The sequence below is a fragment of the Sorangium sp. So ce124 genome, assembly GCF_051525235.1.
Classification (GTDB): Bacteria; Myxococcota_A; Polyangia; order Polyangiales; family Polyangiaceae; genus Sorangium; species Sorangium atrum.
Genome location: NZ_CP150312.1, coordinates 692,057 through 749,727, shown reverse-complemented (window position 1 = coordinate 749,727; position 57,671 = coordinate 692,057). Strand labels below are relative to the sequence as shown.

Genomic DNA, 57,671 nt, shown 5'->3' with positions numbered 1-57,671 from the left:
CGCGAGCCCTCAGGCCACGAGCGCGCGCAGCAAGCGACGCGCCGAGGCCGGGTCGGGCAGCTGAAACGCCGCGGAGCTCTCCCCGCCGCCCACGTGGATCGTGAGGGCGGTCGGGGGGAGCGCCGCGAACAGATCCTCGTCAGTCCTGTCGTCGCCGAGCGCGATCACCACCGCGTCGGGCCCCATCATCGCGAGCACCCGCGGCACGATCACCCCCTTGTTGACCCCGCGGAGCCGCACCTCCAGCACCTTGCGGCCCGGGATGAGCTCGAGATCGTGCTCGCGCAGCGCCTCGCCGAGCTCCAGGGGCACCTCGCGGGCCGTCTGGCTGGCGAGCTCCGGGTCGGCGGCCCGGTAGTGCCACGCGATCGACACCATCTTCTCCTCGATGAAGCTGCCCGCCGTGCGGTCGACGAGGCCCTGGAGGACGTCGCGGACCCTCGGCTTCCAGTCGAGCGCGGCCTCGCGGAGCGCCACCCAGGGCTCGCCGGGCGCGGCGCGGGAGAAGAACCCGTGCTCCGCGTGGAGGCTGATGGGCAGCTCGCCCAGCCACCGCTCGAGGTCCTCGCGCGGCCGGCCGCTCACGACGTGCACCTGCGTCCGCGGGCGCGCCGCGAGCTCGCGCAGCTCGGTGACGAGCGCCTCGTCCGGCTGAGCGAGCTCGGGCATGGCCTCGAGCGGGACCAGCGTGCCGTCGTAGTCGAGCATCACGATCAGCGACGGCGCGCTGAGCGCGCTCGCGATCGTGCTCCCCTGGGGCGCGCCTTCAGGCCGCCGGACGGACCCCACCGCGGGCGCCGCGCCGCTCGCGCGCTCGAGATCGTTTAGGAAGCGGTGCGACCAGCGGTGCGCGTCGTGCGTCACGACGCGGCGGCGGAGCGCCTGCATCCGGACGCGCTGCTCGGACGGCGACATGACCAGCGCCCGCTGGATCGTCGACGCCACCGCGTCGATGTCGTGCGGGTTGACCTGGAGCGCCTCGATCAGCTCGGCGGCCGCGCCCGCGAACTCGCTCAGCACGAGGGCGCCGGTGTCGTCGATCCGCGAGGCCACGTACTCCTTGCAGACCAGGTTCATCCCGTCGCGCAGCGGCGTCACCATCATCACGTCGGCCGCGAGGTAGAGCGCGACGACCCCGGCCATGGGCATCGACCGGTGCAGGAAGTGGATCGGGACGTCGTCGAGCGTCCCGTAGCTGCCGTTGATGCGGCCGACGAGCTCGTTCACGACGCGCCGGAAGTCGGCGTAGGCGTCGACCTTCTCGCGCGTCGGCACCGCGAGCTGGATGAACCGGACCTTGCTCCGGAGCTCGGGCTCGCGCTCCAGGAAGCGCTCGATGGCGAGCATGCGCCGCGGGATGCCCTTCGTGTAGTCGAGCCGATCGACGCCGAGCACGATCTTCCGGCCCTTGGCGCTCTCGCGGATGCGCCGCGCCTCGGCGCGGACCTCCTCGTCCCGCGCGAGCCGCACGAACTCGTCGACGTCGATGCTGACCGGATACGCGCCGAGCCGCACCCGCCGCCCCTCGTAGGCGAGCGTCTCCAGATCGGGATCGAGCCCGAGCACGCGCGCGGCGGAGTAGACGAAGTGGTACCGATAGGCCGTCGTGTGAAACCCGACGACGTCGGCGCCGAGCATGCCGCGCAGCACCTGCTCCCTCCAGGGCAGGATCCGGAAGACCTCGGCCGCGGGGAACGGGATGTGCAGGAAGAAGCCGATCCGCGCGTCGGGGATGCGCCTCCGCAGCATCGCCGGCACGAGCGTGAGCTGGTAGTCGTGGATCCACACCCTGTCGCCCGGCCTGTACCGGGAGGCGATGGCGTCGGCGAAGCGCTCGTTCACCTCGCGGTAGCTCTCCCAGTCCTGCCGGGCGTCGAGGTGCAGCTTCTCGACGAGGTAGTGGAACAGCGGCCACAGGACGCTGTTCGAGAAGCCGTCGTAGTAACGGCTCACCTCGGCCGACGTGAGGTGCACCGGGACGGCGCCCAGCAGATCGAGCCGCTCCTCGACCTCTCGGCGCTGCTCTTCGGTGAGCTGCGCGAGGTCGCCCGGCCATCCGAGCCAGAGGCCGCCGTGCCGCTCGTGGGGGCCCCGGAGCGCGGTCACGAGGCCGCCCGCCGAGGGGACGACGGAGACGTCCCCCTGATCGGCGTGGACGGTCACCGGGAGGCGGTTCGAGACGATGAGCAGGCGGGACATGCGCGGCCAGGAAGCTAGCGCATGGCCCCTGCACCACGCCCTTGCGGCGCGGTGAAATCAGGGGCTAGCCGATGGTGCTCGTCGGGCGCGCCCTGATCGCTACCGGTCGATCCGGATCGACGGCGCCGTGTTCTCCGGAGGGTTGGGCTTCGACGTGGCCGTGGGCGCTGCGGGGCGAACGGGGCGGCCCCAGTTTCGCCTGCCGCCCGAGCTCGTGTTCGACGGCGCGTCCTCGGTCTTCGCGGGCGCGGCCACCTGCGCGAGCCGTGCGACCGTCTGCACGGACATCTCCGACGGCCCCTGCACGATGGAGTAGGGCTGGAAGCCTTCCTTCTGCAGGGTCAGCCGGCGAGGCGACGCGCGCACCTGGTCGTTCGCGATCGAGAGCTGGAGCGGCGTCTGCCCGAGCGATTTCCCGTCCTCCAGGACCTCGGCGCCCGCCGGGATCGACTCGATGATCAGCATGAACGAGGGCGCGCCCTTGTGTTCGCTGGGCGTGCCGGTCGCCGCGGGCGCGGTCGTCGGCGCGGTCACGACCTCGGGCGTGGCCTCGCTGTTCTGCGCGGGCTTGCGGGTCAGCGCGAACGCGCCCGCCGCCACGACGACCGCGCCGATGGCGGCGAAGATCACCGCCTTGCGCCCGCCGCCGGAGGGAGCTTCCTGCGCGCCGGTCGCGCCCTTGGACGCGCCCGCCGTGGTCGCGGCAGCGCCCGGGCCCGAGCCGACGCCGGAGGTGCGCCCGCTCGGATCGTCATCGGTCGACGGCGCGGGGAGCGTCACCGCGTCCTTGAGCGCTTGCACCGTGGACGAACGCGACGAGATCTGCACGCCGGGCAGCGACTCGAACGAGGTGATCTGCGTGCCGCCGAACGCGGTCGTCACGCCCATGCCGCGTGCGCACTCGCCGAGGCCCTGGATGAGGGCGTCCATCGTCGCGGGCCGGCCGTCCGGATCCTTCGCGAGACAGCGCATCACGAGCGCCTCGAGCGGCTCCGGGATGTCGACGTCCGGGTTCCGCTCCTTCATGCGCGGCACCGGCTGCTGGAGGTGCGCCATCAGGATCTGGATCGACTTCTCGGACTCGAACGGGACCTTCCCGCAGAGCATCTGGTAGAGGATGACGCCGAGCGAGTAGATGTCGGTCCTGAGATCGACCTTGCCGTGCGAGATCTGCTCCGGCGACATGAAGCGGGGCGAGCCCAGGAACGCGCCCTGCTGCGTGAGCTCCTCCGAGTCGTCGCCGAGCTGCTTCACGAGGCCGAAGTCGAGGATCTTGACCGCCTCCTCCGCGTCCTCGTTGGAGACGAGCATGACGTTCGACGGCTTGAGGTCGCGGTGGACGACGCCGTGCTTGTGCGCCTCGCGCAGCCCGCGCGCGATCTGCCGCGCGATGCGCATCGCCTCGGGCGGCGGCAGGCGCCCCTGCCGGCGCACGCGCCGGAAGAGCGTCTCGCCCTCGAGGAACTCCATCGCCATGAAGAACCGGTCCTGATCATCGGCCTCGATGCGGCCGTAGTCGAAGACGGTGACGATGTTCGGGTGCTGGAGGCGCGCGAGGATGCTCGCCTCGAGGAAGAAGCGCTTGTGGAAGTTCGGGTCGAGCTGCCGCGAGGCCTGGTTCGGGATCAAGACCTTGATCGCCACCGGGCGCCCGAGCGGGATCTGCTCGCCGCGATAGATCGTGCCCATGCCGCCGGTCGCGAGCTGGGAAAGGATCTTGAACTTTCCGTTGAGCACCTTTCCGAGCAACGGATCGATCGGCTCGCTGCGCGCTACTTCATCGACGACGTTTTCGTTGGCACCACTCATATGAACTCCGTCGCCTTCCCCGTGCGGGCGCGGGCGAGCCCTCCCCTCGGTGACGATGCCTCGCGATGCGTGAGCCTGGACCTCATGATCGTGGGGAGCGTCGGCGCGTGGGGCCGTCGGGGCAGTCTAAACGGAAGAAATGTCCTTGGCGACCTTTCCTCGATCGCCTCCACGATCGCCCCGTTCGTGAGGCCGGGACCCCGGCGCGAGAGGCCGGCCGTGAGGCGCTGCACCATGCGCCGTGCGCCATAGCCCCGATCGACGGGAACCGCCAGTTGCTGGCATCGAGCGTTTGCATCGCACCTTCGCGCCACGAGATCCTGCGAGCAGAGTACACTGCTCCGCGCCCGCGCGATGCTCTTCCGATCATCCTTGTCGGGTGCCGCCGCCGGACGCCGGCCGGTGCGCGCCGGACGTCCCTGCCGGCCTTCTCACCCTCCCGGGTGGGGACGAGGTAGTAGAGGAGGATGCGACCGGATCGCGCCGTGCTGCGCTGGTGGAGGGGGAGAGAGTACCGGCGCCTACTCGACGTGGCGGCGTCCGAGCTCGCCGGCTCGCGCCACGCCGACGCGGAGGCGACGTGCGCGCGGGCGCTCCGGATCGCCGAGGAGATCTACGGTGAGGGGGACGCCGAGCTGACGGCGCCGCTCTACGCGCTGAGCTCGGCCCGGCTCGCGCAGGGGCGGCTGGACGAGGCGCGCGCGAGCTCCGCGAGGGCGATCGCCATCGCCGAGGCTGCGGCGAGCACCGATCCCCCGCTGCCGAGGCTGCTCGAGCAGCTGGCCGCCATCCTCGAGCGGCAGGGCGAGCTCGAGGACGTCGAGGCGCTGTTCCGCCGGATGCTCGCGGGCTACGAGCGGATGCGCGACCCCGACCCCATCGAGCTGTCGGCGCTGCTGAACCGGCTCGGTCTGCTGCTCGGCAGGCGGGGGGCCCGCGCCGAGGCGGCGCCGCTCTTCCGGCGGGCGATCGCGCTGCGGGAGGGGGCGCTCGGCGCCCGTCACGCGCTCGTCGCAGAGGCGCTCTACAACGCCGCCACGTTCCTGGAGCTGGAAGAGGACCTCCCGACCGGCGAGCGGGAGGTGATGCTCCGGAGGGCGCTCGAGATCGCCGAGGCGGGGGCGGGCGTGGAGGGGGCGCTCCTCGCGTCGATCCTGCACAACCTGGCGGCCGCGCGGGAGGCGCTCGGGGACGCGGCCGAGGCGGCGGCGCTGTACGAGCGCGCGCTCGCCGCGCGGGAGGCGCTGGCCGGGGCCGCCCACCCGTCGCTCCGGCCCACGCTGGTCCGGCTCGCGCAGGTCCACCACGCCGCGGGGCGGCTGTCCACGGCGCTGCCGCTGTACGAGCGGGCGCTCGCGCTCGCCGAGGTGGAGCTCGGGGTGGATCACCCGGTGGCCACGGCGATCGAGGCCTGGATGGCAGAGGCGCGGAGCCGGAGCTGACCCCGCCGCCAGCGGGCGCGGCGGACGGCCAAGCGTGCAGGCGCGCCCATCGGCGGCCTGGCCGGACAGAGGCGCGCCGGGGTGGCCTGGCGGACAGGCGCGATCAGCGCCCGGACGACGGCGGATCGCCGCCTACGCGCCAGCGCTCGACGAGCTCCGGGAGGACGGTCGAGGCCATCTGGAGCAGGTGCGCCATGTGGTGTTCGGGCGTGTTGCCCCGGAACCCACGGACGTGGAGCTCGCCGACGCTCGCCTCGGTGGTCGGGATCATCTGCTTCTCGAGCTTCTTCGAGACGGCGCCCTCGGCCGCGCGCAGCCGCAGGTGCGGGGGTGCGTCCGACGCGGGCGACCGCTCGACGTGGTGCCCCGCCGCGGCGTCGAGCAGGTAGCTGGCCGTGGCGGTGGAGCTGGCGTACGCGATCGGGTCGATCTCCGAGTGCGTGATGGTGAACAGCAGCTTGTCCGAGGCGGCGAGCTGCGCGGCGCGCGCGAACGAGGCGAGCTGCAGCGGGTTGAGCCCGCTCGGCTGCTCCGGGACGAAGCCGCAGTGGATGCCGTCCGTGACGAGGATCGCGTCGAGGGCCTCGGCGCCGCGGCGGAGCTCCAGGATCTTGGCGATCGCGCCGTAGCCCGCGCTCCACGAGGAGAGGGCGACCCGGCGGAGCCGCGGGGTCGGCAGCCCGCGCTGCGCGAGCGCCCTGTCGATGTCCGCGAGCAGGCTCTCGTAGACGCCCGGCGTCGCGTAGAAGTCCTCGTACGCGCCCGAGCCGATGCCGAGGTTGATGACGGCGACCGCGGCGTTCAGCCCGGCGACCTCGGCGCTCTCGCGGACGAGCTGGGTGTTGCCGTGGAAGTGCAGCAGGAGATCGTAGCTCGACCCGGTGGGCCTGAACGTGTCGGGCGTGAAGAGCACGCCGCCGCGGATCGACGCGTAGCCCTCGTGCCGGATCGCGGGCGGCGGCGTCGCCGGCTCGGGCGGCGGCGCCGGCAGCTGCAAGCGCGCGAGCCCCTCCGGCGCGACGGCCGCGCTCGCTCCGGCGTCCTCGCGCGAGGAGCGCAGCGCGAGCAGCGACGCGCGGTTGACGGGGGTCATGGCGCGGAACGCCTCGGCGGAGGCGGCCGGCATGCGCGCGACGAGCCCGCGCGCGGTGACGGCGACGACGACGATCACGGTGGCCGCGGCCAGGACGAACGCCCCGATGGCGCGCCACACGCGCGCGCGGCGCTCGCCCGGCGAGGGCGCGATCCAGGAGCCGTACGGCCCGGCCCCGGGGAAGGGCGGCGTCCCTTGCAGCGTTGGAGCGGCGAAATCGGGGAGGAACGCCTGCTCCTGCGGCGCGGGGGCCATGCCGAGGGGCGGCAGGTCGAGGGGAAGACCGCGATCCGGGCAGCCCTGGACCACGGTGACGGGCGGCGGCGTGGGCGTCGGCGATAGGTCCGCAGGCGACCCGTCAGCGCGCACGTTTCCCTTCATTTCGATACCCCTCCCTTACAACGGGGATGTAGCGCCCAGCCCTGGTTCGCCAGGCGCTGCGTCTGTTCCGTGAGCGCGCCGCACGGCGGCAGCACGCTGCGTTTCTGCTCCTGCCGTGAACCCGGAAGGCGTCGCGGCAGGCGGAGCATCGACCAGTACGGTCTCGAGCTCAAGCGGCAACCGTTCCGTACGCGCATATTTAAGCGTGGCCGTAAGACCCTGACCCCTGCTGGAACACGCGCGGGTGAGCCTGTCGGACCGCAAAGCGAGGGAGCGGGTGGGGTGTACCCGGAGCCGCGCAGGTGCGCGCGAGCGGTGACGCGAGCACGCCGTGAGCACGCCGGCGACGAAACACGCACTTGCGCCCCTCTCCGGCACCCACCAAGGTGCTCGGCGCTTGCTCTCCCGAGAGGTCCGCTTCCTGCTCGCAGCGACGCTGCTCCATGCCGCCATCCCGTTGCTCGCGCGGATCGCGGGCTCCCCGGGGCCGGCGCTCGAGGCCCGCTCGAGCGGCGCGCGCCGCGAGGTGGAGATCGAGATAGAGCCCGTCCCGCCGCGCGAGCCGGAGCAGGACGAGGCGCGCGCGCCCCTGCCACGCGCGCCGGACGAGGCGCGGCCGCGCGAGGCGGAGCCGGTCCTCGGCCGGACGGCGCGGCGCGACCGGCGGCCGCTCGATCCGTCAGCGCCGCCGGAGGCGCCGGTCGAGCCGCGAGAGGGTCCCGTGACGCCTCCGGCCCCTGCGCCATCGAGCGAGTACGACGGGCCGCCGAGCGCGCCGACCCCACCGCGGGGGGTGGCCGGCCTCGGGGGGGCGCCGGTGTGGCAGCTGCCCGGCGTTCTGCCGGACCGCGCGCCGCCACCGCCGGCGCCGACCGCGCCGACCGCGCCGCGCGAGGTCTCGGTGGACAGGGCCGGCGAGGTGCTGCGCGAGGCGATGCGCGATCGGGACAAGACGCTGGGGCTGGATCTGCCCGCCGCCGGGACGGTCGCGTCCGTGGTGGCGGACGCGGTGCGCTCCTCCGAGACGCCCGCGACGGCGCGCGCGGTGTTCGAGGTGCAGCTGAGCGGCGCCGGCGCGGTGCTCGGCGTGCGCGCGCTGTCGTCGACGGCTGGAGCGGCGGCGCTCTGGGCGCTGGTGGCGCGCGAGGCGGCGGCGCAGCTCGCCGGGCGCGTGCTCGCGATGACCGCCGCGTTCGCCAAGGGGGCGAAGGTCTACGTCACGGTGAACTCGTCGGTGCAGATGCCGAGCGGCGCCACGTCGGGCGGGATCCACCAGCAGGGCGCGGGCTTCGGGTTCGACGTCGCCGACATCGGGGCCCGACCCCGCCGCCTCGTCCAGTCGAGCTTTCGCGTCGAGGCGATCGACTGAGGCGCTCGGGCCGACCGCGGCGCGCGACGCGCGCGCGCTCGGGCGATCAGCGGCTCCGGCGCGCCCTCCAGCGCCTGTAGCGCGCGGCGCTCGCGGCGAGGCCGATCCAGAGCAGCCCGAGCAGGCTCAGCGCCGCCGGGACGCCGGTGAGCCAGACGAGCGCCGGCATCGGCGGGCGCGTCGGACAGGGGCGGCGCGTGTCGAAGCGGCAGGCGTGATGCCGATCGAGCTCCTCCGCAGCGGCGCGGACCTCGGCCACGTCGTCCGGCAGGCCCCGCAGGGCCGCGGAGGCCATCATGTAAGCCGCAGAGGCGGCGCGATCGTACGCCGGGTCGGCCGGCACGCGGTCGCGCACGAGCTCGACCAACAGGGCGGCGCGCTGCGCCGGCGCCTGCTCGGCCAGCGCTCCGGCGAGGTCCCGCGCGAGCGCCTCGTCGAGCTGCAAGGCGCAGGCGACGGCGCGGTCTTCCCCGGGCGTGAGGTAGACCGTCTCGCCCGACGCCGTCTGGCGCGGCTCCGTGCCGGACACCGCGACCGGCTTGCGAAGCGCGACCCGCGCCCCGCGGACACAGCCCGGGACCCTCGGGAGGGCGCGCAGGTGCACCGCGGCGTAGCGCTGGTACGCGACGCCGGCGATCGCGCCGAGCGAGAGCGCCAGCGCGAGGAGCGCGGCGACCCGGCGCGCGCCGGCGCGCACTCCGGCGCCGGCGCGCGCTTTCGGCGCGGCGCGCTCTCCGGCGCTGGCGCTCTCGCTCGGCGCGGCGCGCACTCCGGCGCTGGCGCTCTCGCTCGGCGCGGCGCGCTCCTCGCCGGTCTCCGGCGCGGGAGCCGGCTCGCCGGAGGGCTCTCGGGACGACATGGCCGGCGGTATGGACAGCCGCGGCGACGCTGTCAATGCGCCGTCACGAGGGGGGCGCCGCGCCGGCGAGGCGCGCCACCTGCGCCCACGCGCGGGCCGCCTCCTCGCGCCCGGTCGCGGCCGCGAGCTGCGCCAGGAACTGCGCGCACGCCTGCTCGCCGTGGTGATCCTCGGCCTCGCGGGCGCGCGCGAGGGCGCTCAGCGCCTCGAGGAGCGCGCCCTCCGTGCGGCCCGCGGCGGCCAGCGCGACGCCGTACGCGAGCAGCGCCCGGGCCCGCTGCGAAGGCGACGCGTCGGCCTCCGCGGCGATCCTGAAGCGGCGGAGCGCCTCCTCCTTCGCGCCGCGCCCGAGCGAGATCAGGCCGGTCATGCGCTCCGCCAGATCGAGGTGCTCGCCGGTGCGGCGGAGCTCGCCCACGAGCCGCTCGAGCGTGCGTAGGTCGCCCTGGACGAGCGCCTGCTTGGCCAGCTCCGCGAGGCGGACCGCGATGTCGTTCATCGACAGGACCGGCGACTCCGTGGTCTTCGCGAGCGGATCCCCGGAGGCGTCGCAGCACGCCACGTCCGGGGAGGTCGCGTCGGGAAAGTCCTCGAGTGCGTCGTCCGGTTGCGCGGCGAGCGCGTGGGCGACGTCGCGCCCCGCGCTCCGTGGCGCGACGTCGCCCACGCGCTCGCGATGCTCGCCCTCCGCGGCGGGCGCGGAGGCCGCGCCGCGCTGGCGGGACGCAGCGCGCGCCTCGCTCGCCGAGCCGTCCGCCGCCCCGCCGAGCGCGTCGGGGCCGGAGCGCTCCCGGGCCGGCGCCGCGCGCTGCGGCTCCGGCGCGTCGCCGACCACCTCGATGGGCGTGCGGTAGGTGGGCGGCTGGCTCGACGAGCTGTCCGGCGCTCCGTCCCGGTGATCTCTCGCCGTCTCCTGCTCGTCGGCGAACGCGAGCAGCTCCGCGGCCGAGGACTCGAGCAGCGCGTCGCCGGCCGCGCGCCCGGCGCGCCCGGCGAGATCGGCCGCGGAGCGCCGGTCGCCCGCCTTCGCGGCGTGCCACGCGGCGTCGGCGAGGCCGAGCACGCCGGCGTGATCCTCGACGACCCGCGCCGCGGCCAGGTGCCACGCGGCGCGCTCGCCCGGCGGGACGGCCGCGATCAGGGCGTCGCGCAGCGTGCGCGAGGAGAGCCGCAGCCAGCCTGGCTCCGGCCGGAAGGCCCAGCCGGCGCCGAGCAGCGCCGCCTGGACCGCGGCGACCTTCGGGGCGCCGGTGCCGTCGCACAGCGCGTCGATCGCCGCGTCCGACGCGTCCCCGCCGAGCGTCGCGAGCGCTGTGAGCACCGTGCGGTGGCCGATCGCGAGCAGGCGCAGGCGGCCCTCGATCGGGCGGGACGCGGGGGGCGCGGCGAGCTCGGCGCCGGTCATGGTGCGCGCGGGCCTGCCCCGCCCGGCGCTGCGCCGGCGCGGCCCGACGCTCCTGCCGATCCAGCGCAGCGCGCCGCTCTCCAGGGCCTCGCAGAGGAGCTCGCGCACGGCCAGCGGGAAGGCGGGCGCGCGCGCGGCCCAGCGGCGCGCGCCCGCCTCGTCGATGCAGCCGTCGAACAGGCGGCGGACGAGATCCTGCGCGCCCGTCGCGGAGAGCGGCCCGAGCGTGACCGTCGCGGCGGGGGTGAGCGCGGTGAGCGGCGCGGGGAGCGGCTCCGAGCGCCCGAGCCGGGCGACGGCGCGCGGGCCGCCTCCCGGCGAGAGGGCGAGGGCGATCGCGTCGAGGCTCGCGGCGTCGACCTCGGAGGCGTCGTCGACGGCGAGCAGGCCGACGCGGACGTCGGACGGGGCGAGCCACACGGCGAGCAGCTCGGCGGCGATCCTCGGCTCGACGCCCTCGCCGGCGAGGAGCCGCGCGAGCGCGGGCTTCAGCCGATCCGGGAGCGCCGGCGCGCGGGCGCGGCTCTTCTCGGCGCGGAGCGCCGCGCGCGCGAGGGCGCGCCGGAGCGCGCCGAACGGCTCGCGCGAGGCCCCGATCGGCGCGACGAAGAGGCTCCGCGACGGCGCGAGCAGCCTCTCGAGCTCGTGGAGCAGCCGCGTGCCGCCGGCGCCGGGCTCGGCCCGGACGATCGCGAGGGAGCCGGGGGGCACGGCGAGCTCGGCGAGCTCGGCGTCGCGGCCGGTGAGCGGCGGCTTGCACAGGCGCGCCACGCTCTCGGCGACCTGCCTGCGCAGCGGCTGCTGCGCGTCGAGGCGGAGGCCGCGCACCCGGCGCGCGCCGTCGATGCCGCGGTGGGCGCCGAGGGTCATGAGCTCGCCCGAGATCACGGCGGGGAGCGCGGGATCGAGGAGCACGTCGCCGGGGGGCGCGACGCGGGCGAGCATGACGGCGACGAGCAGCGGCTGCCCCCAGGACAGCGCGGTGAAGCGCCCCGCCTCGCCGACGTAGGTCATCTCGCCCTGCGCGATGCCGACCGCGAAGCGCGCGTCGGGGTGCACCCCCGCGTCCTCCGCGGCGAGCGCGGCGAGCAGCACCGCCTCCTCGACGTCGTCGGCGGTGAACTCGAAGGAGAAGGTCTGCGCGCTCCAGGCGCACAGGGTGGCGCCGAGCGCCTCGGCGCGCTTCTTCAGCGCGAGCGCCCTCGCGAGGTAGCTCTCCTCGCCGCGCGCCGCGCCGCCGGCGCCGCGCGCCGCGCCCTTCTGGCGCGACGGCGGCGCGGGCGCCCGCGGCGCGCCGCGGCGGCCGGGCCACGGCGCGACCGCGTCCGTGCCGTCCGGCTGCGAGAGGGCCGCAGTACCTCGAAAGGACACGACGATGCGCTCCGGCATTGCGGCGAGTGTAGCGGGGCGCGGAGGCGGCGTGGGCGGTTCTCGGCGCGCGCGCCGCGGTACGATGGATCCCGTGATGCGCTCGTCTCCCCCGCGCGCCGTGAGGCCGGGATCTCGCCCGGCGCGCGCCGTCGCGCTCGCCGCCGCGGCGCGCGCCGTCGCGCTCGTCGCCATGGCGCTCCCCTCCCCTGCCGCTGCGAACGGCGTCTTTCCCTCGGCGGACCAGCTCGTGTTCGACCCGGCGGATCCAGCGCGCGCCGTCGCCCGGATGACGTACGGCCTGCTGACCACGCGGGACGGGGGCGCGAGCTGGCGCTGGATCTGCGAGGGCGCGGTCGGGTACGACGACGCGGGCGGCCAATCCCCGCCCATCGCCGCGGCGGCGAGCGGCCGAGTGCTCGCCGCGCTGACCGACGGGATCGCGGTCGGCACCGAGGGCGGCTGCGTTTGGGCGCGCGCGCGCGCCGCCGAGCTCGCGGGGCGGGAGGTGATCGATCTCTCGGTCCGGCGGGGCGATCCGTCGCACGTCGTCGCGGTGGCCGCCGGGACCAGGCACGGCCTCTGGGCGTCGCGCGACGGCGGCGCGACCTGGACCAGCGCGGGGACGCCGCTCCCGGAGGGCTTTCTGGCGCGGACGGTCGACATCGCGCCCTCGGATCCGCGGCGGGTCTACGTGAGCGGCCTCGCGAGCGAGGGCGGCTCGGTCAAGGGGGCGATCGCGCGCTCGGCCGACGGCGGGGAGACGTGGCAGACCGCGGCGGTGCCGGGGAGCACGACGTCGCGCGAGCCTTACATCGCCGGGGTCGATCCGCGCGACGCCGACGTGCTGTACGTGCGGATAGCGAGCGCGCCGGGGCGCCTGTTCGTCTCGACGGACGGCGGGGCAGCGTTCGCGCCGGTGTTCGCGACCCAGGGCTTCGTGCGCGCGTTCGCGATCTCGCCGGACGGCGCGACGGTGGCGGTGGGGAGCGACATCGACGGCGTCTTCCGCGCGCCCTCGTCGACGCTGGCGTTCGAGCGCGTCTCGAGCGTCGTGCCGCGCTGCTTCGCCTGGACGGATTCGGGCCTCTACACGTGCGCGAGCGAGTTCCTGGACGGCTTCACGATCGGCCGCTCGCTCGACGGCGGCGCGACGTTCGAGCCGCTGCTCCAGCAGGCATGCATCCGTGGTCCTCTGGATTGCGCGGCGAGCACAGCGGTCGGAGCGGTCTGCCCGACCGACTGGCCGAGGATCGCGCTGATGACGGGCCACCGGGACTGCACGTCGGACGCCGGTCCAGCCGCGGCCGGCAGCGGCACGAGCGCCGGCGCGACCGGCGCCGGCGGAGCGTCCAGCGTCGGCGGGGCAACGGCGGCGAGCGGCGGCGGAGATCGGGCGAGCGCCGCAGGCGCGGGTGGAGCGCCCGATGTACCAGACGGCGGGGCGCCGCCTTCGGGTGGGGCGCGACCGAGCGAAGAGGGCTGCGGCTGCCGCACCGGCGGCGCGGAGGACGGTCGGGCCGGCGCCCTTGCCGCCGCGTGCCTGGCGGCGGTCGCGGCGGCGCGGCGGAGATCTCGACGCGCTGGCGTCGCCGCGCGAGGGGCGCTCGGCTGAGCCAGGACCAAACGGACAGCCTCGAGGGTCGCTCCTCCGAGGTCGCGACGTGCCGGCGCCCCCTCGCGAGGGGGGAACGTCGATCCGGAACCGAAATCGACGGCCTCGAGGGCCGCCCCTGCGAGGTCGCGACGTGTCGGCGTCCCCTCGCGAGGGGGGGAACGTCGATCCGGAACCGAAATCGACGGCCTCGAGGGGCCGCCCCTGCGAGGTCGCGACGTGCCGGCGCCCCCTCGCGAGGGGGGCGCGTCGATCCGGCAACGCAGTCGACGGACTGGAGGAGCCGCTCCGACAGCGGATGGGTCAGGGAGAGATGACGACCCGCTGCGTGGCCGTCCCGACGTCGCCGTTCGGGTCCTCCAGGGAGATCTCGATGTCGAGCGCTTGCCCCCGGATGGTCTCGACCGGGAGCCCCCGGTCCACCTGGAAGCGCACGCCATCGATCTCGCAGCGGCCCTCTCCGACCTTGTGCATCGTGACCTGGGCGGTGAAGGGAAGGAGCTCGAACTCCAGCTCGGGGAAGTACCCCTCCACGGTCAGGCGCGAGCCCATCTGCCGGAGGCCGGTCACGCGCAGCGCGAGCCACACGTGATGGCCCCCTTGAGGGCCCGCCTCGATCGGCACCACCTCGCCATGCTCCAGCGAAGCGAACGCGCTTTCCCCCTGCCCGATCACGACCGCAGGGTCGCCAGAGCCCGGCGTCTTGCACGCATCGCTCGCCGACGCGATCCACAGCGGGTCGTAGTCGGTGAGGGCGGAGGGGGCGATGAAGGGCTCGACGCACGCCCCCGCCGCGCAGGTCGCGCTCGCCGCGCAGGGGGTCGCGCAGCACGCCTCGTCGAGCGAGACGGGCAGGAGCAGACTCCGCCCGCCAGCAGCGCGGGTCGCGCCCCTCCGCGTCACGATGGGAGAGGCCTCGCCGTCGCGGAACGCCGCTATGGACAGCTCGATCTCCGCGCCGTCGGGCGCTGGCCCGACCACGAGCTCGGCCGGGAGCGACAGCTCTCCCCCGCCATACGAGAGACGCTCGGTGCCCGTGACGACGCCATCCACCTTCGTGGTCGTCTCGATGTGATCGAACTGGAAGCCAACCGCCATATCCGTGGTGAGGCCGATCACCACGAGCGCGTCAGCCGCCTCGCCCGCACAGCCCGCGGAGCACAGGAGGAGCAGCGCGAGCAGCGTCTCGTGGGTCGGCCGCACGCTCACCTGGGGACGCTCAGCCCGACGTACGCGATGAGCGCTTGCGGCGCCGCGCAAGCCAGCCTGCCGCCGCGGCGAGCACGGCGAGCGGCGCGGTGAGAGAGGCCTTGCTCGCAGGCCTGGCGGCGCACATGCCGGCTGCGAGGTTCCCGTCGATGCCGTCTGGACCGATGGTGACCTCCGCCTCGGCCTTCACGCTGATGCCCTGTGCGAGCAGCGCGTTCACGCACGCAGGGATCTGCGATCCGGAGATGATGTACTTCCCATTGCAGAAGAGCGCGCCGTCGCCGCTGCAGGAAGCGTCGCAGTTCGCGCGGAACTCGTGCTCGCAGTCCTCGAATTCCTCGTTCTGACACGTGGTCTGGCAGTCCATGTTCGCGTCGGCCGTGCACGAGCCCCCGCAGCACTCGATGCAGTGCTGGTAGCAGCCGCCATCCACCGTCACGCACTTGGCGCCGCACTCGCTGTCGCAGTTCGCGTCCCACGTCGCGGCGCACTGGGCGGCGTCGACGGCGCCACGGCACTCGACGTCCCGCGTGGTGGTGCACTCGACGAAGCAGTTGTGGGAGCAGATGACATTGATACCCCTGTCGCAGTCCGCGCTGCACTGCTCGGTACAGCTGTCCGTGCAGCCCGCGTCCGCCGAGAGGGTACACTCTGTCTTGCAGACCGGCACGAGCTTCGTCGCGCACGCGGTCTTGTAGATCCCGAGCTCGCTGCAGCCCGCTGTGCACTCGCCCGTGACGCGCACTTCGCAGTTCGACAGGCCCTCGAAGCGAATGTTGCCGCACTCCGGGACACCCGCGCTCGCCGGGAGAGCGGCCGTGAGACCGACGGCGATGCTCGCCAACCCGAACAACATGGATCTTCGCATAGGCGCACTCTCCTCCTCGATCCTCGACGGCCGCGAAAATTCGATCCTACACAAGGCGATTGCCGTGAGGAAGCGACATCTCCGCGGCGCACGTTTGCGCCGCACGGGATGCGTTGTGGGGTACGCGGGCACCCGGCGCGCAGAGCGCGTGTGGAGACGCGGAGACGTCGAAACGCGTGTTGAGGGGGATCGACGTGAAGACGTGAAGGGGGCCACGGGCGCGGCGCCAGCGTCGTTTTCGTCCGCCGGCGCGACGGGCCGCTCGGGGCTCAGTCGGCGGGCCAGGGGTTCGGCGGATCCGCCGGCGTGTAGGGCTGCACGTTCGCCTCCGCCGTGATGAGGTTCTCGATGAACAGATCGACGTAGCGCAGGTCGTCCTCGACGTCGGGGTCCGGATGATCCGCGAGCCACGCCTCGACGTTCGGCCGCAGCGCCTCGAGCGTGCGCCGCGCGGTGCGGGGGTCGGCGTCCGCGGCGAGCTGGGCGGCGAGCTTGAACCCGGCGAAGAGGTTCAGCATCACGAAGCCCTTCTCGACGGTGTCGCCGGAGAAATAGCCGGCCTCCGGCGGCGCGTCGGGCGCGCTCGGCGCCTCGATGTCGACCTCCTGCGCGTGCGCCTCGCCCGTCAGCGGGTGCCGCCACGACAGCGCGAGGCTGCCCACGGCGCGCGGCTCCTCGACGCCTCGCTGGTCGGGCTTCGGCACGAGCTCGAGCAGGATGGCGCCTCCGCCGCCGCGCCGGCCGGAGCCGACGGGCTCCGCGGCGCTCGTCCGGCCGGCGAGGAAGAGGCTCGGGATGTGCACGGCGCCGCCGCTCTCGCCGCCCTGCCAGCCGTTCGTGCCGTACGCGCCGCGCACGACGTAGCCGTCGCCCACGGCGACGTCGAGCTCCACGTCGAGCGCCAGGGGCACGAGGAACGTCTTCACCTCCTCGGCGAAGACCTCCTCCACCGCCTTCGGGTCCTCGAGGAAGTAGAAGTTGCCCGCGCCGACCTCGCTGATCCCGCGCATCGCGTCGACGTCGAACTCGGCCCCGACGCCGACGGCCGTGAGGCCGATCCCCTTCTCCGCGTACCCGGCCGCGAGCGACACGAGCCGCTGAGGCGAGGTGAGCCCGGCCGTGGCCACACCGTCGGAAAGGAAGATCACGCGGTTCTGCCAGGCCGGATCGAGGTGCCGCTCGGCGAGCGCATACGCGGTGAAGAGCCCCTCGTACAGGTTGGTCGACCCCCGCGCGGTCAGGCCCTCGAACGCCTCTGTGAGCGCCTCCCTGTCCGAGCCCTCGGCCTGCTCGAGGACGACCTCGGCCGTATCCGAGTAGCGGACGAGCGAGATCCGGTCGGTCGGCTGGAGGGCGTCGATCATCTCGACGAGCCCCGCCCTGACGTAGGCGATCGGGTCGCCTTGCATCGAGCCGCTCGTGTCGACGGCGATGACGAGGTGCAGCGGCGGGCGCTCGAGCGCGCCGAGGTCGACGGGCGAGTTCATCCCGATCTGGATGAGCGTGCAGGGCGAGCCGCTGATCATGTTGCCCATGATCCCGAGCAGCCCGTGCATGCACACGTCCTCGCCGCAGGTCGCGGCCGGGTAATCGAGCTTGTGCTCGGCGAAGAAGCCGACATCGTCGAGCGTGTCCGGCCCGGGGATCTCGCCGTCCTCGAGGATCTGCCGGAACAGGCCGAAGTCCTGGGCGCCGCCCTGGGAGACGCCCACGCTGCCCGGGGGGTCCGTGGGTGCGGCGACGCTGCCCCGAGCGTCACCGGAATCGGCGCAGCCGGCCGCGCCGAGCACAGCGGCGGCGCCGAGCGCGAGGACATCATGGATGCGGAGCTTCATGGCGTGACCTCCTACGGCGCCGCGGTGGCGGCGACCAAGACCGACTCGAGCAGGCGGGGTTGATCGACGGAAACGGTGAAGCACTCCGCGTCACGCACGGGCATGTCGTCGGCGCGCACGAGGAAGAGCACGCCGGCGCCCTCGGCGAGCTCCGCGCTCTCGCCGGGCCGCAGCGAGGCGACCCCGGAGACGCCCTCGCCGAGGAGCGACGCCTCGAGCGGCTCGACGAGGCTTCCGCACGCGTCGTGGAACGCGTCGCAGCCCGCGAGCGGCGAGAGATCGGCCGAGAAATCGGCGGCCGGCTGCCGGCCCACCATCGACCAGCGGGCGAGCACGTTGCCTCGCAGCGCGAGCACGGCGTGCGTCGCGCTCTCGATGTGGATGCCGCGCGCGAAGGCGAGCTGGTCCCGCGGGAGCTCCGGGTAGCTGCCGCGGTCGATCGCGACGGAGCTCACGCGGAGGACGTCGCCTTCGCTGAACGGGATCGCCTCGGCAGGAGCGCAGAGGAAGAACGTCTCGCCGCGCTCGAGCGTGAGGGCATGACAGCCGTCCGGAGACGACGTCACGCCGGTGAGGACCCCCGCCCCGGGGACGGGCATGGTCCAGTCGAGCCCGCTCCCCGTGGCGTGGACGCCGCACGCGCTCGCGGGCGACGGCGTCTCGAGGGGAGGCGCCGGGAACACCGCCGGGTGCTCGGCGAGCGCGAGCCTGGCCCCGGCGCGCTGCAGGACGATCATCCGATCCGGCTGCGGGTTCTCCGTCGACGTGACGAGCAGCTGCTCCGGAAAGTCCGTCGCGGACCACGCGAGGAGCGTGAGCGGCAGCCCGTCGGCGTCGATGAGGTAGGCGTCACACCCCGCGTTGCCGAGCGGGAGCGCGCGGCCGGGCGCGATGAGCCAGGTCTCGGCGTTCGCGAACAGATCGCGCGAGAGGGCACCCGTCGGGTCGTCGAGCACGACGCCGCAGTCGACCCGCACCGACTCCCGGAGGCGCCGCACGCGGATGAGCTGCTCGGTCCCTGTCGTGTTGCCGATCACGAGCGACGCGAGCTCCTGCGGCTGCGGCGGCACGCACCCCTCGGCCTCGCCGCACGGAGGCGGATCGTAGCTCGTGGCCACGCAGGACAGGCCGCCGGCCATCAGCGCCAGGCGGTGGGCGACCGGGCGCGCTGGCTCCGGCCGCGCCATCGCCTCGCCGAGCACGCGGTACGAGGCGAGGAGGACCGGCAGCGCGATGAGGTCCGTCGGGTCGACGGTGATCCGCCATGGGAGCGGCGTGAGCGCCATGAGCCCCTCGACCGCGCGGGCGGCCTCCGGAGCGAGCTTGATGGCCGAGAAGACCACGCCAACGACGAGGTGCGCGCCGAGGAACCCGCGGCGCGAGGTCACGCGGAGCAGCGAGGCGAGGACCGCGGGCGCGACAAGGAGCCCAGCGAAGTCGCTGAGCTTCCCGGTCAACCACCCGGGGAGCAGGCCGGAGCCCTTGAGGGCGTGATCGTTGAGGACGAGGAGCGCCAGGGCTCCCAACCACAAGGGGTGAAGGAGCGTTCGAGTTGAGCGCAGATCTCGAGCCATCGGGAGCTCTCCCTCCGTGCGATCAGAGGCCATCGCGGGTGGCCAAGCAAGCGAGCGAGGCGCTCGCCGAGGTTCGGCGCCAAGCAAGCGCCATACCCTGAACAAACCAACATGAATTCAATAAATTACACAGCACCGCGGCCGGCCGCCCCTGACGCCGGTGTCAGGCGTCAGGGGCGCGCGGCGGGCCATGGTTCGCGCGTTCGCGCCGCCCGAGCGCGTGGGCCGCTCCCGAGCGCCGGATCGACCGGCGGCGCATCGGGCTCCGACGAGGGGGCGTGATGGCGGTGTTCGAAGGACAGAGGCCGTATGACGGCGCGCCGGACGAGCGCCGGAGGGGGCGATCTGCGCCCTCCGTCAGGGCTTGAGGACGACCTTGACGCAGTCGTCGAGCTTCTTGTTGAAGATCTCGTAGCCTTGCGGGGCGCGCGAGAGCGGCAGGCGGTGGGTGATGATGTCGTCCGCCCGGAGGTGACCGTCCTCGATGTGCTTGAGGATCCGGTCGATGTAGTTGTGCGCCGGCGCCTGGCCGGCTTGGAGCCTCAGGCCCTTGTCGAAGATCTGGCCCAGCGGGAAGTTGTCGTAGGGCACGCCGTAGACCCCCACGACCGGCACGACCCCGCCCCGGCGCACGGCGCTCAGGGCGAGCCGGAGAGCCGATATCGTCCCGACCTGGCCGTGAAGGGCGCTGGAGGCCTTCTCGAGGAGGCCGCGGTGGGCCTCCATCCCGACCGCGTCGACGCACACGTCCGCGCCTCGCCCGCCCGTCATCGCGCGGATCGCCTCGACGGCGTCGACCTTGTCGACGTTGACGGTCTCGGCCTTGGCGATCTCGCGGGCCTTCGTCAGGCGGTACTCTTCCCGATCGACGCCGATGACGCGCGCCGCGCCGCGGAGCCACGCGCATTTCATGGTCGCGAGGCCGACAGGCCCGCATCCGAACACGGCGACCGTCTCTCCACCCTTGAGCTCGGCCCACTCGATCGCCGTCCACCCGGTGGGGAGGATGTCGGTCGTGAACAGGACCTGCTCGTCGGTGAGGCGCTCAGGCACCTTCCGTGGTCCGACGTCGGCGTAGGGGACGCGCACGTACTCGGCCTGCCCCCCGTTGTAACCGCCGTAGAGGTCCGTGTACCCGAAGAGGGCGCCGCCCTTGCCCTCGAGCGTGCCGCCCTCGGGTCCGTAGTGCTTGGGATTGGAGCTCTCGCAATGGCCGGGCAGCTCCGCCTGACAGAAGAAGCAACGCCCGCACGCGATGGGGAACGGGACAACGACCCTGTCGCCCTTCCGCAGCTTCGTGACCTGCGGGCCGACCTCCTCGACGACGCCCATGAACTCATGGCCGAGCACCATGGGCTTCGCCTGGGGGAAGAAGCCGTTGTAGATGTGCAGATCCGAGCCGCAGATCGCTGTCGCGGTGACGCGCACGATGACGTCGGTGGGCTCCTCGATCCGGGGATCCGGGACGTCCTCGACGCGGACGTCCGAAGGTTTGTGGAAAACCAGGGCCTTCACGGTGCCTCCTTTCGGGTGACACATCGGTACGGGGCGCTCGGCGGCTCTGCCGGCCGGGCCGGCGCACAGACAGCTGAACCACCGCGCTGGCTCGCATAAAGCGAGCCACGGCGCAGCGGCGCGCCTGCGGACGGGGGTCCTGTCGGCCACGCCGAGCGCGAACGGGGTGCTCTGCCCCACCGTGGCGGTCTGTCTCGGCGCGCGGAGCGACCACGGCGACCGCGGGCCGGGCGCGGCCGGCGCCCACGGCGACCGCGGGCCGCGGCTCGTCCGCGACCCCGCTGGCACCGCCGCCCGCGCCGATGTCTACTCCTCTCGATGCTCCCCTCGTCCCCCGAGCCGCTCCTCGGCGCGAGCTTCGTCCGTGAGCTCGAGGTGCTCCAGCGGCGGCTCGAGATCCGCGCCCGCTCCGGCGGCGCCGGCGAGCACCTCGCGCGGCGCCGCGGCGGCTCGGCCGAGTTCAAGGAGCACCGGGCGTACGCGCCCGGCGACGACATGCGGCGGATCGACTGGGCCGCCTACGCCCGCACCGGGGAGCCGGTGCTCAAGCTGTTCCGCGCCGAGGAGGACGTCATCGCCCGCATCGTGTGCGACGCGTCGGCGTCCCTCGAGTTCGGCGAGCCGACGAAGCTCGACGCGGCCCGCCGGCTCGCGGCGGCGATCGGGTACATGTCGCTCGCGCGCTCCGAGCGCGCGCAGCTCTTCGTGGCGGGCGACGGCATCGCCCGCGAGCACGCGCCGGTGCGCGGGCGCGCGGGGCTCGCCGCGCTCCTCCGCGCCCTCGACGGCGTGAGGGCCTCCGGCGGGACGCACCTCGCGCGCGCCATCGACGCCGTCGTGCGGCAGAGCGCCCGGCCAGGCCTCCTCTGCGTCGTCTCCGACTTCTTCGACCCCGGCCCGGTCACCGCCGCGCTCGGGCGCGCGGCGCAGGCCGGCCACGACGTCGCGGCCCTCCAGGTCGTCGCCGCCGACGAGCTCGAGCCGAGCTTCGAGGGCGACCTGACGCTCGAGGACGCCGAGACCGGGGCGCTCGTCGACGTGACCCTGGACGCCGCGGCCCTCGCCGCCTACGCGGCCCGCTTCGCCGGCCTGTGCGAGGCGCTGCGCGCCTTCGCCCGCCGCCACGGCGCGACGTACGTGCGCGCGCGGAGCGACGAGCCGCTCGAGGGCGCCGTCCGCCGCTTCGTCGCGAGGGGCGTTGACTGACGTGGCCGCCGCCCCGCTCGCACAGGCCTCCGCGGGCGCTCCGCTCGCGCTGCTCTCGCCCGGCGGCCTGTGGCTGCTCGCGCTGCTGGGCCCGCTCGTCCTGCTTTACATCCTCAAGATCAAGCGGAACCGCCGGCGCGTCCCCTCGACGTGGCTCTGGGCCGCCGCGCAGCGCGACCTCATGGCGCGCGCGCCGTTCAGGAAGCTCATCGCCCAGCTGCCGCTCGTCCTGCAGGCGCTCGCGCTCGCGCTCCTCGCGCTCGCCCTCGCCCGCCCCGCCTCGCGCGGGCGCGAGCTCACCGGCGATCACGTGGCGATCGTCCTCGACACGAGCGCCTCGATGTCCGCGGCCGCTCGAGGGCCGGCCGGCGAGGCGACAACGCGCATCGAGCTCGCGAAGCAGCTCGCCAGGGACCTCCTCTCCGGCCTCGCCCCGGGCAGCGACGCGCTGATCGTCGAGGCGGGGCGCGACGCGCGCCTCGTCGCGGCGCTCGATCGCGATCTCGTCCGGCTCAAGGCGGCGATCGATCCCATCGCGGCGCGCGACGTCGAGGGCGATCTCGGGGCCGCGGTGGCGCTCGGGATCGACCGGCTCCGCCAGCTCGGCGGCGCCCGCCGGATCGTCGCGATCACCGACGGCAACCTCGCCCGCCCCGCCTCGCTGCGCGGCGCGTCGCTGCCGGTGGAGGTCATCACCGTGGGTGATCCGGTCGACAACGCGGCCATCGTCCGCGTCGACGTGCGCTCCGGGAGCGCAGCGGGTGACGCGAGCGGCGCGAGCGGCGCGGACGGCGAGCGATCGGAGCATCGCGAGGAGGTGCAGGCCTTCCTCGTGGTCGCGAACTTCGGGGCGCAGCCGCGCGACGTGTACGTGACGATGCGGCAGGACAACGCGTCGGACGTGCTCGGCTCGCGGCGGGTGCTGGTCAAGCCGGGCGAGCGCCTCCCGGTCGTCGTCACGTTCCGCCCGTCGCCCGGCGACTACCGCAAGGGGCTCGTCTTCGAGCTCTCGCCGCGCGACGCGATGCCGCTCGACGACGTCGCCTACGGGAGGGTGCCGGCCGGCGACAAGCTCCCGGTGTTCCTCGCGTCGGCCGGCAGGAGCCAGGGCGGCGAGCCCCCGGGCGCGCAGCCGGGAGCGCCCTCCGGCGGCTCCGTCTGGCTCGAGCGGGCGCTCGCGTCCGACCCGATGACCTCGGTGACCTCGGGCGCGCTCGGGGATCTGCTCGGGAAGCCCGGGCTCGATCCCGACACGTTCGTCGTGATCGACGGCGCCTGCCCGCCCGATCCTCCGGGGGGCGATCTGCTGATCGTGAACCCGCCGCCCGGGCGCTGCGCCGGCACGCTCGTCGGGCAGACGCTCGAGCGCCCCACGCTCACGTCGTGGGACACGGCGGATCCGCGGCTGCGCTTCCTGACGCTGGACGGCGTGAACCTCCGCGCGGCCTCGTCCCTCAAGCCGGAGGCGGCGACGCAGGAGCTGATCCGCGCCCAGGAGGGCACGATCGCGACCGACATCTCCACCGCCTCGCGGACAGGCACGCTGCTCGGCTTCGACGTCGGCGAGAGCGACTGGCCGCTCAAGGCGTCCTTCGTGCTCTTCGTGCGCAACCTGCTCGAGCAGGCGCGAGCCCACCGCGCCCACGGCATCACAGGCCCCGCGCGCACCGGCGAGCCGCTGCGCGTGAGCGTCCCCGCGACCGCGCGGGACCTCCAGGCCACCGGCCCTGCAGGCGAGCGGCTCGAGGTAGCGCAGCGCGCAGGCGTCGCGGTGATCGCGGAGACGCCCCGCGCCGGCTTCTACCGCCTCGCCTGGCAGGGACCGCAGGCCGGGGCCGTCGTCGTGCCGGCGAACCTCACGAGCGTCGCCGAGAGCGACCTCACGCCGAGGCCGCTCGTCGCGGAGGGAGGCGGCGAGGTCGCCGTCTCCAGCGCGGCGGGACAGCCGGACGCCCACGTCGAATGGACCTGGCTGCTGGCGCTGGCGGCGCTCGGCTTCGTGCTCTTCGACGTCTGGTATTTCACGCGCGTGCCGATACGGTCCTGAGCGCGTAGGTAAAAGAAGCCGGATCGCAGCGCGAAGAAGTGTAGCGCAGCAGACCGAAAGGGTGGGACCGCGAGCGTCGTGATGGCTCGGTCCTGGGTCGAAAGAGCGTGGTCCGGGCGGCGCCGAGCGCGCTACGGGGCGCATCGGCGTGCCGTGGGCCCACGTGTCCGTCCGGGCGTTGGTCTGGCCCGGGAGGCGCGTCGCGAGACGCTATGCGGCGTCACCGGGCGCCTTGCGGCGCAGAACGGTGCTCTTCCAGTACGGCGGCCGCCGCGTCGGCGCCGGGAGAACGTGCTGGAACATCGGTCGGCTCGCCGAGCGCGGAGAGAAAGCGGGCGATGTTCCTTGGCTCGGTCACCAGGGCGACGAGCTTCAGCCAAATGCGTCGCCAGGAGGCCCGGGCGATCAGGACGGCCGGGCGGCGGCCGATCGCGTGATCACCACCTTCCCCCGCGCGCGCAGGGTCTCCAGGTAGCGGACCGCATCCGGCACCCCGCTCAGGGGATAACGCCGATCGATCACCGGCCTGATCGTGCCCCCCTCGATCAGCGCCGTCAGGGCGACGAGATCCGCGGCATTCGGCCGCGCCGCGTGGACCTTCATCGCCCTCGACCCGGACCACGGCCCGAGGAGCGCGACCCGAAGAAAGGCCCCCAGGGTCCCTCCGATGAGCACGTACGTGCCGCCGTCACACAGCACGCGCCGGTAATCGGAGACGGGTCGGTACGCTGCCGTATCCAGGATCACGTCGTATTCGATTCCGCTCCGGGTGACGTCCGCGCGCGTGTAGTCGACGACGTGATCGGCGCCCAGCGACCGCACCAGATCGACGTTCCCCGTGCTGCACACCCCGGTCACCTCGGCGCCGAGCGCCTTCGCGATCTGCACGGCAAACGTCCCCACCCCGCCGGAGGCGCCGTTGACGAGCACCCGCTGCCCGGCCCGGACCGGCGCGCAGTCGCGGAGCGCCTGGAGCGCCGTCACCGCCGCCATGGGGACGGCCGCCGCCTCGTCGAAGCTCACGTTCGACGGCTTGGGCGCCAGCGCCGCCTCCGAGGTGCAGGCGTATTCCGCGAAGGCTCCCCACCCGTGAGAGGACAGGTCCCCGAACACCTCGTCCCCCGGCCGGAACCGGGTCACGTTCTTGCCCACCGCCTCGACCCGACCGGCCATGTCCGCGCCGGGCACCCGGTGCCTCGGCGCGAACAGCCCGAAGCCGGCGAACCGGAGGAAGAACGGGTCCGCCCGCATCATGTGCCAGTCGGCCGCGTTCACCGACGCCGCCTCGATCCGCACGAGCACGCCGTCGTCCCCGGGCGCCGGCGTGGGGATCGCCTCGAGGCACAGGTTGTCGGCCGAGCCGTATTCATACTGAACAATCGCCTTCATCGCACTCTCCCGGGGCGAGCCGCCTCGCCGCCCGATGCGATGGTGATCCCGGGCGCCGGGCGCCGCCGCTCCGCGCAGGAGCCTTTCCGCTCCGCGCGGGAAGACCGTGACCCGAGCCGGCTCCCGGCGGTGCCTCCCTTCGCCCCCGTCGCTCGGCACGGGCGCCGGGGCGGGCGCGCCTCGCCTGCCGGGCGCTCAGCCCACCGTCGATGGGCTCACGCCGAACCGCTTGCGGAACGCGGCCGCGAACTTGCTCGGGTTCTCGTACCCGACCCGCTGCGCCACCTCGGTCACGTTGCACGCCCGCTGGCGCAGCAGGCGATGGGCCTCGTCGAGCCGGTGGTTGCGGAGGTACCCGAAGACCGGCGCGCCGAAGAGCGCGCGGAAGCCCTCCTTGAGCTTCACCTCGTTCAGCCCCGCGTGCCGCGCGAGCTCCGGGAGCGTCGGCGGGTCGACCATGCGCGCCAGCAAGATGTGCCGCGCCCGCTCGAGGCGCGCGATGTCGTGCTGCGACAGGAGCGGCGACGCCGCGCGCTCGCTCTCCTCCAGCAGATCGACCATCGCCGCCATCAGCTCGAGCCCCTTGGCCTCGACGTGGAGCTGCCGGGAGACCCCCCTCGCGTCGCAGAGGAGGATCTCGTCGAGCAGCCGGTACAGGGGCGCCGACATGGCCTGCGCCGCGCGCGGGTAACCCCCGGGGTGAGCCACGATCCGCTCGAGGGCCGCGGGCAGGGCTTTCGCGCCGAGGAGCTCGCAGAGCCGCTGGCCGTCGATGGCCAGGCAAAGGTTGTCCTGATCCTGACCGAGGGCCGACTCGTCCCATGCGCACACGAGCCGGAGCGGCCTCTTCACCTGGCCTATCTGGAACGTCCCGCCCCCGAGGGAGTGGTCGTCTCCATCGCTGCTCCTCACCCGCAGGAGGGGGCCCCGCGCGAGGACGAACTCCAGCCGCATCGGCGCGTGGTCGATGACCATCCCCGACGGTTGCTCCCACCGGCACCTGGCGGCGCTGAGGGAGATGCCGGAGCGCAGGGTGAAGGCGCTGATGAAGCCCGTGTTCCCCCGCACGTCCCAGCGCACCCGGCGCTCGAACGGCGTGGGGGCCTCGATGGGCGCGGCGCTCCGGAGCACGCCGAGCGCGAAGGACTCGAGATCGCGCTCGCTCCCGTCGATCTGCATCGCCTGCATCGAGAGGACGTCAGGATAGCACGCACCGCCCCGGGCCGGGCGCGAGCGGAGGCGGGCTCCGCGCCAGCGGCGGCACGCCGGACACGCCGGCCCACCTCGCCTACGGCCGCGTGCCGGCCGGCGACAAGCTCCCGGTGTTCCTCGCGTCGGCCGGCAGGGGCCAGGGCGGCGACGCCCAGGGCGCTCAGCCGGGAGCGCCCTCCGGCGGCTCCGTGTGGATCGAGCGGGCGCTCGCGTCCGATCCGATGACCTCGGTGACCTCGGGCGCGCTCCCGGACCTGCTCGGGAAGCCCGGGCTCGACGAGCTCGCCGATGCACGCGAATCCCTGCTTGAGGGGCGGGACGCACCCCCGGACGACGGACCACACCCTGCTCTGGACAACCATCCTCACGCGACCCCGTGAGGCTCCCCTCGGGTGGACTCTCGTATCCCGGCTCTGAAGGTTCCTGGTAACCTCGATGCGCTTGGCTCCTGTCCTTTTCGACCGGCGGGCGTCGCCCGCGGGCGCATCCCCTGTAGGACCCATGATTACCCAGCACCACCCGTGCCGTTCCGGTCGCGGGTTCCCCACCGGACCACAGCCCCCGCACCCTTCGCCATGGGCCGCGCGCACGGGCCTGGGTGCGTGGCCTCTCGGCAGCGCGGCGTCGCTCCTCGCGATGCTCGCGGCGGCCTGCGCCGGGGGCGAGCTCGGAGGTGGCGCGAGCGGCGGGGCGGGAGGGAGCGGCACGAGCGGTGGCGGCAGCACGGGCGGCACGCGCAACCCGATCTGCGAGGTTGGCACGAGCGCCGGCGAGGTGCAGGCGCCCGAGCACCGGATGGTCCTGCCCGGGCAGACGAGCTGGTATGCGTCGCCGGTGGTGATGGACCTCGACGGCGACGGTCGGAACGAGCTCATTGCAGCTTACTATTCGCTCTTCGTCTTCGACTCGCACGGGAAGGAGATCGATCGCGCCGAGGTCGGGGAGGACCGGATCTATGCGCCGCACGTGGTCGCCGATCTCGAGGGCGACGGCGCGATCGACATCGTTTATGGCAACGGTCATCAGGTCTTCGCATTCGAATGGAAAGACGGGCTCGCGCCGAAAGCCGGGTGGCCGGCGGACACCACCACGGCCGGCAACGCCCCCGAGGTGCGCGGGCTAGCCGCGGCAGATCTCGACGGCGACGGCACCATCGAGGTGGTGGCGACGACGACCCAGACCGCGACAACCGAGGACGGCGGCGCGCAGATCTTCGTCTTCAGCGCGGATGGGGCGCTCTATGAGCCCGCGGACGCCGCCTTCGCGGCCTGGCCTCGGTACAACAACCAGAGCGGCCCGGGGAACGACGCCGATCGCAACGGTATGGGGCACTCGGGGTTCGGGTGTTATGGGCTCAACGTCGGCATCGGCGACATCGACGACGACCCGGAGCTCGAGATCCTGGCCACCTACGACAACCACCACATCCAGGCGTTCAACCACGACGGCGTGGCGATCGACGCCGCGCCGTATTTCAAGAATCGCGAGGAGGCGTTCGCCGACAAGCCGCTGACCTGGGGCCAGTTCATCCGCTGGGCGGATCCGAAGGTGGAGGGCGACCATTACCATCTGCATACCGGGACATGGCCGCACCCGAGCTCCGCCGAGTGGCTGCAGTGGACCGCATCGCCGCCAAACGTGGTCGATCTCGACGGGGACGGGCGGAACGAGGTCGTCGGCGTGCCGAATGTCGAGATGCACGAGCCTTACGAAACGCAGGCTTATGCGGTGATGGCGCTCGAGGGCGCGCACGGCGACGGCAGCCGATCGGCGATGCGCAAGCCCGGGTGGGAGACGCTCCCGCGCGGCGAGAGGCCGCTCGCGATCGACGGTTATTACCCGCCGAACGGCGTGCCCTCGCCGACGACGGTGAACATCCAGGGGGACGCGCGGCCCGAGATCATCGTCCCGATGAATGACGGCTACCTCTATGCGTTCGGCCCCGATGCGTCGCTCCTGTGGCGATACAACTACATGCACGGCAAATCGATCATGTTCGCGACCGAGGCCACCGTGGCCGACCTGAACCAGGACGGATCACCCGAGGTCTTGCTGGCGACCTACGGCGCTCCCGACGTGCTCGACTCGGGCAACCTCGTGATCCTCGGCGCGAACGGCGCGGTCCTGCACGACGTGCCCCTGCCGAACCCCGGCAGCAATGGGAACGGCAACGGCGCGCCCGCCGCGCCGGCGGTGGGTGATCTCGACGGAGATGGCCAGCTCGAGGTCTTCGTGCAGACCTTCGAGCACGGGATGGATGTCTTCACGATCCCGGGCTCGGCGGCCAATTGCATGCTGTGGCCCACCTCGCGAGGTGGCCCGCTGCGCACGGGTCAGCCCTCGCGATGACCCTCGCTCGCATCGCCGGCGGGAGGCCGTGAGAGGCGCGCTGGCTCGCGGCGGTCCGGGCGGAGCGAGCCAGGGCGGTCGCCGCGCCTCCTGACCTGCCGCAGGCGGGATCCATCGCCCGATCGGCTCGACCACGAGACGAGCGCAGTCCGCCTCGGTGAGCCGGCGCCTCAGGGCGCGTCGCCCTCGCCCTCGCCCTCGTCGAGCCCTTCCCACCATTCGGCCAGATCGATCTCGACGTCCTCGAACGGCGCCGCGCGCACCTTCTCGTCTCGTCCGTGCAGCCCCAGCTCGACCCACCGCCCGTTCTCGAGCTGGCTGACCAGCAACGTTCGCCGGACGGGATCGACGTACCAGAGGTGAGGCACGCCGATCTCGGCGTAGAAGCGGCGCTTCACGAGGTTGTCGTAGCCTGCCGTGCGCGGCGAGAGGATCTCGCAGCACCAGTCGGGAACGAGGGAGATGGGTTCCGCGGGCCGCGGCGGCGCGGGCATACGCGCGCGGCGCCAGCCCGCGACGTCGGGCGATATCTCCGGCGCGCGCTCGATCTGGATGCCCGGCTCGGAGAGGATCCACCACCCTCCCGGACCGCCCCTGCCCCGCTGGTAGGGGTTCTTGAGATCGGCCGTGATCAGGTCCTCGATGTTCGCGTGAACGAAGCGAGGACGCGGAAAGGCGTACAGCGTGCCGTCGATGATCTCGCCCCGCCAGCCGGGCGGCAGCTCGTCGAGATCGGCGAGCGTGGCGGACTGGACGAGCTTCTCGGCGAGGTTCATGCGCGACCTGCGCGAGCATACACCACCGCGCCCTCCGGGGCTGGGGCTCCCGAGCAGGTTCGGTGCCGCCGAGCGAACGCCGGCACACCTCCCACGGGTCGGTGCCGCAGCCCCGCGCGGCGCTCTATACGTCTCGACCGGGCGACGGATCGTCCGCGGGCAGGCTCTGAAGCCAGGCGACCGCCTCGTCCCAGCTCAGGGCGCGCCTCGGCTCGGACACGCGAAGCTGGTGCCATTCCTCGCCCTCGTCGTGGGTGATGATGCGCGATGCGGCGTCTTCCTCGACAGCGAGGGCGACGAGCCAGTCCGTGGTCATCGGCATCTTTCCAGGGATGCTCTTGAAATCGGCGATCAGTTGGCCGCCGAGAGTACTCTGCTTCGCTAGCTCCCAATCGCGGTCCGTCGGATACCGCTGGCTCAAGCCGTCGGCCCATCGAGCGGCGGTCGGCTGATCCACGTAGATGTCGACTACCCGAATCGGTAGCTGTTCAAGAAGATCGTCGAAGAGCGTCTCCTTGAACCCTTCGCCGTGGAGCACGCGTTTCTGGCGGCGCATTTCCAGGTAGACTTGTGCATGGACCACCACGTCGACCCCTCTGCTACGAGCCAGACGGCAGAGGCGCCGAAGGTTTTGCACGCTGCGTGCCGCGTTGGTGTCGAGCCAGAGGCGCACGTCAGGCGTCCTTGGGGGGTGTGTCACCGAGGCCGAGCAGATCGTCGAGCTCTGCCTCTGTCCACGCCTCCCAGCGGCCTTCCGGCCTGGAGCGCAAGAACCAGAGATAGCCGCCGCTCTGCAGGCCGAGCTTGTGTCGCATCTCGGAAGGAAGCCGGGTGTAGCCGTCCGGCGTGACCCACTGCTCCTCATCAGCACTGCTTTGTCGCGCGCGAGCCCGAACTTCGCGGTGCGAGCGCGAAGGCTGCCGCGTGACGAGCGTCTCCCCCTCGGGCGAACGACTGAACCGGAGCACCTCCGGGCCGTCGAAGACCTGGACGTGGCTCTCGAGGAAGATTTGGTCGACGACCCCGCGTTGCACCTGCTCTCGCAGCATGTCCCGAACGAGCTCCTGGTTATCGGGATGCAGGCTCAACTCGGGCTCTTCGATGGCGACAAGTCCGGCGCGGGACGTTAGCACGCCCGCGACGAGAGCGACCACCTGCTGCTCGCCCGAGCTGAGCTCGGAGAGCCGTAGGATCTGCTTGCCCCGGACCTCGAAGCGCAGATCGGGGACCTCCCCGCTAGCCACTGGGGCGCGGAGCACGGAGATCTCTCGATCCGAGAGCGTCTTGAACCGATGGATGACGTCCACGAAGGCGCGCCAGCGTTCCGTCTCCTCCGGCTCAAACGAGGTTGCCAGCGCCAAGAGGCGTTCAGCCGTGGTGGCCAACAGCGGCTCCCCCTCGCCGATGGCCCGGAAGTCTCGACGGCGGGCGTCTAGCAGGAAGAATGGTTTGCTCCCGGGACCGAGCGGCGCCTCGATGGCGTTCAGCAATGGGGAGACCTCGTCATCTTGCAGCCTGTTTCCCGTGCCATCCTTCAGCACGACACCGCCAGCGTTCTTCAGTGCCCGCGGCGCCTCCCAGCGGCTCGCCGGGGCGGCTGTCATCTTCTCCAGCCGAAGAAGGACGTCGTTGCCCGACGGGGTCAGCGTGACGCGGAGCGCGCCGAGCCGAGCGTCATCGAAGTGAACCTCCACCCGCTGCGGATCGCGAACACCGGGAGGCCAGCTCCGGTGGTTCATCCACAACCCGAAGTGTTCGTCACGAAATCCCCACGGCAGCTTGCACGCTGCGTCCGGGCTCATCCCGCCAGCGCCAGCGCTAGCGACCGCGCGCAAGCAGTACGAGGCAACCCGAAAGAACAGATCGATCGCCGCGAGCGCATTGGATTTGCCGGCCCCGTTGGCCCCGTGAAACACAGGCATCTCGTCCGCCACGCCGTCGGACGTGAAGACGATCTCCGTGGGCTCTCGAAACGTCCGAAAATTTTCGACCACGAGCCGCGCGATGCGCAGCGACGGTGTAGTGCGAGCGTTCACCCGCCAGAGCAGAGCAACACGCGGGCCGCGAGGTCAAGCCATGCGTCCTGCCGGACCCTGCTCCAGCCAGTCCGCCGCTCGCTCGCCCCACGCCTCGGCCCCGGACCGCTCAGCGGCTCGTGTCCGGCCTCAAGGACACGCCGTCTGCTCGCCCTGAGGCCGCCCCCGGTGCGCCCTCTGCACCCGGCGGCGCGACGACCACCGGCGGCTCGGCCGGCTCCGCTCCTCCACCCACCAGGATACGCGCGGCGTCGCGCCATTGCCCGCAGCTACACAGGGCTCCTCGCAAGGAAGCCACTCCCCCTCGAGCGACACGCCGCGCGCGTCCTCCCGGACGCCCCGCGCCCGGAGCCACGCCGCGAGCGCCTCGCCGAGCTCGCGCATGCTCGACCAGCGCAAGGACGGCTCCTTCCGCAGCCCGCGCTCCACGATCGCCCAGAGCTCCGCGTCGAGGCCGCACGTGTCGACGAGCGACGGCACCGCGTCCTGCAGCACCGCCCGCAGGCCGTCCAGCGCGTTCCTTGATGAGAACGGGGGCCGGCCCGACAGGAGCTCGTACAGCATCGCGCAGAGCGACCAGACATCGGCGCGGCGATCGATGTCAGGGACCGCGAGGACCTGCTCCGGCGGCATGTAGTCCGGGGTTCCGAAGACCTCGAACGCCGCCGATGCCTGGCTCGCGTCGCGCTCGGAGACGATCTTCGCGACGCCGAAATCGACGATCTTCGGCTGGAGCCGGCCGCCGCCGTGGCGCACCAGCATCACGTTGTCCGGCTTGAGGTCGCGGTGGACGACCCCCTTCTCGTGCACCGCGTGCATCGCGCCCGCGACCGGGAGCAGCAGCGCGATCGCCCGCTCCGGCGTCAGCGCCGCCTCGCGCGAGAGCGCGCTCCTCAGCGACTCGCCCTCGATGAGCTCCATCACCAGGTAGGGGTCCCCCGCCGCGGTCTCGCCGAGATCGAAGATCCGGACGACCTCCGCGTGGTTCAGCCGGCCCGCGGCGCGCGCCTCGCGGACGAAGTACTCCGCGAGCTCCGGCGACCGGAGCTCGGGCCGCATCAGCTTGATCGCGACCTCCGACCCGAGCGCCACGTGCGTCGCGACCCAGACCGTGCCCATCGCCCCCTCGCCGATCCTGCGGACCAGCTGGTACTTGCCCGCGACGAGATCCCCCTCCTGGTAGTGCGCGCTGCGCGCGGGCTCGCCGAACCCCTCATCGAGATCCCATGTGCCGCCGTCCGTGCCGCTCCAGGTGTCCGTGGTCTCGATGCGCGACATGATGTCTCCTGCCCCGGCTGCGCGGCCTCGCCGCGCCCATGCCCGCGCTCAAGCAGACAGCGTGCCATCCCTGACAAACATGGAAAGGTGCTCCGATGCGCCGGAGCGCCCCATGAAACCCGCACGACACCGACAGAGACGCCCCATGGCTTCGCCGATGGGGCACTCGGCCACACCCGCCGAAGCGGCGTCCCCGGGCCCCCGTAAAGATGATTTACTGCGGCTCCCCCGCATGCGGACCGAACGGAGGCGTCCCTGATCCCGGCGGCCGCGCTGCGCGCCCTCCCCTACGCCGCCACGCTCGCCGGCGCGCTCGTCTTCGCGGCGCTGCTGCGCCTCGCCCTCCGGCGCGGCGCGCTCCGCCGCCCGATCCTGCTCGGCTGGATGGTGGCTGGCGCCCTGCCGGCGCTCTACGTGGGCCTCGTCTGGTGCGGCCTGCTCCCGGACGCCTACCTCCGGCTCGCGCGGCCCTGGGGCGCGCTGCTCGCGCTGGGCGCCACGTCGTTCATCGCGCTCCGGTACCTCGCGCTCGCGCTCGCCTCGGCGCACGCCCGCCGGCAGGGGGCGTGGCGCTCGCGGCTCGGCGACCTCCTCGCCCCCTTCGCCGCGTTCGCCGCAGCCATGGCCGCGGCCGGGCCAGAGCTTGGCCGGCCACTCGACCGGCTCACCGTCCTGGTCGCAATCGATCGCAGCCGCTCGATCGACCTCGTACCGAGCGCCGACCGGCGCGTCGCGCAGGAGCTCTCCGTCGCCGAGCTCGGCATGCGCGAGGACGATCGGATCGCCACCATCGCGTTCGCCGCGGGCGCGGCGACCGAGGATCCGCCGCGCCCGCGCTCGCAGCTCGCGGCCCCGCAGCGGGTCGCGCTCGGCCGCGACGGGACGGACCTCGCCGCCGGCATCCGGCGCGCGCTCGCCGAGGTGCCGCCGGACTCCGCGGCGCGCGTCGTGCTGCTCAGCGACGGCGTCGCGACCCGCGGCGACACGATGGCCGCGGCCGCCGCCGCCGTCGCCGCCGGCCTCCCTGTCGACGTGATCCCGCTGGAGCAGCGGCTCGTCCCCGACGTCCGCGTGGTCGCCCTCCGCGCGCCCGCGCGGGCCGACGAGGGCGAGGCGCTCGATCTGCGGCTCGTCACCTCGTCGCCGTCCCCGGCCGAGGTCGAGATCCGCCTCCGCCGCGACGGCGAGCTCATCGCCCGCACCGAGGCCTCGATCGCCGCGGGAGAAGACGTGCTGCGCATCCGGGAGAAGGCGCCGGGGCCCGGGCTGCACCGCTACGACGTCGAGATCACCGCGAAGGATCCGAGGCTCGACGAGGCCGCCGAGGACAACGCGGCGAGCGCGTTCCTGCGCGTCCGCGGGGCCGCCTCGGCCCTCGTGCTGGAGGGCGACGCCGGGCAGGGCGCGTTCATCGCGCGGGCGCTCGCGGACGGCGCGTTCCGCGTGGACGAGGGCGGCCTGAGCCGCGTCCCCGCCGATCTCGGGGAGCTCGCCGGCTACGACGTCGTGGTGCTCAGCGACATCCGCGCGTCGGATCTCTCGCCGGGCCAGATCGACGCGCTCGCGAGCTACGTCCGCGATCTCGGCGGCGGGCTCATCCTGATGGGCGGCGATCGGAGCATGGGGCCGGGCGGCTATGCGCGGACGCCGCTCGAGGAGATCTCGCCCGTCGCGTTCGACCTGAAGCAGGAGCGGCGGCGGGCGAGCCTGGCCGAGGTGATCGGCATCGACATCTCCGGGTCGATGGCGGCGACCGCCGGCGCGCACACGAAGCTCGAGCTCGCCAACGAGGCCGCCGCCCGGTCGGCCTCGCTGCTCGGCGCCGGCGATCGGCTCGGCGTCGCGCACGTCGACACGGCGGTGCGGTGGAGCGTGCCGCTCGGGCCGGTCACGAACGGCGCCGCGATCGACAGGGCGATCCGCGCCGTGGGCCCGGGCGGCGGCGGCATCTACGTCGATATCACCCTCGAGGCGGCGTACCAGGCGCTCGACCGGGACACCTCGAGCCTGAAGCACGTGCTGCTCTTCGCCGACGGGTCGGACGCGGAGAACATGGGGCCGTGCCGCGCGATGGTGGAGGCGGCGATGCGCCGCGGCACGACGACGAGCGTCGTGGCGCTGGGCCAGGGCAACGACGTGCCGGAGCTCGAGGCGCTGTCGCGCATCGGCGGAGGGCGCTTCTACCTCGTCGAGGACGCCACGCGGCTGCCCGCGGTGTTCACGCAGGAGACCATCATGGCGGCGAAGAGCGCGATCGTGGAGGAGCCGTTCCACGTGGCGCTGGGCGCGCCGTCGTCGATCACCGCCGGCGTGCCGTTCGGCGAGGCGCCGGCGCTCGGGGGCTACGTGGTGACGGTCCCCAAGAGCCGATCGACGGTGCTGCTGTCCGGGCCGGAGGGCGATCCGGTGCTCGCCGTGTGGTCGGCGGGGCTCGGCCGGGCCGCCGCGTTCACGAGCGATCTCAAGGGCCGCTGGGGCGCCGCGTGGACGCGCTGGCCCGGCGCGGCGCGGATGATCGCGCAGGCCGCGCGCGACGTGACGCGCAAGGAGGAGGATCCGCGCGTGCGCCTGGAGGCGGACGCGTCGGGCGGCGAGCTGTCGGTGCGGGCGAGCGTGATCGGCGACGACGGCCGTGCGCAGTCGTTCCGCCGGCTCGTCGTGCACGTCGCGGGGCCCGACGGCTTCTCGCGAGAGCTCCCGCTCGAGGCGACGGGCGCGGGGGCGTACACGGCGAAGCTGCCGCTCTCGCGGCCGGGGACCTACGTGGCGGTTGCGCGGGACGAGCTCACGGGGGAGGCGGTCGGGACGACGGGGGCGGCGATGACCGCCGGCGAGGAGCTGCGCCCGACGGGCAGCGATCTGTCGCTGCTCGGGCGGATCGCGGAGTTCACCGGGGGCAAGCGGCGCGACACGCTCGCGGGCATCTTCGAGGATCGGGCCTCGAAGCGCTTCGCGTACCGGGACGCGACGCCGAGCCTGGTGTTCTTCGCCGCGCTCGCGCTGCTGCTCGCGGTGGCGGCGCGGCGGCTCGCGCTGCCGGAAGCGGCGGCGGCGTGGATCGCACGGGCGGGAGAGCGGCTCCGCACGGCGCGGTGGGGAGCCGCCGCGGAGCCGGCCGGAGCGGGTGCGACCGTGGGGGCGCTGCTGTCGGCTCGGGAGCGGGGGCGCGCGCTGCGCGAGGGCGCGGAGGCGGGAGCGGCGCTGCGCGATGACAGGCGCGGCGGGGGCGAGCCGGCGGGGACGATGGCAGGGAGGACAGCGCCGCTCGCAGGGACGATGCCAGGGAGGACAGCGCCGCCGGCGGGGGCGCCGGGACCTCAACCGGGGTCGGCGGCGTCGTGGCCTCAACCTGGTTCGTGGCCTCGACCTGGGCCGACGGTGGGGCCCCAACCTGGGTCGGCCGCGAGGCCTCAACCTGGGTCGGCGGCGGGGCCCCAACCTGCGTCCCCGGGGGGCGGACACGCAACGGGCGCGGGCGGCGCGGCGCCGGAGGGACGGCCGCTCACGGCGGCGGAGAAGATCTTGGCGCGACGTCGTGGGCGGAGGTGACGCGACTCATGACGGAGAGCGCCACGAAAACGGGGCACGCCGTTCGTGTTCTGGCAGCGACGGTCTTGCTCGTCCCTGCGTTCGGCTCCGGCGTGCTCGTCGGAAGATCGCTCCTGGACCGGAGGCCGCCGGCGAAGGAGAAGAGCGCGGAGCCGGCTTCGGATCCCTGGATTCGGATCGACCGGGGAGAGCTGGCTGCATGTCGAGAACAGCTGGCAGCTCGTCCGGAGCCGCGAGCGACGGTTTCGGCAGCCGAGGCGCCTCCGGGGGAAGGCCGACAAGACGCTCCCGAAAGAGCAGCCACCGTCGATGAGCTCGAGGTGGAGCTGAAGCGGTGCAGGAAGAGCGAAATCCTGGTCAACGCCGAGGTTTGCAGCGCCGCGGCTCGTCAGTTCAGCGCGCTGATGGCTTTGCCGAAGGATGGGTTGATGTGCGGGCCGAAGTCCAGGGCTGCCGATCTCATCGAGCAGAACTTCGAGAGCTGCGCGGCGCTCTCGGACATTCCCGCGGATTTTCGCTCGGGCGACCTCACGAAGGAAGAGTCGAGCCTCGTCGCGGAAGCGATCCGGGCTCGTGAGACGCTCACGGAAGGCGAGCTGCTCCGCAGCCTGAAAGAGTTCGTCTGGACCTGCACGGAGACGCCCCCGAAACTCCCACCGATGATGAAGCAGGCACCGAAGCCCTAGGAGGTTGACACATGAGCAAACGCCCCGAGCGCGCCGGCCTCATGGTTCATCTCCTCATCGCGGTGGCCGTGCTCGGCCTCGTCTTTGGTGGTGGCGTGCTGGTCGGCTGGGTGACGCGGGAGCGCAGACCTCCGGCCATGGAGAAGAGCGAGGCGTCCATCCCTGATGCGGAGGTGAAGCGGGAGCTCGCTGCGTGTCGACGAGAACTGAGAGCGCTCGCGAAACCTCGATCGACCCCGCCGGCCACGGCGACGTCTCCTCCGGGAGAAACGGACGACGCCGGGTTGGAGAAGACCGCCAAGGTCGAGGCACTGCAAAAAGAGGTAAAAGAATGCAGAGCACGAGAGACCTTGGCCAATGCCTACGTTTGCGGCGCGATCGGCGATCACCTAAACCTCCTGTTCGTCTTGACATACAGCGCGTCATGTGTAGACGAGGGAGGAGTTGGCGAGCTCATGGTGAGTAGCTTCGAAAAGTGCGCCGAATTCACAGATCTTCCAGCACATCTGAACGAAGACGATCTGACGCAAGAAGAGAAGACTAGAATTTACGAAGCAAAACTCAACCGCGCAGTCAGGACGAGGAACAGCTTGATCGGGGACGTGCAAGAGATGCACCGCAGGTGCCGCAAACGATTCGGGCTGCCCGACGAATGAACGGACTTGATCATAACGTCATCTCCCAGGCCGTCTGGGTGGGTGGGGCGGCTTCGAGGGGTGAACGGACCAGATCGAAGGAAGACCAGGGCATTTGTGTGTCGCGCGCGTGGTCGCTCCTCCCATCGTCCAGTTTGTCGAGCGCGAAGGTCAAGGCGCCCCAGAGCCGCCACCGAACGGGTATCGGGCCACCAGAGAACTCGATGGGTGAGCGGAGCTCCAATCCGATCGCGATTTTATGACCCCATATCTCCAGATCGCTGCCCCGGACCGCGAGCGAGGGAACGGCGTTGACGACAGCATTCTTGCCGCCGACCATGATCCCCAAGTTCGCTTGCGCGTGTTTGTCATGAAGAGCGTAGAACCGCACACCGCCGAGATACGCGATCGACAGGGGAACGTCCGAGGACTGCGGCATGATGGCCGCCGACACCGCCCCCGTGAGCTGGATCAACGGCAGCGAGGTCTCCCAGAGGTTGATGTGGCCCGCGGTGGCGGGTGCGCCGGTGACGACACCGCTCACGGGTTCGCTCGATCTCTGCGACCCCTGCCCCCGGGCGGACATTTGTAGAAGCCACCCGCCGCGCCGGTTGTCGAAGAGCGGTACCCCCACGCTCATGCTCGCTTCGCCGACCCCAGGGGGGAACACGGGCATCCCGCTGGCGCAGGGAGAGTATCGGATCTGCCTGTACGAAAAGCGTGTCGTGGCGAGGAGCGGAATTCCCGCCACGCGTTCTCTCACCTGGACCTGCCCACCGCCCCAGAACCCGTTGAAAGGCTCGGGGGCCGCGCAGCGGCCCTCGTGGGCGCAGACATTTGAGGGGCGGACGAAGGCAGAGGCGGCGATGATGGCGATCGCGAGGAGGCGTGCAGGCATGACCATCACGACCACCCTCACTCCTCGGAGATGAGCTCCACATCCTCCATGGGGTGCGCCGCTGGCTGTCCCCTCGGCGGGCAGACCAAGAAGCTCAACCCCGAATACACGGGCTGTCCATCGGGGCCGAACTCTTTGATGACGTCGGGGGGATCAACGATCGCGCAGTACCCCGATTCGAAGTAGGTAAAGTCCTCAGTGCACCAATTCTGGGCCTGCAACATCAGAACGACGTACTCCGAATAGGCAGCATTTTTTGTCCGAACTTCGTCGCATTGAGGGCCATACCAACCTCTTCCGTGGAGAATCGGTTTCGTAGTGTAATTCCACCCCTGGCAGCATTCGAACATGCACTCCACGGGGATGCAGTTCTGATTGAACCAGTTCCCGACGACGGGCTGAGCTCTCTGCGGGTCATCGCCGAACGTGCAGCCCGCAAGGACGAGCGCCGCGACAGCAGCGCCGATGACGATGGGTGCCGCTCGAACCGCCGTCCGGGTGATCCAGGCAGCCATCCAGTTCCCCAATTCCTGGCGCCTCATGAGAAAATCTCCTCGCGGGGGACGACACTCCGGACCTTGGCGCGCGTCGCGAAGGGCCTCTCAACGCGTCCGACAAGCGCCGGCCACCCGAGGAAGGCCCCTCCCAGACATAAACGACTGGCTCCGTCGCCGCAACGTCTGCGGCAGGTGTCGTCGAGCTCCTAACGACATCGCCGTCGCGGCCGAGGCACATTTCGGGACGAGCTCACCTAGTCGCGCGCCGCCGCGTCGGCCGCCACGCGCTCGGCAGCGGCGGCCTACGCCTCGCAGTCCGTGGAGCGCAGACGGAGGCCGGGCACCACAGCCGCTCGCCCCAAGGATTTCGTCCAGATAGAATCCTGCATTGCTCGCATTGCTGCACCCGAAGGGGACTCTTCGCCGCCCCGCCCGGATAACACGCTCTCCCCACCGAAGTTCTCGTCGCCGCCGTGGATCACGAGCCGTCCCGCGTCGTCCACCGCCATCCGACCGTCGCCGCGCCCGTTGTCCGGCAGTTCGGCGACCACCTCGCCGGTTGCGTCGTCAACCAGGACGCGCTCGGCCCTGTCGACCATCACGCTGGCCGTCGCGGCGACGTGGTTGAGGATAACGGGGGGGAGGCGGTCGGGGAGTGCGCGAAGCGCCGGGTCCTGGACGGCACGCGCGAGGGCGACGCGCTCGATCGGGAGCGCGGCGCGCTCGGGGAGCTCGGGCGCCGAGCGGAACGGAGGGCGCGGCGCGCTCGCGAGAAGGCTGCGGCGGTGCTGGTGCCACCGGCGCCGTGCCAGCACCTCCCGGCGCCGTGCCAGCACGTTCCGGCGGCTCGCCAGCAACCCCGGGACGCGTGCCAGCACCCGCTGGTACGGCTCCCCGGATCTGCTGGTACGCCTCCTCGGACGTGCTGGTACGGCTCCCCGGATCTGCTGGTACGCCTCCTCGGATCGGCTGGCACGCCTCCTCGGATCGGCTGGCACGCCTCCTCGGATCGGCTGATACGGCTCCCCGGATCTGCTGGCACGCCTCCTCGGATCGGCTGGTACGGCTCCCCGGATCTGCTGGCACGCCTCCTCGGATCGGCTGGCACGATTCCCGGCCCTCTCGGCGGCGCTGGCCGCGCTCCACGGCCTGCTGGGACGCGCCCCGGGCGCGTCGGCGCAGCCCCCGGCGTTGACAACGTGCTCTTCGGATAGCCGAGCCCGCCTGAGACGTTCCGAGATGCGGAGCGGCGTTACGCTCGCCCGCTCGCCACCCCACCTGGAGGTAGGTTCATGGGAATCGAATTGTCGCAAGAACAACACGCCGTCCTGAAGGAGACCCGTGCGGTCGGTACCCCCGCGGAATTCCAGGCCCTCCTCGACACCGCGCGCCCCGAGATGGACCGCATCGTCCGCGAGGTCATGGATCCGAGCCAACCCGTCTCGACCACCCTCACGGAGCTCCGGGACCTCTAACTGGCCGTCGTCCAGCACCAGGCGCAGCTCGCGAGCAAGGCCTATGGCCCCGAGCGTCGCGCTCTGCTCCGCGGCGCCATCCAGCTCCTCGACACGGCGAACCTCTGGTTCGGCGAGGGCAAGCGCACCGGCGCCTATCAAGTGCGGCCCATCGAGCAGGTGATCAAGGCGAGCCGGCCCTGGCGCGCGCGCCTCAAGGCGTTCGCCGACCAGGCGTTCGCGTTCGAGCCGGACGTCGCCGAGCAGTTCGCCGACGTGAACACGAGCGGCACGCTCACCGAAGAGACCAGCGATCTCGCCATGCTGCTCCGGCTCGCCCAGCAGCACCAGGCCCGTCTTTCGCTCGTCGGCCTCACCGAGGACTTCCTGCGCGAAGGCAGCGCGCTGCTCGACGAGGTGAGCGGGCGCGACCTGCTCGGAATCCTCGGGTTGCGACTCCGCGCGACGGCGGGCGGCCGGCGAGCCACGCGCGCCGCGCCGGCCTCCTTGTGCGGCCGCCGCGCTCGGATCACGAGGCGCGCAGTCGCCCGTGGCGGGCGCGGGCCGAACGCCTCGCCAATCTGCTGCGGGGCGGGCTGCCGCGCGAAGCGCGGTTGCCCGAACCGGCAGCCGCATTGGCTTGTTCGGCGTCCGGTCAGGAAGAACGAATCACGCGACCACCACCGCGGCTTGCGTTCTCCAAGCGTCATCTCGAAGGGCTGCGGGTCTTTCGTCGGCGCGCGGGCTGCCGCCCCGATGCCGCCCCGAGGCGCTTCTGAATCGCCGCTTGCGTTTGGCGGGGCAGCGTCGCGAGGTACTCCTCCGACAACGCACGAAGCATCGCGTCCGGCAACGCGAGCACCGCCTGCGCCTCGGTGAGCCCGGCGAGGCGCTGCTCGGGGGCGAGCCCCGCGAGGCGCTGCTCGGGCGCGTACGCCTGCAGCACCTGCTCCGGGGCGAGCCCCGCGAGGCGCTGCTCGGGCGCGTACGCCTGCAGCACCTGCTCCGGGGCGAGCCCCGCGAGGCGCTGCTCGGGCGGCAGCCGCGCAACGAGGCGTGCCAGCGCCTGCTCGAAGCTCTCGACGACCCGCTTTTCGTCCTTCATGTGCCGCTTCCTCTGCCCCGGGAGGGGGTGTCGAACTTGCTCGACATGCTCCAGGAGCGCCCAGAACACCGCGACCTCCGCCGGGGAGAGCGCCGGGATGCCGCCGGGGTCAGCGACCATCCCAGGGGTCACAGTGTACAGCAGATGCTCGCCCTCGCGAGCGTTGGCGGGCACCGTCTCCACCACCCGCAGCGGGAAGACACCGAGCCGCCCCTCGTGCGTGCCCGGCCCGGTCGGTGTGAGCGTGCAGCCGAGCGACATCAGCGCCTCGGTGAAGCGCGGGGTCAGGCGGGGCGCGAGCACGCGGAGGGCGACCGCGCCGGGAGCTTCGATCTCGGCGACCACGAGGTACTGGAGCGCGTACGCGAGGAGCATGCGCGCGTCGTCGCGCTCGAGCTCGTCGGTCGGCCCCTTGAAGTGCACGAGCGTGTGCTCGGCCAGCTCGCCCACCACGCTCGTGAGCAGGCGCGGCCTGGGTGGGGCTCCGCGACGGCTGCGACGGAGGATGACGATGTCGACGCGGAGCGGCTCGCGGGCGAGCTGGAACTCCGAGATGCACTGGTACCAGCCCTCGGGGAGCACGTGCTCCAGGAGCGCGACGAGCACCGGGTGCCAGGCGGTGTAGACGCGAACACGCCGCTGTCGCTGCGAGGATCGAACCTCGCGCGTCGTCGCCGTGCGGTTGCCCTTCGCCATCAGGAGCAGCGCTACCACGACCGTCGCCGGCCGGCGACTTCGTGGCGTGGCGCGGTGACATCGGCGACGACGCGCTTTGCCCCGCGGCGTTCCCGCCCCGCATCAGGTGTTGGGCGACAACAACCGTCGGCTACGCGCTCTGGCGCCGAACGTGGGCTTCAGCCGCGGGGGCGCGCGCGAAGCGCGCGGCACCGCCGGTCTGCAAGCCCTTGTTCGGCGGCCCTTGTCGAGCGCGGTGACCCACTTCCTGATAACTCCATTAAATGCCGCATCTAGGCTGAAGGATCCGACCGGTTCGCGGAGGGGCGGCTCAGCATTCTTGGAACGAGGGCCAGAGGCCTTCAAACAACTTCGAGCGGATACCGGTGCCCAGAGGTGGGATGGGAGCCGGCCCCGGACCTGGGCCCACGGCCCCGCTACTGGATGGCCCTGCCGATGGCCGAAAGCAGGCGGCCCACCGCATTCGCGGCGACCAGCGTGCACGGGACGCCGTCGATGCGAAGCTCAGTGGCCTTCGACTTCGACAGCGCGCCCACGCGGTGCGTGCGGCTGTCGGGATACTCGCGCTGAAAATCCTGGAGACGCCCATCGATGAGCTTCTTGGCCCTCGTGCGAAACTCCTCGTGATTCACGTTCTCGAAGCGAGGGTCGCCGAGGAGTTCCAGGGATGCCACGATATTGATTTGGGTCCTGTTCAGATTGATGGTAATGCGCCAGCGCAGGTTCCCCGACGGGCTCATGACCTCTCCGTTCGACGGAGCGAGGTCGCCATCGGTGAGCTTGTAGACGATCTGCTCGTAGAAAGCTTCGACGGAGATCACTTGCTCATCGGACATGGCCGCCGCGAGAATCCCGTTCATGACGCGCACGACGTGCTCCACTTCGCCGATCCGCTGCCGCGGATCGTACTGCGTCATTCTCTGGAGCAGATCCATAAGCTTCCGGACAGCGACCGCCGGGAGCTGATCAACGAGCCGTTGCTGAAAAACCTCCCAGTCCGAATCCTTCCAGCTTCCGTTGGGCGGCGGCGCCTGCCCGAGCATCAGGTAATACGTCAGGGCGCCGAGCGCGTAGACGTCGACGGTAGGAGCACGCCGATAGTGCGCCAGGCGCTCCGCGAACTGCTCCGGCGCACCATAGTGCATGTTCGCGAACGCCTGCACGGTATCCTGTGTCTGTCCTTCGATCCAGGCGAGATCGAAGTCGGTCAGAATGGGCACGAGCTTCGCACCTCGTTGCGTCAAGAGGACGTTCCCGGGTTTGATGTCCCGGTGGTGGATGTTCCGCTCGTGAGCGTCGGCGACCGCTTCCGCTATCTCGGTGGCGATCCGGAGCTGCTCGAAAACGCTGTGAAGCCTGCTCCGTCCTGCTTCGAGATCGGGGCCGTCGATGAACGCCATATAGAAGCCGAGAGGTACCTCGGAGTAGTCCACCACGTCAACCACGTTGGGGTGATCCTGGAGGGCCCTCATGGCCTGGTAACCGCGCCTGAAGAGTCGCCGCTTCTCGGCATTCGCGAGAGCGTCCTGATGATAGAGCTTGAAGGCGAGCGGCCGGTACCCTCTCTGCGAGCCGTCGTCCGAGACGACGTGGTACACGGCGCCGAAGCCGCCTCCGCCGATTCGGTAGTTGATCGTGCCGTGGGAGATCTCGCGCCCCTCTCGTACCATGGAGTGCGCGAGAACCTCGAGATCGGCGAGTCCGCTCCCGCTTAGGGCCTGTTCGACCGCGTCTTGATCGGTCCTAGTGAGCATCTTCTTCGCTTCATCCACCTGCCGGTGGATCGACGTGAACACGCGAGACGTCCTCGCGATCGCGTTCGGCGCCCCATCAATGAGCAGCCTCCTGCACTCGTTTGTTCGCGCCGCTATTAGCCCGACAAGACGCTCGCGCTCCTTGTGGGATGCCTCGGCGCTGTTGACGGTGACGTAGTCCGCGACCGCAACGCTCGCGGGGCGGGAGAACCCGGGCCCGCCCTCGAAGAGGGACGAGATGTCGCTCGCATTCAGCCAGTCCGTGAAGAGGTTCTTTACGCGCGTGACCGAATCGGGAAGGTTGCGGATGTCGACCCGCAGTTTGCCGCCGACCCCCTGGAGGAGCATGTTCTTCGAGGGGACGCTCGGTCGATACTTGGACGCCTGGCTGTGGGGGGCAAAGTGATGGCGATCCCAGTCTTGAAGCGTGTCGACGACGGCCATGAAGAAGAGGTGTGCCTCGCTGTCCAGCCTCACCGCGGGGAAAGGGCCCTCCTCGGGCCACATCGACTTGATTGCGCTCCGGTTGAACTCCCTCCAGTTGATGTTATGGAAAGCGATCGCCTCGATTGCTAGATCCACAAGCTTGCCATGGTCGACGAAGTCACCCCAGCCCGCCTCCGCGCGGAGCCAGACTCTCTCCGGGAGCACGTTACGCTCAGCCTTGGGGGTCTCGACGAGTTTAGTGAGGAACCTTTCGGCTTCGTCGTAAATGAAGCCGAGCACTAGGCCGCCCATCAGCCCGTGATCATGGTAGGGAGGCCGAGAGACAGATGACGTGGTGGTGGCGCGCTCGATCTCCTGCGCGATCGAGGCGATCTCGGGGTTGGCGCCAAGTCGGCGCCACAGATCGGTAATGAGGCGATCGCCTCGGTTGCCGAACAGATCGCCGGTCGATTCGAACTCGAAGGCGACGTGGCTGCCGAGTCGGTACGCATCGCGTCGCTGCTTGGCGGTGAACGAGTTGTCGGGACCAAGCGCATCGATGTAGGCGCGCTCGTTGAGGAGTCGGGCGAGGTTGCTCAGGATCTTCTGCTGCAGCCCGACGTCGGTGATGAAATGGGAGGCTTCGAAGGGATAGGCCATGTCGTGCCAGAGCGAGGTGATCGCCCACCACTCGACGAAGGTCTCCAACGTCTCCGCGGAAGTAGACGCGGCCGCGCCGAGCCTCGTCTCAAGGGCCTCTCGCAACGGGCCCACGGTCTCGAACAGGTAGAGTCCCAGCAAGAACGCTTGAAGGGAGTGGATGGTATGGTCGCGGTACGCATGGTGGAACTCGCCGGCGAACTCGTGCGTCGGCAAGTCGTGGTACCAGGGAATCCATCGCGCGAGCCTGCGCTGGAGCTTCAGCTGCTTAATTATGGCGACGCTCGGCTCGACGCGCTCCTCAGCCGGCGTGGTGGTGTCGAGCGCCGCGACGACCTTCTCCATGGCGATGACGTTGTTCGAGGCGGCGCGCCACGTGCTGGAGGTCTCAAGCACTGACAGGATCTCCGCCGTCGCTCCGTAGACAGTGGATGTGCCTCTCCTGAATGCGCCTTCCAGTTTCATGACACCGGATTCTGCCCCAAAGCGGTCAACTTTCCAAGCGCTATCGCCGGAGAAAAAAAGCCCAGATCGTTCGCGCATTGGCCCCGCCATTCGTCGGCCCGAGCAACGCCCAGGCGTCGCGACGGCAGCACGGCATCAGGATGGAATGCCGCCCCTGCGACCGCCTTGGTCCTGCTTGGTACCGCGTCCGCCCGCCGAACGTCGCAATCATCTGTGCCGCGCGACACATCTTCGCGTTTTTGCATGTAGGCTGCGAACCCTGGTGCCCGATCACCGTGTTCTCGCGGAGGAGTCGCGGCACCCCGCAGCATATCTAGATATTCCCGCGGATAGGTCGCGATCTTCCGCGGGCTATCTGCGCATTTCCGGAGATAGGCCGCCGCAGCACAACTACGTATCGCCGTTGAGGGGCTTCGGACGGCGACGGTGTGCCGCGAAGCAAGATGCGCGCCTGTGATTGATTGCCTCGGGCGACTGATGTGCATCCCCAATATCCGCTGGCCGCCACAACTCGCGCCCGCCCTGCGCCGATAAGGGTCAATGCGGGTCCGACGAACCGGCCCCGACCGCTCGGAACCATCCCCATGACCCTCATCGAAGCCGTACGCGCCACCATACGACGCCTGCATTACTCTCCGCGTACGAAGAGGCGTATGTCCACTGGATCCGGCAATTCATCCGCTTCCATCACGGCAAGCACCCACGGCAGATGGGCGCGGAAGAGGTCACGGCCTTCCTCAACGATCTTGCGGTCGCGCGCCGCACCGCGGCGCCCACGCAGAACCAAGCGCTGTGCGCGCTCCTCTTCCTTTACAGACGGGTCCTCGACCTGCAGATACCCCGGCTCGAAGCGCTCGAGCGTGCCCGCCGGCCGAAGCACCTCCCCACGGTCCTCTCGCGACAGGACGCGCTCACCTTGCTCGAGCACCTGATCCCACCTTTTCGACTCATCGGCGAGCTCCTCTACGGAAGCGGCCTCCGCCTCCTCGAAGCGCTTTCGATTCGCGTCAAAGACGTCGACCTCGATCGACGGCAAATCATGGTGCGCCGCGGGAAAGGACAGCACGACCGGCCGGCCTTGCTCCCCGCTCGGGCGCGCGACGAGCTGCAGGCCCAGCTCGACGCCGTGGCGCAACGGCACAAGAAGGAGCTCGCGGTTGGCCGCGGCGAGGTCGACCTGCCCCACGCGCTGCGAGCGAAGATGCCAGGAGCAGCCACGAGCCTCGCCTGGCAGTACCTCTTCCCCGCCTCTCGCCCTTGCACCGATCCTGCGACGGGTCGACAGGTCCTCTACCACCTGCACGAATCGGCGGTGCAAAGGGCCGTGCACGATGCCGGACGGGCGGCGGGGCTCACCAAGCGCGCGACATGCCACATCCTCCGCCACAGCTTCGCGACCCACCTGCTCGAGGCGGGCACCGACATCCGGACGATCCAAACATTGCTCGGCCACAAGGATGTACGGACCACGATGATCTACACCCACATCGTCGACCGCGGTCCTCTCGGCGTGATCAGTCCTTTCGACCGCTGACCGCCGCTTCCGCGTGGAGCGCCTTGAACTCCGATCCCACCCCCACGTGCCGTCCCCACGCATCGTGGAAAGGTAGCGTAGCCGACGGCTGCCCCATCTTGTCAAGGAGGCCAGCGCAGGACCGTGCGGTCTCTACACCGGACGAAGGCGCGAGCGGGTCCTTAATGCCCTACCCCTCCGAAGCGAAGGAGTGCCCCTGCAACCTCCCGGCCGGTCAGCGACGGGGCTGTTCAGGTTGCCGCAGTTCGCCGAGTTCTCCACCACGCGGGACGGCGTCCGAAGCCGCAACAACGCACGCGCCGGCGATGCGCCAGGTGGAGAAGGGCGCGGATGGCCGCGGGCTGTCGAGGTGCGGACACTGGAGATTGACTGTCAGGTGCCGGCGGGACGTTTGCGCGGCCGACCTCGCTTGATCTCGGGCATCGCGGCGCTGCGGAGAAGAACCCCAGGCGACACATCGAGCGCATTCGCGAGCCTGACGAGCGTGCCGAGGCTCATGCTCTGCCGCCCAACCTCGATCGCCTGCATCGTCCGCAGCTCGATCCCGGCCGCTTCCGCGAGCTGCTCCTGCGTGATGCCGCGCTGCTGGCGTAGCCGCCGCAGGTTCGCCGCGATGTAGAGCAGGAGGGTATCGAGCGTGAGCGTTCGCACGCCCTTCGCGTACTCCCGCGCCGGGTTCATAATAACGATCCAGCAGATCGGATTTCCTTGACCTGCCGGCTGTCAGTTCGTAACGTGGCGAGACCACAAAAGTGCCGCCCGCGGGTGCTGCTAACACCCCGGGCGGCGTGGCCGAACCCCGCTTCCACGAGGTCCGACATGGAAACCGTACGTCTACGCTCTGACCAGGGCCAAGAGATCGATCCGTCCTCCCGTCGCCGTCCCCGTCCCGCTGCTCTCAGCCGGCTCGCCCGCCCGACCAAACCCCTCCGTCACCAGCCCCCTCACCCCGCCGTCTACCTCGACCCCACCGCGCTCCTCGAACAGCGCCCGCTCATCCGCAGCGCGCTGCGCGCCCGCGGCGTCCGCGCCGCGGATCTCGACGACGTCACGCAGGAGACCGTGCTCGGCGCCTTTTGCAGCATGCGCGCCGGCCGCTTCCGGCCGTCCCCCGATCAGCCGCCGGCCGACGCGTTGCGCGCCTGGCTGGTCGCGGTCGCCCTGCGGCAGGCGTCGCACCACCGCGACAAGGCGTACCGCCGGCACGAGGTGCCCGCGGTCGATCCCGATCGGCTCGCTCCCCTCGCAGCTCCCTCGCCGGAGGAGCGCATCGTCGCGCGCGGGCTGCTCCGCGCCTTCCAGCGTCTCCGCGCGGAGCTCCGCGAGGTCCTGGCGCTCACCGCCGCCGGCCTGACGACGCGCGAGATCGCGGCGGCGCTCGCGATCCCGAGGCCGACGGTGGCCACGCGGCTCCGCCTCGCTCGCCGCCTCTTCGCCCGCTCGCTCACCCGCGCTCGGAGGCGGCCCCGATGAGCGGCGCACCCGTCGACGCCCCCGTCGAGACGGCGGCCGAGATCCCGACCGCGACCGAGGCCGGCCTGATCGAGATGGTGCTCGGCATCCCGGCCGTAGGGGCGCGCATCCTCGGCGCGGCCGCCCTCCCGTCCCTCGGTCGCCTCTCTCCGGCGGCCATCGCCGAGCGAACCCAGATCGCGCTGCTCGACGCGACGCGGCTCGCGGCGGCCTTCGAGCTCGGCCGCCGCGCCCACGCCGCGCGGGCTCGCCGAGGCGCGCGCCTCACCGACGCCGCGCGCGTGGCGCGGTACTTCGGGCCGAGGCTCGCGCACCTCGTCCACGAGGAGCTCTGGATCGCGGCGCTCGACAGCCACGGCCGCGTCCGCGAAGCGCGCATGCTCGCCCGCGGCGTCGACGACGCCCTCCACGCAGGCCGCTCGACCATCCTGCGCACGGCGCTGGACATGGCGGCCGTCGGCTTCGTCCTGGCCCACAACCACCCGAGCGGCGATCCGACGCCGACCGCGGAGGACCACGCGATAACCGAGGAGCTGCGCGATCTCTCCTACGCGCTGAACGTCCCGCTCCAGGCCCACGTCATCGTCACGCCGAGTGGGCGGTACCACGCCGTCCTGGAGTAGCCATCGCGGAGCCATCTCCGCGACCACGTCGAACCGTGGCGAGCCGTGCGTCTCGCCGATCTCCTCGAGCCACATCTCGGCCCCGCGGCTCCTCGCCTTCTGTCGCTCCAGCTCCTCGAGGCGGTCCCTTCGCCGCCAGGACCGGTGAGGCCGGCGTCGTGTCCGCGTCGTGCGGGCCCCGATTGCATTCCCGGCGGAGCGTGGGTGAACCTGCTGTCGCCATGAGCAAGGTCACTGCGCTGGGTCTGGATACCGTGCACGAGGGCTCCGGCCACCAGATGACCGGCATGGCGGTGAGCGTGTGCACCACGCCGGCCGCGCCGAGCCCTCTTCCGATCCCCTATCCGACGATGGGCACGGTGGCCGAAGGGATCATCGACGCGCCGATGCGGACGACGATCGAAGGAAAGAAGATCCTGACGGTCGGCGGGTGCATGAAGGCGTGTCACGGCAACGAGCCGGGCACCATGAGAGAGGTGCTGAGCCTCAACACGGGCGGCCCCTGCTTCCCGTGGCTCGGCGCGCCGAACGTGCTCATCGAGCTTGGAATGGCCGGGATCACCGGCAGCATGGGGCAGATGAACAAGTCGGTCACCGCTGGCGCCGGGACGGCGGCGAGCGGGGCGGGCGGCGCCGGGGGTGCGGGCGGTGGCGGAGTAGGAGGCGGCGCGGGGGCGCCGGGAGGCGGCGGGCCGAGCGCGCCGGGCGGAGGTGGCAGCGGCGGCGGCGGGCGCAGCCACAAGGGGGCGATGGCGGGCAAGTCGTCGTCGCCGCCGGTGGACCAGTGCACGACCGAGGGGCACCCGGTCGACGTCACGGACGGCGCGGTGGTCGACGCGGCGACGGACCTCTCGGTCCCGGGGATGATCCCGCTCGTGTGGGCACGGCATTATCGCTCGTCGCGTCACGGGGAGCGAGACGCGGCGCTGGGGCCTGGCTGGGCGTTCTCGTACGAGCAATGGATTGAGGAGGGCGAGCAGGTCCTCGCGCTGCGCGACGGCGAGGGACGGTGGATCTGGTTCGAGAAGGTGGAGCCCGGGGAGAGCGCGTTCCACCGGCGCGAGCGGCTGGAGCTGCATCGAGAGGGAGCGCGGGAGTACCGGGTGGTGGAGCTCGGGTCGCGGCAGGTGCGGGTGTTCGTGGCGGAGGGCGGGTCGGCGAGGGCGCTGCTGCGGGCGATCCGCGATGTGCACGGCAACGAGATCCGGCTGGAGTACGAGGGCGATCGGCTCGTCCGGATCGTCGACACGGCGGGGCGAGAGCTCAAGGTGCGGTGGAAGGACGGGCGGATCACGCGCCTGGAGCTGTGGGCGGAGCGGCGGCTCGGGCAGTGGGTGGATTACCGCTATGACCGCGCAGGGTGCCTGATCGCTGCGATCGACGCGGTGGGCGGCGTCGAGTTGTACGAGGTCGACGTCCGGCACCGGATGACCGCGACAACGCTGAAGAACGGCGAGCGGTTCTGGTACGCCTACGAGGACCACCACGGGCACCGGTGCAGGAAGACCGGCGGGCGGGACGGGTTGCACGAGGTGGAGCTCCGGCGCGACGCGCAGGGGCAGACGACCGAGGTCCGCGGCGTGGAGCCGCGGGTGTACACCTGGAACACCGACGGCCTTGTGACGCGCGCCGCGCTGCCCGACGGGACGGCGCTGTGGGAGCGGGCATACGACGAGGACGCGCTCCTCGTCGCGGAGACCAACGGCGCGGGCGAGGGGATGCAGCGCTGGTACGACGCGCGCGGGAACGCGATCCGCGAGGTGGACGCGCTCGGCAACGAGACGCGGTGGGAGCACGATGGCGATCTCGTGGTGCGCGAGATCAGCCCCGAGGGGCTCGTCACGCAGGTGGTACGCGACGCGCGCGGCGAGGTGAGCGCGGTGCTGCTGCCGACCGGCGAGGCGTACTCGTTCGCGCGCGACGAGCGCGGGCGGGTCACCGGCGTGTACGGGTACGGAGGCGGGCAGGAGGGCTTGCTGCTCGGCCATGAGCACGACGCGCAGCACAACGTGATCGCGGAGACGGACGCGCGGGGCGCGCGGACGGCGTACGCGTACGACGCGATGGGCCGGCCCGTGTCGCGGACCGACGCGCTGGGGCGGACGACGCGCGTGGCGTACGACCCGATGGGGCGGCCGATCCGTGTCGAGCGGCCCGACGGGACGAGGACCGTCGCGACGTACGACCGCATGGGCAACCCGGCGCGCCTGGTCGATGCGCTGGGGCAGACGACGCAGCTCGCGTACGAGGGCACGGGCGTGCTGGCCCAGATCGTCGAGCCGGGCGGGGGCGTGTGGAGGTTCGCATACACGCACAAGGAGCGGCTCCGCGCCATCACCAACCCGAAGGGCGAGAGGTACGTCTTTCACTACGACGCCGCGGGCCGGGTGGCGCAGGAGGACACGTTCGACGGGCGCACGCTGCGCTACGGCTACCGCAGCTCGGGGAGGCTCGGGCGCATCGAGCACGCGGCGGACGGGACGTGGCGCGACCTGTTCTACGATCGCGCGGGGAACCTCACGGCCGACGAGACGCCCGATGGGGCGATCGGCTACGCGCGCGACCGGATGGGGCGGCTGCTCGGGGCCGTGCTCGAAGAGTCGAGCGGGCAGCGCATCGAGACGTGGTTCGAGCGCGACAGGTTCGGGCGCGTGGTGTGCGAGCGGCAGGGCGACAAGGCGGTGCGTTTCGGGTACGACGCGCGCGGGCGGCGCATCGAGCGGGTGATGCCGGACGGGGCGAGGACGCGGTACGCGTACGACGCGCTCGATGCGCTGAGCGCGGTCGAGCACGACGGGCACCGCTTGCGGATCGAGCGCGACGCGCTCGGGCGGGAGGTGCAGAGGACGAGCCGAACGCTGCGCGAGGGCGACGCGGACGGAGAGGCGGCGGCGATCGCGGTGCGGAGCAGCTACGACGCGATGGACCGGCTGATCGAGCAGCGCGCGACCGCGCCGGCGCCGGGGGGGCCCAAGGTGCTCGTCGCACGGCAGTGGCTCTACGACGCGCGCGGGCGCGTCGAGCGCATCGACGACGCGCGCTGGGGGACGACGGCGTACCGCTACGACCGCGTCGACCGGTTGCTGTCGGCCCAGCGGGGGAACGTGCGGGAGGTGTTCACGTACGACCCGGCCGGCTCGATCACGGGCATGCTCGAGGAGCTCGCCGAGCGCAGCAGCGTCGGGCTGCTGGCGGAGGCATCGCGCTCATCGCAGGACTGGACGCAGCCGTCGTGGCAGATCGAGCGCGGCGGCGTGCTGCGCAGGACCGAGACGGTGGCGTACGAGGTCGACGCGCACGGGCGGCGCACCGCCAAGGTGGAGCTGGCGCGCAACCGAGAGAGCCACCCCAAGGGAGGGGCGCCGACGGAACAGGACATGACCCGCTACGTCTGGGACCGCCGCGACCGGCTGCGAGAGGTGGGCCTGCCCGATGGCACCCGGGTCGTCATGACCTATGACGCTTTCGGGAGGCGGGTGCGCAAGGAGGTGATCGGCGCTGCCGCGATCAGCCTGCCGCGCGTGGTGGAGTTCGTGTGGGATGGGGATGTGCTGGCGGCGGACGTGGTCAGCGAGCGAGGCGCGCGGATCTTCGTGCATGCGCCGGGGACGTTCGTGCCGCTGCTCCAGCAGCAGGACGGGCGCGTGCTCACGTACGTCAACGACCACCTCGGCACGCCCAAGGAGCTGCTCGATCCGCGTGGGGTCGTGGCGTGGGCAGCGGCGCACTCGGCCTGGGGGAAGGTCGTCGAGGAGCAGCGCGATCCGATCAGCGTCCTCAACCACAGGACCACGGTGGAGTCGCCGTTCCGGCTGCTCGGGCAGTACGCCGATGCCGAGACGGGGCTCTGCTACACGCGGTTCAGGTACTTCGATCCGGAAACGGGAGGCTGGTGCAGTCCCGACCCGCTGGGGATTCATGGTGGAAGGAATCTATTTGGTTTCGATGGCGGACCGACCCAGCACACCGACCCGCTGGGACTCGCTAGAGGACCGATCAGTTTGATTTTGTGGTAATCCCGAGCGCTTCGATGGAAGGCTCGACGGTTTCGGCGGGCCATGATCTCGTCCGCGCCTGGAGGTGCACGGATGGAACGATGGTTGCCGCCGGTGGAGCTGTCGCGGCAGGAACAGGCGCTCATGAAACGGTTGACCCGGGTGCGAGCCCTGTTCGGCTTTCTCAGGCTGCACCGGCACGAGCTATTCGACGAGACGTTCCAGGAGCAGTTGGAGAGCATGTACCGGACCACGGGAGCAGGTGAGCCGCCGCATCCGCCGGCGCTGATGTGCATGGTCACGCTGCTCCAAGGCTACGTCGGCGCATCGGATGCCGAGGCGGTGGAGCTGTCGATCGTCGACCTTCGCTGGCAGATGGTGCTCGGCTGCCTGGGGGCGGCCACGCCCGCGTTCGCGCAGGGCGCGCTGCAGGCGTTCCGAGAGCGGATGGTCGAGCATGAGATGGACCGGGTGCTGCTGGAGCGGACCGTGGCGCTCGTTCGGTCGGGCGCGATGACGGCGAGCGAGAAGCGGGCGGTGTCCAAAGCGCTGCGCGTGGCCATCGATAGCCGCCCTTTAGCGGGAGCCGGGCGGGTTGAGGACACGATCAACCTGCTCGGCCATGCAGCACGCAGCATCGTCCGCGTCGTGTCGAAGATCACGGAGCGCCCGCCCGAGGAGATCTGTCGCAAGGCGGGCATCCCGCTGCTTCTGGCTCCCAGCATCAAGGCCGGGCTCGATCTCGATTGGAGCGACCCGAGACAGAAGGCGGCGGCGATTCAGATCCTGGAGCGGCAGGTCTCGTCCCTGCAGCAGTGGGTGGACCGCCATCTGGACGACGTTGTCGAGCAGCCGCTCCGCTTCTATCTGGATGCGGTCACACAGGTTCGGGACCAAGACCTGGAAACGGCTGAGGATGGGACCGTTCGCATCCGTCAAGGTGTTGCAGCTGACCGCCGTGTCTCCATTGAGGACGCCGAGATGCGCCACGGAAGAAAGAGCCGCTCGAAGAGGTTCGATGGCTACAAGGAACATATCGCACGCGACCTGGACCTTCCCGTCATCGTCGCCTGTGCGGTCACGCCAGCGAATCGCCCCGAAGAAGAGGGGGCCGCACCGATCGCCAAGGACATCCAACGTCAGCGGCTGCGCCTCGGCGAGCTCCATATCGATCGCGCCTATGTGAACAGTCCCGTCGTTGACGACGTGATCCGCGACGGTGGCCAGGTGTTCTCGAAGCCTTGGGGACAGCGTGCTCGCAGACCCAACCTGTTCAGCAAGCGCGACTTCAAGATCGACCTGCGCACCAAGACGATCACCTGTCCGGCGGGACAGGTCGAGGTATTCGAGCCGGGCGACACGGTCGAGTTTGATCCTGAGGAGTGCGGCGCGTGCCCCCTCCGAGCTAGGTGCACCCAAGCCGCCTCGGGACGGGGGCGGACCGTGTCCATCGCGGAGGACGAGGCTCTGCAGCGCAAATTCCGGAAGCTGCAGCAGACGGGGGCAGGTCGCGCCGTGCTCCGCCAGCGGGTGGCTGTGGAGCATGCGCTCGCCCACATCGCGGCACGGAAGGGCCACACTGCACGCTACATCGGCGCCAGGAGAAATCTGTTCGACCTCCGGCGCGCAGCAGCGATCCAGAATCTCGAGGCGGCCCAACGCCTGATGCAGCAGGCAGCGTAACCTGCCGTAATTTAATCGTTTTCAATGTGTTCGCCGCTCTAGCGGAAAGGAGCTGGCCGCTGGCGGTGAACCGTGGGAGGAGCAAGTGCGCAAGATGAGCGGGGGGCAATCGCAAGAGATTGACCATCCGGTGTGGAGACAACGGCAATACGACTCTGTCACGGCCACCGAGATAATCCAGGCCAAGAATTCCGCATCTGCAACGAACAAACCACGCAACTTTCTCGACCAGAGGACGAGAGACCAAATCAAGGCTACCGTCGCAGTCGCCGAGCAGGAGAAGAAGCGTCCGGTGTTCTGGTTCAAGGACGAACCCCATCAAAGCGTGAGGGAGTACATAGAGAAGAAAGGCGCCGAGGTGCGGGTGGGGTGCCGCGAGTAGGCATCGAAAGGAGCTGGCATGTCCTATTACTACGGTCTTCGTGGATGGATAGAATGTTCACCAGAACATTTTTCAGTCATCACGCGCGCCCTTCAGGAAGCACAGCGCGAGGCCAACGAGAGCTGCGAAGCCAGCATCTGGCAGAAGTCCTACATGCGAGGGTGGTGCTGGAACAGTGAGCAGCCTGGCTATGCGTTCTACGGCGCGGACACCACGATGGAAGGATTGGCTCTGCATGAGCAGACGCTCGTGCGCATGACCAAGCTCAAACTAGGGCTTCGTGGCTTCTTTCACGCACAAGGAGAGGACACCGAGGAGAACTACACGTTCACAATTTCCAAGGACGCGCTAACAAAGAACGCGTCTCCTCCCATGTTCGAGTCTGATTACGACGATGCAGATGCGGCTAACGGGCGGCCACCGAATCGTAGTAGGTGATGCGCGACGCGCGCGGCGAGGTGAGCGCGGTGCTGCAGCCGACCGGCGAGGCGTACTCGTTCGCGCGCGACGAGCGCGGGCGGGTCACCGGCGTGTACGGGTACGGAGGCGGGCAGGAGGGCTTGCTGCTCGGCCATGAGCACGACGCGCAGCACAACGTGATCGCGGAGACGGACGCGCGGGGCGCGCGGACGGCGTACGCGTACGACGCGATGGGCCGGCCCGTGTCGCGGACCGACGCGCTGGGGCGGACGACGCGCGTGGCGTACGACCCGATGGGGCGGCCGATCCGTGTCGAGCGGCCCGACGGGACGAGGACCGTCGCGACGTACGACCGCATGGGCAACCCGGCGCGCCTGGTCGATGCGCTGGGGCAGACGACGCAGCTCGCGTACGAGGGCACGGGCGTGCTGGCCCAGATCGTCGAGCCGGGCGGGGGCGTGTGGAGGTTCGCATACACGCACAAGGAGCGGCTCCGCGCCATCACCAACCCGAAGGGCGAGAGGTACGTCTTTCACTACGACGCCGCGGGCCGGGTGGCGCAGGAGGACACGTTCGACGGGCGCACGCTGCGCTACGGCTACCGCAGCTCGGGGAGGCTCGGGCGCATCGAGCACGCGGCGGACGGGACGTGGCGCGACCTGTTCTACGATCGCGCGGGGAACCTCACGGCCGACGAGACGCCCGATGGGGCGATCGGCTACGCGCGCGACCGGATGGGGCGGCTGCTCGGGGCCGTGCTCGAAGAGTCGAGCGGGCAGCGCATCGAGACGTGGTTCGAGCGCGACAGGTTCGGGCGCGTGGTGTGCGAGCGGCAGGGCGACAAGGCGGTGCGTTTCGGGTACGACGCGCGCGGGCGGCGCATCGAGCGGGTGATGCCGGACGGGGCGAGGACGCGGTACGCGTACGACGCGCTCGATGCGCTGAGCGCGGTCGAGCACGACGGGCACCGCTTGCGGATCGAGCGCGACGCGCTCGGGCGGGAGGTGCAGAGGACGAGCGGCATGGTGGGCGAAGAGGACGCGGCGACCGAGGCGGCGATCGCGGTGCGGAGCGCCTATGACGCGATGGATCGGCTCATCGAGCAGCGCGCGACCGCGCCGGCGCCAGGCGTGCCCAAGGTGCTCGTTAGACGGCAGTGGCGCTACGACGCCGGCGGGCGCGTCGAGCGCATCGACGACGCGCGCTGGGGGGCGACGGCGTACCGCTACGACCGCGTTGATAGGCTGCTGTCGGCGCAGCGAGGGACGGTGCGTGAGGTGTTCTCCTACGACCCGGCCGGGTCGATCACGCGCATGCTCCAGGAACTCGCCGGCAAGGATGATCTGGGGTTGCTCGCGCCGGCGCAGCAGGCGCAGGACTGGATGCAGCCGTCGTGGCAGATCGACCCGGGCGGCGTGCTGCGCAGGACCGAGACGGCGGCGTACGAAGTCGACGCGCGCGGGCGGCGCACCGCCAAGGTGGAGCTCGCGCAGTACCGCGCGAACCACCCGAACGGCGGGTCCGTGAACGAGCAGGACATGACCCGCTACACCTGGGACTGCCGCGACCGACTGAGGGAGGTGCGGCGGTCGGATGGCACCCGGGTCGTCATGGCCTATGACGCCTTTGGGCGGCGGATATGCAAGGAGGTGAGCAGTCAGGCCGCGACGAACCGGCCGCGCAGGGTGGACTTCGTGTGGGATGGGGACGTGCTCGCGGCCGACGTCGACAGCGAGCGGGGGGCGAGGACGTTCGTGCACGCGCCGGGGACGTTCGTGCCGCTCCTGCAGCAGCAGGACGGGCGCGTGCTGACGTACGTCAACGACCACCTCGGCACGCCCAAGGAGTTGCTCGATCCGCGCGGGCTCGTCGCCTGGGCCGCCGCGCACTCCGCCTGGGGCA

At 71.5% G+C, this 57,671-nt stretch carries 39 protein-coding genes and 1 pseudogene (1 of these 40 cut by a window edge); 18 read left to right on the top strand and 22 right to left on the bottom strand.

The genetic code is table 11. The annotated features are described in order from the left end of the window. Positions 1–9: 9 nt before the first annotated feature. Both WMF19_RS02760 and WMF19_RS02755 read right to left on the bottom strand, forming a co-directional pair. The gene (locus tag WMF19_RS02760; protein ID WP_437897670.1) at positions 10–2,199 is read right to left on the bottom strand and encodes a bifunctional alpha,alpha-trehalose-phosphate synthase (UDP-forming)/trehalose-phosphatase; all 2,190 of its coding nucleotides are present in this window, start codon (positions 2,197–2,199) and stop codon (positions 10–12) included. Positions 2,200–2,298: 99 nt separating this feature from the next. After that, entirely contained in the window at positions 2,299–4,008 is a 1,710-nt protein-coding gene (locus WMF19_RS02755; RefSeq protein WP_437897669.1) for a serine/threonine protein kinase, read from the bottom strand. 467 nt (positions 4,009–4,475) lie between these two features. On the opposite strand from WMF19_RS02755, the gene WMF19_RS02750 reads away from it, so the two are divergent. Further along, entirely contained in the window at positions 4,476–5,450 is a 975-nt protein-coding gene (locus WMF19_RS02750) for a tetratricopeptide repeat protein (RefSeq protein WP_437897668.1), read from the top strand. A 103-nt stretch (positions 5,451–5,553) separates the two neighbouring features. On the opposite strand, the gene WMF19_RS02745 is transcribed toward WMF19_RS02750, so the two are convergent. Beyond that, positions 5,554–6,912 carry a hypothetical protein gene (locus WMF19_RS02745; protein WP_437897667.1) on the bottom strand — a complete coding sequence of 453 codons (1,359 nt, stop codon included), beginning with the start codon at positions 6,910–6,912 and terminating at the stop codon, positions 5,554–5,556. A 409-nt stretch (positions 6,913–7,321) separates the two neighbouring features. Here WMF19_RS02745 and WMF19_RS02740 point away from each other — a divergent pair, with 409 nt between their 5' ends. Continuing rightward, on the top strand, positions 7,322–8,293 hold the full coding sequence (locus tag WMF19_RS02740; protein WP_437897666.1) for a hypothetical protein: 972 nt from the start codon (positions 7,322–7,324) through the stop codon (positions 8,291–8,293). 46 nt (positions 8,294–8,339) lie between these two features. Here WMF19_RS02740 and WMF19_RS02735 read toward each other — a convergent pair whose 3' ends face one another. Together WMF19_RS02735 and WMF19_RS02730 are read right to left on the bottom strand one after the other, a co-directional pair. Continuing rightward, the gene (locus tag WMF19_RS02735; RefSeq protein ID WP_437897665.1) at positions 8,340–9,152 is read right to left on the bottom strand and encodes a hypothetical protein; all 813 of its coding nucleotides are present in this window, start codon (positions 9,150–9,152) and stop codon (positions 8,340–8,342) included. Between the two features lie 43 nt (positions 9,153–9,195). Beyond that, positions 9,196–11,946, bottom strand: coding sequence for a hypothetical protein (locus WMF19_RS02730; RefSeq protein WP_437897664.1), 2,751 nt, complete (start codon positions 11,944–11,946; stop codon positions 9,196–9,198). A gap of 76 nt (positions 11,947–12,022) precedes the next feature. Between WMF19_RS02730 and WMF19_RS02725 the strand changes: the two genes are divergently transcribed. After that, positions 12,023–13,540, top strand: coding sequence for a WD40/YVTN/BNR-like repeat-containing protein (locus tag WMF19_RS02725; protein WP_437897663.1), 1,518 nt, complete (start codon positions 12,023–12,025; stop codon positions 13,538–13,540). A gap of 303 nt (positions 13,541–13,843) precedes the next feature. On the opposite strand, the gene WMF19_RS02720 is transcribed toward WMF19_RS02725, so the two are convergent. The 5 genes from WMF19_RS02720 to WMF19_RS02700 form a co-directional block, all read right to left on the bottom strand. Next, on the bottom strand, positions 13,844–14,749 hold the full coding sequence (locus WMF19_RS02720; protein ID WP_437897662.1) for a hypothetical protein: 906 nt from the start codon (positions 14,747–14,749) through the stop codon (positions 13,844–13,846). A gap of 10 nt (positions 14,750–14,759) precedes the next feature. Then, positions 14,760–15,605, bottom strand: a complete 846-nt coding sequence (locus tag WMF19_RS02715; RefSeq protein ID WP_437897661.1) for a hypothetical protein — start codon at positions 15,603–15,605, stop codon at positions 14,760–14,762. A 281-nt stretch (positions 15,606–15,886) separates the two neighbouring features. Next, complete coding sequence (locus WMF19_RS02710; RefSeq protein WP_437897660.1) at positions 15,887–17,452, bottom strand: vWA domain-containing protein; 1,566 nt, start codon at positions 17,450–17,452, stop codon at positions 15,887–15,889. An 11-nt stretch (positions 17,453–17,463) separates the two neighbouring features. After that, positions 17,464–18,984 carry a hypothetical protein gene (locus WMF19_RS02705; protein ID WP_437897659.1) on the bottom strand — a complete coding sequence of 507 codons (1,521 nt, stop codon included), beginning with the start codon at positions 18,982–18,984 and terminating at the stop codon, positions 17,464–17,466. 399 nt (positions 18,985–19,383) lie between these two features. After that, complete coding sequence (locus WMF19_RS02700) at positions 19,384–20,541, bottom strand: zinc-dependent alcohol dehydrogenase (RefSeq protein WP_437798606.1); 1,158 nt, start codon at positions 20,539–20,541, stop codon at positions 19,384–19,386. A gap of 318 nt (positions 20,542–20,859) precedes the next feature. Between WMF19_RS02700 and WMF19_RS02695 the strand changes: the two genes are divergently transcribed. Together WMF19_RS02695 and WMF19_RS02690 are read left to right on the top strand one after the other, a co-directional pair. Further along, positions 20,860–21,747: a DUF58 domain-containing protein gene (locus WMF19_RS02695; RefSeq protein ID WP_437897658.1), complete on the top strand. Its 888-nt coding sequence runs from the start codon at positions 20,860–20,862 to the stop codon at positions 21,745–21,747. Between the two features lies 1 nt (position 21,748). Continuing rightward, the gene (locus WMF19_RS02690) at positions 21,749–23,794 is read left to right on the top strand and encodes a vWA domain-containing protein (protein ID WP_437901591.1); all 2,046 of its coding nucleotides are present in this window, start codon (positions 21,749–21,751) and stop codon (positions 23,792–23,794) included. A 405-nt stretch (positions 23,795–24,199) separates the two neighbouring features. On the opposite strand, the gene WMF19_RS02685 is transcribed toward WMF19_RS02690, so the two are convergent. Both WMF19_RS02685 and WMF19_RS02680 read right to left on the bottom strand, forming a co-directional pair. Further along, positions 24,200–25,183 carry an NAD(P)-dependent alcohol dehydrogenase gene (locus tag WMF19_RS02685; protein ID WP_437897657.1) on the bottom strand — a complete coding sequence of 328 codons (984 nt, stop codon included), beginning with the start codon at positions 25,181–25,183 and terminating at the stop codon, positions 24,200–24,202. A gap of 195 nt (positions 25,184–25,378) precedes the next feature. Then, positions 25,379–26,371, bottom strand: a complete 993-nt coding sequence (locus WMF19_RS02680) for a helix-turn-helix transcriptional regulator (RefSeq protein ID WP_437897656.1) — start codon at positions 26,369–26,371, stop codon at positions 25,379–25,381. A 134-nt stretch (positions 26,372–26,505) separates the two neighbouring features. Here WMF19_RS02680 and WMF19_RS02675 point away from each other — a divergent pair, with 134 nt between their 5' ends. Together WMF19_RS02675 and WMF19_RS02670 are read left to right on the top strand one after the other, a co-directional pair. After that, positions 26,506–26,775, top strand: coding sequence for a hypothetical protein (locus WMF19_RS02675; RefSeq protein ID WP_437897655.1), 270 nt, complete (start codon positions 26,506–26,508; stop codon positions 26,773–26,775). Positions 26,776–27,031: 256 nt separating this feature from the next. Beyond that, positions 27,032–28,744: an FG-GAP repeat domain-containing protein gene (locus WMF19_RS02670; protein WP_437897654.1), complete on the top strand. Its 1,713-nt coding sequence runs from the start codon at positions 27,032–27,034 to the stop codon at positions 28,742–28,744. A 170-nt stretch (positions 28,745–28,914) separates the two neighbouring features. Here WMF19_RS02670 and WMF19_RS02665 read toward each other — a convergent pair whose 3' ends face one another. The 4 genes from WMF19_RS02665 to WMF19_RS02650 all read right to left on the bottom strand — a co-directional run bounded on the left by WMF19_RS02665 (position 28,915) and on the right by WMF19_RS02650 (position 32,834). Next, positions 28,915–29,520 carry a Uma2 family endonuclease gene (locus WMF19_RS02665; protein WP_437897653.1) on the bottom strand — a complete coding sequence of 202 codons (606 nt, stop codon included), beginning with the start codon at positions 29,518–29,520 and terminating at the stop codon, positions 28,915–28,917. Between the two features lie 124 nt (positions 29,521–29,644). Then, positions 29,645–30,193 (bottom strand): hypothetical protein, encoded by a 549-nt coding sequence (locus WMF19_RS02660; protein ID WP_437897652.1) that lies wholly within the window; start codon positions 30,191–30,193, stop codon positions 29,645–29,647. Position 30,194: 1 nt separating this feature from the next. Then, positions 30,195–31,514 (bottom strand): AAA family ATPase, encoded by a 1,320-nt coding sequence (locus WMF19_RS02655; protein ID WP_437901590.1) that lies wholly within the window; start codon positions 31,512–31,514, stop codon positions 30,195–30,197. 171 nt (positions 31,515–31,685) lie between these two features. Next, on the bottom strand, positions 31,686–32,834 hold the full coding sequence (locus tag WMF19_RS02650; RefSeq protein ID WP_437897651.1) for a serine/threonine-protein kinase: 1,149 nt from the start codon (positions 32,832–32,834) through the stop codon (positions 31,686–31,688). A gap of 384 nt (positions 32,835–33,218) precedes the next feature. Between WMF19_RS02650 and WMF19_RS02645 the strand changes: the two genes are divergently transcribed. The 3 genes from WMF19_RS02645 (at position 33,219) to WMF19_RS02635 (ending at position 37,725) form a co-directional block, all read left to right on the top strand. After that, the gene (locus tag WMF19_RS02645; protein ID WP_437897650.1) at positions 33,219–36,383 is read left to right on the top strand and encodes a VWA domain-containing protein; all 3,165 of its coding nucleotides are present in this window, start codon (positions 33,219–33,221) and stop codon (positions 36,381–36,383) included. A 320-nt stretch (positions 36,384–36,703) separates the two neighbouring features. Then, on the top strand, positions 36,704–37,069 hold the full coding sequence (locus WMF19_RS02640) for a hypothetical protein (protein ID WP_437897649.1): 366 nt from the start codon (positions 36,704–36,706) through the stop codon (positions 37,067–37,069). Between the two features lie 11 nt (positions 37,070–37,080). Further along, the gene (locus WMF19_RS02635; protein ID WP_437897648.1) at positions 37,081–37,725 is read left to right on the top strand and encodes a hypothetical protein; all 645 of its coding nucleotides are present in this window, start codon (positions 37,081–37,083) and stop codon (positions 37,723–37,725) included. Positions 37,726–37,735: 10 nt separating this feature from the next. Here WMF19_RS02635 and WMF19_RS02630 read toward each other — a convergent pair whose 3' ends face one another. From WMF19_RS02630 to WMF19_RS02610, 5 genes are all read right to left on the bottom strand, one after another. After that, positions 37,736–38,617: a hypothetical protein gene (locus WMF19_RS02630; RefSeq protein ID WP_437897647.1), complete on the bottom strand. Its 882-nt coding sequence runs from the start codon at positions 38,615–38,617 to the stop codon at positions 37,736–37,738. Between the two features lie 2 nt (positions 38,618–38,619). Further along, positions 38,620–39,144 carry a hypothetical protein gene (locus tag WMF19_RS02625; protein ID WP_437897646.1) on the bottom strand — a complete coding sequence of 175 codons (525 nt, stop codon included), beginning with the start codon at positions 39,142–39,144 and terminating at the stop codon, positions 38,620–38,622. Between the two features lie 257 nt (positions 39,145–39,401). Further along, entirely contained in the window at positions 39,402–40,901 is a 1,500-nt protein-coding gene (locus WMF19_RS02620) for a hypothetical protein (protein WP_437897645.1), read from the bottom strand. Positions 40,902–41,259: 358 nt separating this feature from the next. After that, positions 41,260–42,372, bottom strand: coding sequence for a hypothetical protein (locus WMF19_RS02615; RefSeq protein WP_437897644.1), 1,113 nt, complete (start codon positions 42,370–42,372; stop codon positions 41,260–41,262). 398 nt (positions 42,373–42,770) lie between these two features. Next, entirely contained in the window at positions 42,771–45,659 is a 2,889-nt protein-coding gene (locus WMF19_RS02610) for a serine/threonine-protein kinase (RefSeq protein WP_437897643.1), read from the bottom strand. A 584-nt stretch (positions 45,660–46,243) separates the two neighbouring features. Here WMF19_RS02610 and WMF19_RS02605 point away from each other — a divergent pair. Continuing rightward, positions 46,244–47,193: pseudogene (locus tag WMF19_RS02605) on the top strand (integron integrase). Between the two features lie 372 nt (positions 47,194–47,565). Here the strand turns inward: WMF19_RS02605 and WMF19_RS02600 are convergent. Further along, positions 47,566–47,874 (bottom strand): helix-turn-helix domain-containing protein, encoded by a 309-nt coding sequence (locus WMF19_RS02600; protein WP_437897642.1) that lies wholly within the window; start codon positions 47,872–47,874, stop codon positions 47,566–47,568. A 138-nt stretch (positions 47,875–48,012) separates the two neighbouring features. Here WMF19_RS02600 and WMF19_RS02595 point away from each other — a divergent pair, with 138 nt between their 5' ends. The 7 genes from WMF19_RS02595 to WMF19_RS02565 all read left to right on the top strand — a co-directional run. Then, positions 48,013–48,666, top strand: a complete 654-nt coding sequence (locus WMF19_RS02595; RefSeq protein WP_437897641.1) for a sigma-70 family RNA polymerase sigma factor — start codon at positions 48,013–48,015, stop codon at positions 48,664–48,666. Beyond that, positions 48,663–49,289: a JAB domain-containing protein gene (locus WMF19_RS02590; protein WP_437897640.1), complete on the top strand. Its 627-nt coding sequence runs from the start codon at positions 48,663–48,665 to the stop codon at positions 49,287–49,289. The genes WMF19_RS02595 and WMF19_RS02590 overlap by 4 nt, the downstream gene beginning before the upstream one ends. Before the next feature lie 221 nt (positions 49,290–49,510). Beyond that, the gene (locus tag WMF19_RS02585; RefSeq protein ID WP_437897639.1) at positions 49,511–53,305 is read left to right on the top strand and encodes a PAAR-like domain-containing protein; all 3,795 of its coding nucleotides are present in this window, start codon (positions 49,511–49,513) and stop codon (positions 53,303–53,305) included. 72 nt (positions 53,306–53,377) lie between these two features. Further along, a complete protein-coding gene (locus tag WMF19_RS02580; RefSeq protein WP_437894432.1) occupies positions 53,378–54,967 on the top strand; it encodes an IS1182 family transposase in 1,590 nt (529 codons plus the stop codon). Positions 54,968–55,019: 52 nt separating this feature from the next. After that, a complete protein-coding gene (locus WMF19_RS02575; protein WP_437901589.1) occupies positions 55,020–55,349 on the top strand; it encodes a restriction endonuclease fold toxin in 330 nt (109 codons plus the stop codon). An 18-nt stretch (positions 55,350–55,367) separates the two neighbouring features. Then, positions 55,368–55,787, top strand: a complete 420-nt coding sequence (locus tag WMF19_RS02570; RefSeq protein WP_437897638.1) for a hypothetical protein — start codon at positions 55,368–55,370, stop codon at positions 55,785–55,787. Further along, on the top strand, positions 55,787–57,671 hold the 5' portion of the coding sequence (locus WMF19_RS02565; RefSeq protein WP_437897637.1) for an RHS repeat-associated core domain-containing protein. 350 nt of this gene lie beyond the right edge of the window; the window shows 1,885 of its 2,235 coding nt (coding positions 1–1,885); the start codon lies at positions 55,787–55,789; its stop codon lies off the right edge, out of view. Before WMF19_RS02570 ends, WMF19_RS02565 begins: the two co-directional genes overlap by 1 nt.

Coding starts and splice junctions, on each gene's coding strand:
- WMF19_RS02590 (WP_437897640.1), top strand. CDS start 48,663: ATGAGCGGCGCACCCGTCGACGCCCCCGTCGAGACGGCGGCCGAGATC.
- WMF19_RS02715 (WP_437897661.1), bottom strand. CDS start 15,605: ATGTTGTTCGGGTTGGCGAGCATCGCCGTCGGTCTCACGGCCGCTCTC.
- WMF19_RS02650 (WP_437897651.1), bottom strand. CDS start 32,834: ATGTCGCGCATCGAGACCACGGACACCTGGAGCGGCACGGACGGCGGC.
- WMF19_RS02595 (WP_437897641.1), top strand. CDS start 48,013: ATGGAAACCGTACGTCTACGCTCTGACCAGGGCCAAGAGATCGATCCG.
- WMF19_RS02635 (WP_437897648.1), top strand. CDS start 37,081: ATGAGCAAACGCCCCGAGCGCGCCGGCCTCATGGTTCATCTCCTCATC.
- WMF19_RS02610 (WP_437897643.1), bottom strand. CDS start 45,659: ATGAAACTGGAAGGCGCATTCAGGAGAGGCACATCCACTGTCTACGGA.
- WMF19_RS02760 (WP_437897670.1), bottom strand. CDS start 2,199: ATGTCCCGCCTGCTCATCGTCTCGAACCGCCTCCCGGTGACCGTCCAC.
- WMF19_RS02585 (WP_437897639.1), top strand. CDS start 49,511: ATGAGCAAGGTCACTGCGCTGGGTCTGGATACCGTGCACGAGGGCTCC.
- WMF19_RS02735 (WP_437897665.1), bottom strand. CDS start 9,152: ATGTCGTCCCGAGAGCCCTCCGGCGAGCCGGCTCCCGCGCCGGAGACC.
- WMF19_RS02625 (WP_437897646.1), bottom strand. CDS start 39,144: ATGAGGCGCCAGGAATTGGGGAACTGGATGGCTGCCTGGATCACCCGG.
- WMF19_RS02645 (WP_437897650.1), top strand. CDS start 33,219: ATGGTGGCTGGCGCCCTGCCGGCGCTCTACGTGGGCCTCGTCTGGTGC.
- WMF19_RS02680 (WP_437897656.1), bottom strand. CDS start 26,371: ATGCAGGCGATGCAGATCGACGGGAGCGAGCGCGATCTCGAGTCCTTC.
- WMF19_RS02570 (WP_437897638.1), top strand. CDS start 55,368: ATGTCCTATTACTACGGTCTTCGTGGATGGATAGAATGTTCACCAGAA.
- WMF19_RS02580 (WP_437894432.1), top strand. CDS start 53,378: ATGGAACGATGGTTGCCGCCGGTGGAGCTGTCGCGGCAGGAACAGGCG.
- WMF19_RS02725 (WP_437897663.1), top strand. CDS start 12,023: ATGCGCTCGTCTCCCCCGCGCGCCGTGAGGCCGGGATCTCGCCCGGCG.
- WMF19_RS02600 (WP_437897642.1), bottom strand. CDS start 47,874: ATGAACCCGGCGCGGGAGTACGCGAAGGGCGTGCGAACGCTCACGCTC.
- WMF19_RS02685 (WP_437897657.1), bottom strand. CDS start 25,183: ATGAAGGCGATTGTTCAGTATGAATACGGCTCGGCCGACAACCTGTGC.
- WMF19_RS02730 (WP_437897664.1), bottom strand. CDS start 11,946: ATGCCGGAGCGCATCGTCGTGTCCTTTCGAGGTACTGCGGCCCTCTCG.
- WMF19_RS02750 (WP_437897668.1), top strand. CDS start 4,476: ATGCGACCGGATCGCGCCGTGCTGCGCTGGTGGAGGGGGAGAGAGTAC.
- WMF19_RS02695 (WP_437897658.1), top strand. CDS start 20,860: ATGCTCCCCTCGTCCCCCGAGCCGCTCCTCGGCGCGAGCTTCGTCCGT.
- WMF19_RS02665 (WP_437897653.1), bottom strand. CDS start 29,520: ATGAACCTCGCCGAGAAGCTCGTCCAGTCCGCCACGCTCGCCGATCTC.
- WMF19_RS02710 (WP_437897660.1), bottom strand. CDS start 17,452: ATGAAGCTCCGCATCCATGATGTCCTCGCGCTCGGCGCCGCCGCTGTG.
- WMF19_RS02670 (WP_437897654.1), top strand. CDS start 27,032: ATGCTCGCGGCGGCCTGCGCCGGGGGCGAGCTCGGAGGTGGCGCGAGC.
- WMF19_RS02755 (WP_437897669.1), bottom strand. CDS start 4,008: ATGAGTGGTGCCAACGAAAACGTCGTCGATGAAGTAGCGCGCAGCGAG.